The following is a 49066-nucleotide window of genomic DNA, read 5'->3' as shown; positions in this document are numbered from 1 at the left end:
TAATTGTTAAAGAACTGTATTCGGTACTGCTTATTTACCACTCTCGCGCTATCGACAAAGCGTTGTGTTTGTCAGCTGCGAAGAAGGAAGAGTATGAAGCGTTTCGGCTAATTCGTCAACCTTCTTTTTTCACCCTGCTTTACTCGGCATTTACATGCGTCGTTCAGCGAGGGGGCGAATTATAGCCCTGCCCTGCGCGCGCCGCAAGGGCTATTTTGCAGCCCCATCCGAACAACTCTCCGCCCAGCAGGCAAAGCACTCACTTCAAGCGCCCTTTTGTGCAGCCTGTCGCAAGGGGCTGGCGTCGGGCCATGGCTTTAGGCACAGTGGCAACATCAGACTCTGACACGGCGCAACAACAGGTTAAACTTGTCCGCCGCGTCGATTAACTCTTGTATCTTGTATTTGAAAGCGTCCACATGCTCCCGATTTCCAGCCTGCCTCAACTGTTGAAGACCATCCTCGCCTGGTTGCAGCGGGCATTCGACGCGACGACGACCTGGGTCACCCAGCTGTCCTGGTGGAAATTTTTCCTGTTCGCTGCACTGGCCCTGATCGCCGGCTCCATTTTGCAAGATGAACTGTTCTCGTCCAGTCCGGACGAAGAAGTGGTCATCAAGTCGCACAAACGCAGCAATAAGGGCTCGGGGGAAACCAATATCCTGATCGACGATACGGGCATCCATTTTAATCCCCGCAACAGCAAGAATCGGCGTGGCAGCGCCACCGATGCGGCCAGCGAACCGGCCGATGCCGCTGAGGCGGACGAGCACGCAAACGCGGTGCCGCCGGCACCGCCCGAGCCGCCAGCCGCCCCCGCCAAGCCCAGCTATCCGGTGACCACCAATGCTTCGGGAGAAGAAGTCCATATCGAACTGCCCCCGCAAATCGGCGAAGAGCTGTCGAATGCCATCGAAGAAGCGGTCGATGATGCTGCGGAGCAAAAGGTTTCACGCTACCACCAGCAAGCTTCCACCTGGTTCAAGAGCTTCGTCTCGCTGCTGGTATTGGCCCTGTTCGCCATGAAAGCCCTGGTCGGCGGCAAGAAACGCGCCGAAGCGGAAACCGTCACGGCGAATGAAGCGGCCGAGCGCGAATCCATGCAGCGCCAGCTCAGCGAAGCGAAGATGCAGATGATGCAGGCGCAAGTCGAGCCGCACTTCCTGTTCAATACGCTTGCTTCCGTCGAGCACCTGATCCAGGTCGACCCGCCGCGCGCGGCCAAGATGCAACGCAGCCTGATCCAGTATCTGCGCGCCGTGCTGCCGCAAATGCGCGACAACGCGCTGATTACCAACCTGGGCCGCGAAGCGGACATGGTGCAAGCGTACTTGAACCTGCTGAAAATGCGCATGGAAGAACGCCTGACCGTCGACTTCCAGATTCCTGACGGCCTGCGCAGCGCAGCCTTCCCGCCCATGATGCTGCAATCGATGGTGGAAAATGCCATCAAGCACGGCCTGGAAGTCAAGCCGGAAGGCGGCACCTTGCGCATCGTGGCTGAAGTGGCGCACAGCAAGCTGCGTGTCACCGTCACCGATGACGGCCTCGGCTTTGGCGTCGTGCCCAGCGATGGCACGGGCCTGGGCTTGCCCACCATCCGCGAACGCCTGAAACTGTTGCATGGCGACCAAGGCAGCCTGACCATTACGCCAAATCAACCCTCCGGCGTGTGCGCCGTGATCGAAGTGCCGTATCAGCTGTCCAAATAAGACAGTTGATAAAAACGCTAAATCATTGAATAATCAATCTTCGCCTGTTCACACTTGAGACTTATGCCTACCGCTATTATTGCCGACGACGAAAGACTGATGCGCGACCAGCTGCGCCTGCGCCTGGGCCAGGCCTGGCCCGAACTGGAAATCATCGGCGAAGCCAAGAATGGCGACGAAGCGATCGAACTGGTGGAACAACTCAAGCCCGACTTTGCCTTCCTCGATATCCGCATGCCCGGCAAGACGGGCATGGAAGCGGCGCAGGTAATAGGCAGCAAGACCCATATCGTCTTCGTCACGGCCTATGATAGCCACGCCGTCGAAGCGTTCGAACGGGGCGCCGTCGACTACGTGCTCAAGCCGCCCGAGCATGAGCGCCTGCTGGTGACGGTGGAACGCCTGAAAACGCACTTGAACAAGCCGGCGCTGGACGTCAACAGCAGCGTCACGGCCATGCTGTCGCAGCTGGCGGAGAAAATCACGGCCAAGCCCACGTATTTGCAATGGATACAGGCCAGCATCGGCCAGGACTTGCGCATGATTCCCGTGGAAGAGATTTTATTTTTCCGTTCTGACGAGAAATACACCTGCGTGCAGACAGCCAAGTATGAGGCGCTGATCCGCAAGCCCGTGCGCGACCTGGCCGAAGAGCTCGACCCTTCGCTGTTCTGGCAAATCCACCGCGCCACCCTGGTCAACGTGAATGCCATCGAAGGCGTGACGCGCGACATCCGCGGCCGCCACCTGGTGCTCATCAAGGGCAAATCCGACAAGCTCGAAGTGAGCCGCAGTTTCCTGCACCTGTTCAAGCAAATGTAAATCGCTCGCCGCCGCCCGGCCTTGCCGGCGCGGCGTATTGATCTCTTCCGCTCCCCTTCCTGCGCCACATCAAGCCACGCCGCGCCAACAGGCATAGGCTAGATAAAGTCCTGCCCGCCATCCCTGTCTTGCCTGCCTTCGTACACATTGCAAGGAGAACCCCATGCCCGACCGAGGCAGTCCTGCACTGCTGCGCATCTTGCCGCTGGGCATGGCGGCGGCGCTTTTGCTGTGCTTGTTTCCTCCACTGAAAGCCCGCCGGCAACGGCAGGCGCGCGGACAAGCCATCATCGACAGCGCCAGCGACGCCATCATCAGCATCGACAGCCGGCAAATCATCCTGCATGCGAACGCGGCGGCAGCCAGGTTGTTCGACGACACGCCGGCCGGCATGCGCGGCATGCGCCTGGGCCACTATATCCTGCGCGACTTGCGCAGCCTGGGCAGGCATGAAGGCGATCCGCCGTTCGATGACATCAGCCAGGAGCTGCGCCTGACGGGCCGGCGCGCCACCGATTACACCTTGACGGGCCGGCGCAGCGATGGCGCCATGTTTCCCCTCGAAGGTTCGCTCTCGGCCATGCAGGAAAACGGCCAGAGCGTGTTTACCATCATCGTGCGCGACATTACCGCGCGCCAGCAGATGCATGAACAGCTGGCCCGCTCCTTTTCGCAACTGCGTGAATTGTCGAGCGCGCTGCAATCCATCCGCGAAGAAGAGCGCAAGCATATCGCGCGCGAGCTGCATGATGACCTGGGACAATTACTGGCCACCTTGCGCGTCGACCTGACCCTGGTGCGCCAGCATACGGACACGACCGTGCCCCTGCAAGCGTTGCTGCAAAACATGGACGGCTTGCTGGTGACAGCCATCACCTCGCTGCGGCGCATCGCCAGCAACCTGCGTCCGCGCGCACTCGACGAAGGGGGCTTGTATTTTGCACTGCAAAAACTGCGCCACGACTTCCTGCTGCGCCGCGCCATCCATTTCGACTTGCTGGCCGACGAGGCCGACCTGGTGCTCGACGATGCGCGCAGCACGGCCATCTACCGCATCGTGCAGGAAGCACTGACGAATATCGCGCGCCATGCCGAAGCGAACCATATCACCATCGCCCTGCACCGCATCGATTCCTCGCTGGCCATCACCATCCAGGATGACGGCCGCGGCATTGCCGAGCAAGACCTGGAAAAAGCCACGGCACTGGGGCTGCTGGGCATGCGCGAACGGGTGTGGGGCTTGAACGGCAGCATCCATATCGGCGCCGATAGCGAACTGGGCGGCACACGCATCGACATCTCGCTGCCCATGCATAAGGAAGTGCCAGCAGCGGCGATGCAATAAAAAAAGGCGCCCGCAGGCGCCTTTGCTTCGTTACAGCGAATGCTGCTTAGAACTTGTGTGCCAGACCGATCTGGTACGAGGTCAGCGACTTGACGCGCTCGCGGCCAGCGTAAGCGTACACATCGGTGCGCTTCGACAGGTGGTAGTCGTAACCGACGCCGAATTCCTTGATGGTGTCCTGATCCTTGAACTTGTTGTTGCTTTGCTCTTGCTTGCCATACGACACTTTGGCATCGCCGCCGCCAACCGTGTAGTTCAGGCCGATCAGGTAGGACTTGAATTCGCCAGTCGTGGCAACCTTGGTGTCGCCTTTCGAGTAAGCGGCCGTGATCTTGGCTGGGCCGAATTTATAGCCGCCACCGATGGACCACAGGTCAGGCTTGGCTGCCGTTGCCGTTGCCTGCACGGCTTTTTCGTAGCCGGCGTGCAAGCTGATCGGGCCATTGTCGTAGGTTGCCAGGCCAATCACGCCTGCGTCAGCGCTGTTGACTTCGCTCAACACGTATTGCAGGCTGCCCACGAAACCGTCAAAGCTTGGGCTGTTGTAGGTCACGGCATTGTTGACGCGCGACGTGCCGACGCCCGAACGCAGCAGGGTTTCATTGTTCTTGCCGACCACGCCGTAAGTGTTGAATGGGTCGACGCGGGCGATGGTGCCATCGACCAGATTCTTGGTGCGGCCCAGGATGGCGGTACCAAACGCGCCTTTCAAGCCCACATACGCTTGACGGTCGAACAACACGCCTTTTTGCGCGCCGGTGTCGGCCAGGAATTCACTTTCCAGGTTGAAAATTGCGGACAGGCCGCCACCCAGATCTTCCGTACCCTTGAAACCGAGGCGCGACGCATTGTTTTCGCGTTGTACCGTCGGCTGGCCAGTGGTCTTGGCAATGCCGAGGTCAACCAGGCCATACACGGTGACGTTCGATTGTGCTTGTGCCGTAGCTGCTGCGAAGGTGCCGATGATCAATGCTGCCAGAGTAATTTTTTTCACTTGAGATTCTCTACATTAGGTTGGACAAGTTGAGCTGCTGCTGAGCTGCTTAGCTGCTGAACCGAATCATGCCCACGAAATACTTCAACAATATGACATCGACAAGATGTTGCTTTCTGGCACAACATCATGTCAGATAAAAACAACAGACGAAAAAAAACCGCCCGCAGGCGGTTTGTCTTGCCGTGCCGGCCTTACTTCAGGCGGCAGCTCAGCAGCCAGTAGTATTCCAGGCGCTTCATGCGGATTTCGCGGGCCGAATGGGCGAACTTCTTGCGCAGGTGGCTATCCGACGGGAAATTCTTCAGCACTTCATAGCGCTCGCCCCCATCCGTCGTGCGGAACTGGTGCGTATTGCCTTCCAGGTCGGTGCGCGCGATCACGGTGCTGCTGCCATCGACATAGGAATTGTCGATCAGTACCAGCAGGATGTCCTTGCCCAGCTTGCTGCGCAATTGCTTCAGGTATTTGTCCTGGTCTTCGCGCTTGACGTGCGACCACCAGAAGCCGGCGAACACGGCCGTGAACTTGCCCTGCAGGTCGTCGGGCAAGTTGAATGCGTCGAGCTTGGCAAACGTGACGTTGTCAGGCAAGTCGCGGGCCTGGGCCAGCGCCAGCATTTCATCGTTGATATCGGTGGCCAGCACGGACTCGGCCGACTCGGCGACCACTTCCGTCCAGTAGCCCGTGCCGCAAGCCAGTTCCAGCACGGTGTGGCCTTCCAGCACGTCGGCGACCTTGTCGCGCAACACTTCCAGGTCTTCCTGGCGTTCGGGCTTGTCATAGACGCGCTCGTACTGCTGCGCGATGGTGGCGTAATATTTGGCAAGCTGATCGGTAATCATTGTTTCTTCTCTTCTTAAATAATCTTGGCCAGGCACATCGCCCGGCCGACTTCATGCATTGTTATAGTTCGTAGTGCTCTTTATCACCGCTCATCGCCTGCTCGATGAGCTTGCGATTCAGGGTCGGCGTCAGCAACTCGATAAAGGTATAAATATAGCTGCGCAAATACGCGCCCTGCTTGACGGCCACGCGCGACACATTCATGCCGAACAGGTGGCCGACAGGGATGGCGCGCAAGCCTTTGTCGCGCTCGGCATCGAAGGCCATACCCGCTATGATACCAATCCCCATGCCCAACTCGACATAAGTCTTGATCACGTCGGCGTCGATGGCTTCCAGCAAGATGTCCGGCTTCAGGCCGCGCAGCACGAAAGCGTGGTCGATCTTGTTGCGTCCGGCGAACGCGCTGTCATAGGTAATCAGCGGGAAGGCGGCGATTTCTTCCAGGGTCACGGACTTCGATTTGAGCAGCGGATGGTCGACCGGCACCACCACCACGTGTTCCCATTGATAGCATGGCAAGGTGATCAGGCCATCGATGGCGGCGATCGATTCCGTGGCGATGGCGAGATCCGCCTGGTCGCGCTGCACCATCTCGGCGATCTGGCGCGGATTGCCTTGCAGCAATGACAATCTGACCTTCGGGAACTTCAGCATGAAGGCTTGCACGACCTTGGGCAAGGTGTAGCGCGCCTGCGTATGCGTGGTGGCAATGGTGAAGCTGCCGCTGTCCTGCGCCGCGAATTCCTTGCCGATGCGCTTCATGCTGTCGATTTCCTGCATGATCAGCTCGACGGACTCCAGCACCAGGCGGCCCGGCTCCGTCAAGCCGCGGATGCGCTTGCCGTGGCGCGTGAAAATATCCACGCCCAGTTCCTCTTCCAGCTCGATGATGGCTTTCGATACGCCCGGTTGCGACGTAAATAATGCCTTGGCGGCGTCCGTCAGGTTGTAGTTCTGCCGGACCGCTTCGCGCACGAAGCGCAGTTGATGGAGATTCATTGCTGGTTTGCCCTAGATTGCCGTGATTTGCCGAGTTTCCGCCCCACCCATGATTTTGCATGCATGCATATACGCATATCGCATATAAGCAAATGCGTACTTAGTAGTTTGGAATAAACACTAAGTTTATTACTATTGCGAGTACTTTGGGGGTGCAAGCATGACTTTGTCTTATATAGTCTCAGGATTTGCCGTAGGATTACTCGTAGGAATGACCGGCGTGGGCGGCGGTTCGCTGATGACGCCGCTGTTAACCTTGCTGTTTGGCGTGCCGCCCTCCGTGGCCGTGGGCACGGACCTGGCCTTCGCCTCGATCACCAAGAGCGCGGGCACCCTGACGCACCGCCTGCGCGGCACCATCCGCTGGGATATCGTCAAGCGCCTGTGCATGGGCGCCCTGCCCGCCGCCGTCATCGCGACCCTGGCGCTGAAATCGTTCGGCACCCTGTCGCCGGAAATCGGCCAGATCATCCGTTACTCGATCGCCGGCTCCGTGCTGCTGACCGTCGTGGCACTCATTTTCAAGGGCCGCATGCTGGCCTGGATCAATGCGCACCCCGAGAAACAATTGCAAGGAAACAAGCTTGCCGCCGCGACCATCATCGCCGGCGCCGTGCTGGGCGTGCTGGTGACGGTCTCGTCGATCGGCGCCGGCGCCATCGGCGCCACCTTGCTGGTGATGCTGTATCCACGCATGAGCTCGGCCGAAGTGGCGGGCACCGACATCGCCTACGCCGTGCCCCTGACGGCCATCGCTGCCCTCGGTCACTGGTGGCTCGGCTCCATCCACTGGGAATTGCTGGCTTCCTTGCTGGTCGGCTCCCTGCCTGGCATCACCCTCGGCTCCTGGGTCGCCCGCTCCGTGCCGGAAAAGTTTTTAAGAGTCTTGCTGGCGATGACCTTGACCGGCGTGGCAGTGAAGCTAATCTATTAATGACCGAACAAGTGACAAGAGCAGTATCAAGAACATAATCCCAGGCAATCTTCCAGCACCCCGGCTTTTTTAGGAATTGATATGTACCATTACGATCAGTACGACCACCTCATCATCAAAGAACGCATCGCCCAGTACCGAGACCAGGTTGCGCGCCGTATCGCCAATGAACTGACGGAAGAGGAATTCATTCCGCTGCGCCTGCAAAACGGCCTGTACATGCAACGCCACGCCTACATGCTGCGCATCGCCGTGCCGTACGGCTTGCTGTCGTCCAAGCAGATGCGCATGTTCGCGCACATCGCGCGCAAGTATGACCGCGGCTATGGCCACTTCACCACGCGCCAGAACATCCAGTTCAACTGGATCGAGCTGGAACAGACGCCCGATATCCTGACGGACCTGGCGTCCGTGGAAATGCACGCGATCCAGACTTCCGGCAACTGTATCCGTAATACAACATCGGACCCGTTCGCCGGCGTGGCCGCCGATGAAATCATCGATCCGCGCCCGTACGCGGAAGTATTGCGCCAGTGGAGCACCTTCCACCCCGAATTCATCGCCCTGCCACGTAAATTCAAGGTCGCCATCAATGGCGCCGAGGAAGACCGCGCCGCCATCGCCGTGCACGACATCGGCTTGACGGCCGTGCGCAACGCAGCTGGCGAAGTGGGCTTCAAGGTGATGGCGGGCGGCGGCATGGGCCGCACGCCTATCCTGGGCAGCGTCGTGCGCGACTTCCTGCCATGGCAGCATTTGCTGACGTACATCCAGGCCATCATGCGCGTGTACAACCTGCACGGCCGCCGCGACAACAAATACAAGGCGCGCATCAAGATCTTGCTGAAAGCCATCGGCGTGGAAGAATTCACGCGCCAGGTGGAAGCGGAATGGGTCGACCTGAAGGACGGTCCGGAAACCTTGACGGCAGAGGAAATGCAGCGCGTGGCGGACTTCTTCAATCCGCCCGCCTACCTGGCCCTGCCGGAACTCGACTACAAGACGGAACATGCGGACAACAAGGCCTATGTCAACTGGCTGGCGCGCAACGTCAAGCCGCACCAGCGCCCCGGCTACGTGGCCGTGGTACTGTCCCTGAAGAAAACGGGCGTGCCGCCAGGCGACGCGACGGCCGAGCAGATCGACTTCGTGGCGGATCTGGCCGACCGCTACAGCTTTGGCGAACTGCGCGTGACACACGAGCAAAACCTGGTGCTGGCCGATGTGGAGCAGTCGAAACTGTTCGCACTGTGGCAGGAAGCCAAGGCGCACGGCCTGGCCACGCCGAACATCGGCTTGCTGACGGACATGATCTGCTGCCCGGGCGGCGATTTCTGCTCGCTGGCGAACGCCAAGTCGCTGCCGATCGCGGCCGCCATCGCCGAGCGCTTCGACAGCATCGACTTCCAGCACGACATCGGCGAGATCGAACTGAATATTTCCGGCTGCATCAATGCCTGCGGCCACCATCACGTGGGCAGCATCGGCATCCTCGGCGTCGACAAGGATGGCAGCGAATGGTATCAAGTGTCGATCGGCGGCGCGCAAGGCAACAACGCGGCCATCGGCAAGATCATCGGACCATCGTTCTCTTCCCTGCAGATGCCTGAAGTCATCGGCCGCCTGCTGCACGTCTACGTGCGCGACCGCCATGAAGGCGAGCGCTTCGTCGACACGGCCCAGCGCCTGGGCCTGGCGCCGTTCAAGGAACACGTATATGCAACGCCGATCACGGTCGGCAACCTGGTGGGAGAAGACGAATATGTTTGAAGTACGCGAAGAAATCATCAAGAACGCCGCCGTGGTGCCAAATACCTGGGGCTTGCTGCGCCTCGATGAGACCGACACGCCGGAAACGGTCGTCGTGCCTGCAGGCAAGGTCATCGTCCCCTTGCTCGTTTGGCAAGCCCAGCGCGCAACCCTGGCCGCGCGCCTGCCCGACATCGGCGTCTGGCTGGCCAGCGACGAGCGCCCGGAAGAATTGGCGGCCGACGTGGATGTGTTGCCCGTCATCGGCGTGGATTTTCCGAAATTCACGGATGGCCGCGGCTATTCCATCGCCTTCAACCTGCGCGCCCGCCTGGGTTTCCGCGGAGAATTACGCGCCATCGGCGACGTGCTGCGCGACCAGCTGTTTTCCATGCACCGGGTCGGCTTTGACGCGTATGCGACGCGCCCGGACCGCAGCATCCATGACGCCCTGAAAGGTTTGTCGGTCTTTTCGGAAACCTACCAGGCGTCGTGGGACCAGAAATCGCCGCTGTTCCGCCGCCACCACCGCGAAGGCCAGAATCCTGACCTCGACAACGCGGCCGGCATCTGAGGACCAATCATGAGCGATCTGACTTCTTTGATTCACGCCACCGAGCAAACGCTGACACGCATCGCCGCGGATTTTTCGCCGGCCGTGTTCGCGTCCAGCCTGGCAGCCGAAGACATGGTGCTGACCGACATGATTCTCAAGGCAAAGCTGCCCATCGGCATCTTTTCCCTGGAAACGGGCCGGCTGCACCAGGAAACCCTGGCCGTGCTCGACAAGGTCAAAACCCGCTACGACCACGATATCACGCTGTACCGCCCGCAGCCGGAGCTTGTTGCCGCCTACGTGGAACAGAACGGCCTGAACGCGTTCTACAATAGTGTCGAGATGCGCCGCGAATGCTGCCGCATCCGCAAGGTCGAGCCGCTGGGCCGCGCCCTGGCCGGCAACAAGGCCTGGGTGACGGGCCAGCGCCGCGCCCAGTCCACCACGCGCGCCGAATTGCACGTGCAGGAAGACGATGCGGCGCACGCGATGACGAAATTCAACCCGCTGGCCGACTGGTCCGAGCAGGATGTGTGGGACTATATCCGTGCCAACGACGTGCCCTACAACGCGCTGCACGACCAGGGCTACCCGTCCATCGGCTGCGAACCTTGCACGCGGGCCGTGCAGCCGGGCGAAGACGTGCGCGCCGGACGCTGGTGGTGGGAAAATCCCGATTCCAAGGAATGCGGCCTGCACATGGTGGACGGCAAGTTGATCCGCATCAAATCCGTGGCAGCCTGAACAGACACACAGAACAAGAAAGCATCCAATATGAGCAATATTTTGAACCAGCGTCACCTCGACAGCCTTGAATCGGAAGCCATCCACATCATGCGCGAAGTGGCGGCCGAATCGGCCAACCCCGCGCTGCTGTTTTCCGGCGGCAAGGATTCCGTCGTCCTGCTGCGTTTGGCCGAGAAGGCCTTCCGCCCAGGCAAGTTCCCGTTTCCCCTCGTGCATATCGACACGGGCCATAACTTTCCGGAAGTCATTACTTTCCGCGACAAGAAAGTGGCGGAACTGGGCGAGCGCCTGATTGTCGGCTCCGTGGAAGATTCCATCAAGCGCGGCACCGTGCGCCTGCGCAACCCGGCCACGGATTCGCGCAATGCGGCCCAAGCCGTGACCTTGCTGGAAACCATCGCCGAACACGGTTTTGACGCCTGCATCGGCGGCGCCCGCCGCGACGAAGAGAAGGCCCGCGCCAAGGAACGCATCTTTTCCTTCCGCGACGAATTCGGCGCCTGGGACCCGAAAGCCCAGCGTCCCGAGCTGTGGGACTTGTATAACACCCGCGTGCATCCCGGTGAAAACATGCGCGTGTTTCCCATCTCGAACTGGACGGAGCTGGACGTGTGGCAATACATCGCCCGCGAGCAACTGGAATTGCCGCCGATCTACTTCGCGCACGAGCGCCAGGTGATCCCGCGCAATGGTTTATTGGTGCCGCTGACGGATCTGACGCCGCCGCGCGAAGGCGAAACGGTGGAAACGCAAGTCGTGCGCTTCCGCACGGTGGGCGACATCTCGTGCACCTGCCCCGTGTCATCCGATGCGGCCACCGTCGACGCCATCATCGCCGAGACGGCAATCACGCAAATCACGGAGCGGGGCGCCACCCGCATGGATGACCAGACTTCCGAAGCCTCGATGGAAAAACGCAAGAAAGCAGGGTATTTCTAATGAACGCAGCAATCCAGAACACCAATCTCACCGACAGCGTCGAACGCGGCATGTTGCGTTTTATCACGGCCGGTTCCGTCGATGACGGCAAGAGCACCCTGATCGGCCGTTTGCTGTTCGACAGCAAGGGCATCTTCGCCGACCAGCTCGACGCCATGTCACGCTCCAAGCACAAGCGCACGGTGGGCGACACGGTCGACCTGTCGCTGCTGACCGACGGCCTGGAAGCGGAACGCGAGCAAGGCATCACCATCGACGTGGCTTACCGCTACTTTGCCACGCCGAAACGCAAATTCATCATCGCCGACACGCCGGGCCATGAACAGTACACGCGCAACATGGTCACGGGGGCGTCCACGGCCGACGCCGTCATCATTTTGATCGACGTGTCGAAAGTTAAACTCGGTGACGATGGCAGCGTGGAACTGTTGATCCAGACCAAACGTCATTCGACGATTGCCCATTTGCTGCAGATCGAGCACGTGGTCGTCGCCGTCAACAAGATGGACCTGGTCGACTACGATGAGACGGTGTACAACCGCATCGTCGCCGCCTACCGCGAATTTGCCCAGTCGCTGGGTCTGAAGGACATCACGCCGATTCCATTGTCCGCCTTGACGGGCGACAACGTCGTCGAACGCGGCGACAAGCTGGGCTGGTACACGGGCCCGACCCTGATCGAGCTGCTGGAGTCCTTGTCCGTCTACGACGAATCGCACGACACGCCATTCCGCTTCCCCGTGCAACTGGTGGCGCGCCACAATGGCCACGAAGCGAACGACTTCCGCGGCTACATGGGCCGCATCGAGGCGGGCAAGGTCAGCATCGGCGACACCCTGGTGGTGCAGCCATCGGGCCAGACGGCAACAGTCAAAGATATCGTCACCCTGGACGGTTCGCTGCCGACGGCCGTGGTGGGCCAGTCCGTGACCTTGTTGCTGAATGAATACCTCGACATCTCGCGCGGCGACTTGCTGGCCAGCAGCGAGCGCCCTGCCACCCTGCTGAAACAGGTGGTGGCCGACGTGTGCTGGCTGTCGGAAGACGCGCTGGACCTGCGCCGCAAGTACTGGATCAAGCACGGCACGAAACAGACGGCGGCCAAGGTGACGGCGATCGAATCGATCCTCGACATTAATACGCAGCAGCGCCATCCGGCCGAAGGCTTGAAGCTGAACGACATCGCCCGCATCAGCCTGAACGTGCAGCAGGCGCTGGCGGCCGACGCGTATGCCGATATCCGCGCCACCGGTGCGTTTATCCTGATCGATGAAGTCACCCACCAGACGGTCGCGGCCGGCATGGTCCGGCTCTAACCCCGCTTCGTCCAGGAAAGGCAGCCATATGCACAGCTCCCCATCTCTCCCCGGCAAGGTCTACCTGATCGGCGCCGGTCCCGGCGCGCAAGACTTGATGACCTTGCGCGGCGCCCGCCTGCTGGCACAGGCTGACGTCGTGCTGCACGACGCGCTGGTCACCGAGGAAATGCTGGAGTTGTGCCCCAAGGCGCAAAAGATTCTGGTCGGCAAGCGCTGCGGCCAGCTGTCGACGGCGCAGGCGTTCATCAACAAGCAGCTGGTCGACAACGCCCGCAAGCACGCCGTCGTCGTGCGCCTGAAAGGGGGCGACCCCATGCTGTTCGGCCGCGCCGACGAGGAATTACGGGCGCTGGAAGAAGCGGGCATCGCCGTGGAAGTGGTGCCCGGCATTACCACGGCCCTGGCGGCGGCGGCGGCCACCTTGCAGCCGCTGACCAAGCGGGGCGTGTCGCGCAGCGTGGCCTTTTTCACCTCCAGCACGGCGCCGGGCGAACCGGAGCAGACGCGCATCCCGGACTGCGATACCCTGGTGCAATACATGGGCGGGCGCGAAGCCATCGCCACGGCGCAGCGCCTGCTGGCCCTGGGCCGCCGGGCCGATACCCCCGTGGTGGTGATTGAAAACTGCAGCCGCCCGGATCAGCGCATCGTGCGCCTGACGCTGAGCGCCCTGGCGCACGGCCTGGGCGACACCCATGGCCCCGTGCTGGTGATGCTGGGCGACGCCATGGCCGCGCGCGCGCACCAGGCCATTGCGGAAACGGCGGCCATGCTGGCGCGCCATGCCTGAATAAATACACCGTATTTTACCGACTTTAAAGTCAGTAACCGACGTCCTCAGAGAAAACATGATACGATGCTCACGCATCTTTTCTCGAGAAGTTGTTGCGTGATAGCAATAAAATCACACTACACCCCGCCATAATAGCGCTTGCCGCGCGGTCTTCCGGTTGACGGAGGCCACCCGGCGATCTCCCCGAAAAAAGCTGCGCCCGCAGGCTGCAATACCGCGCCGCGCAACTTTAGCCTTACGACCACACATGAATTTCACCTCCATGCGCGAAGCCCTGACTTCGCTCAGCCGCAGCAATGTCGGCGTCGCCAGCGCTGTGCTGCTCAGCATGCTCGCCTCCATCGCCCTGTGGACGGTGTTCCCGAATATCGACGATGAAAACCATTTATTGGAATGGCTGCAGGCGCTGTTCCTGGCCCTGGCCTGCACGGTGCACGGCGTGCGCGCGTGGCAGGAGCCGGACCGCCAGTCCCTGCGCTTTCTGATGCATGCGGGCTTGTCGGCCCTGCTGTTCGGTTTCCTGCTGCGCGAACTCGATATCGACCAGTTCGGCACGGCGCCCGCCTGGGCGCAGCTGGAAAAAGCCCTGCGCGTGGTGGAATTGCTGATCCTGATACGCGTGCTGATTTTTTTCGCGCCGCGCGCGCGCAAGGTGTTTGCCCATGCGGGCCTGATTTTCAGCATGCGCATCACCATCCTGACCGCCATCGGCGGCTTGCTGATGGTGGCCGGCTGGCCGTTCGACAAGAAGGTCTTTCATGGCATGCCGGACGCCTACGCGCTGCTGGGTGAGGAAGTCTTCGAACTGGGCGCCTATTTGCTGCTGTTCCTCGCTTCGCTGTCCGACAGCTCGGCCGCCGCCCGCATCAGCCTGGCGCCAAAAAAGAAATCGGCTTAAGCGTTTTCAAATGAAGATGGCAGCGGCAGCAGCCGCTGCAAGGTAGCGGCCACGCGCAGCAGGCGCGGGTCGTCATCGTCGGCCTCGTCGCAGGTATCGTTGATGCAGAAAAACGGCAAGCTGCCGAAACGCGCCGCCAGCTCCTCCAGCTGCTGCGGCGCGTGCGCATCGCCGCTGGCGATATGCAGCGGGTCGAGCATGCGCGAGCGCGCAATCCCCTGATGCACCATCCAGCGCGGCACCAGGTCGGGCAGCAATGCCGGCACCTGCCACGAGCGGAACACCGTCGCGCGCACGCCGGCAAACATGGCCGGCGCCAGCCTTTCCAGGTCATACAGCGCGCTTTTCAGCATGGGCCGCGGCGCATGCGCATACAGGCGCGGTTCATGCAGGTAATCGGCGTACTGCGCCGACAGCCATTGCCGCGACAGGGTGGCGCAATTGACGGGCGCCGCCACGTCGGCGCGCAAGCCCGGCACGTCGTCCTGCGGCGCACTTTCCGTAAACACGCTCAGACGCCGGTCCCCTTCCCCTCCGAACCAGAATGCGGACTCGAACGGCGCGCCAAAAAATACGTCGTCGTTCAAATACAGGAAGCGTTCGGACAGGCCCGGAATATGGTGCAGATACGATTCGATATGGCCGGAGTCAAACACTGGCAGCGATGCGCCGGGCATCAGGCTGGCATGGTCGATCACCGTCAGGCGCGGTGAGGCGCGCAGCCAGGACGGCACCTGGCGGTCCGTCACCAGGTAGACATGGCCATGGCCGGGAAAGAAGCGCTCGAGCGCGCGCAGGTTGTAGCGCAGTTCGCCGTTGTCGCGGTAGCGGCCCGCCACGTTGCCGTGCAAGGCCAGCTGGCCGGGATGCGCCTGCGCCCAGGCCGCATATGCGTGCTGCCGGCGCGCGCGCCAGGCGGGATCGGCGCCGTCTACCCACAGGTAGACGATGTCGATGCCGCTCAAGGCAGAGGACTGGAGCCTGGCGCCGCCACGCAATAGTCGGCCATGGCGGCCAGCACGCTGGCGTTCTCGCCGACCGCCTCGACCACTTTCAGGCGCAGTGCCGGATGCTGCTGGCGCAATTCTTCCAGCAGCAGCGGCAAATCGCGCAGCACATGCCCGCCCTGCCCCAGGAACACGGGCACCACGGTGACGTCCAGGATGGCGCCGGCGGGCAGCTCGGCCAGCAGGGTCGCCACCAGCTCGGGCAGGCGTGGCGTCATCAGTTCCAGGAAGGCCAGGTGTACGCTGGTGCCGGGCATGCGCGCCTGGGTCAGGTCGCGCAAGCGCTCAAAGGGCGCGGCCCACGATGCGGCGCGCGCGCCGTGGGCAAACAAGATCAGTGCCTGTTTCACGTTCGTCTCCATCAGTGCCGCTCCACCCACCACAGGGCGCCCAGCGCCAGCAGCAGATACAGGGCGCTCGGCGCCACTGCCGTCAGGAAGGCCGGCCAGGTACTGAGCAATCCAAGATGCGAGAACAGCGTATTGACCAGCATGAAGCTCACGCCGATCATGATGCCGATGAAGATCTTCAGGCTGATGCCGCCGCTGCGCGTATGCATGTAGGCGAACGGCAGCGCCAGCGCCATCAGCACGAAAATGGCCAGCGGATCGATCAGCTTTTTCCAGAAGGCGATGCGGAAGCGCTCCGTTTCCTGCTTGTTCTCGGCCAGGTGGCGCGTGTACACGGCCAGTTCGCTGGCCGACATGCGCTCGGGATCGGAAGCCGACACCGTCAGGATCTTCGGCGTTACTTCCGACGTCATGTCCTTGCTGGCGCTTTGCACCGTACGCACCATGCTCGTTTCCTGCGCATAGTAGTTTTCCAGCTTCGGCTCGAAGCCGGGCGAGGTCGCCGCGCTGTTCGAGAACGAAGTTTCCGTCACGTCGGTCAGGCGCCAGATATTATTGCCCTGATATGTCGCCCCTTTGGCCACGGTCAAGGTGCGCAAGCGCATATCGGTGTCAAATTCATACAGCTTGACGTTTTTCAGCTGGCCATCCGGACGCGCTTCGCCGACATTGAAAAAGCGCGAACCGGTGACGGTGCCCGTCAGCCCCTCGCTCTTGACCATGTCCTTGGTCCACAGGCCGGAGCGAAATTCGCTCGACACGGCCGCGCCGCGCGAGGTCAGCTTGAGGCGTTCGGCCAGCGGCTCCGTGCGCGGCGTGATCAACTCGCCGAAGATGAAGGTGATGACGACGAAGACGATACCGATGCGGAACAGGAAACCGGCCGCCATCGCCGTCGACATGCTTGAAGCGCGCATGATGGTAAATTCGGAACTGGCGGCAAACTGCGCCATCGTGTAGATGGTGCCGATCAGCGCCGCGATCGGCATCACCTCGTACACGTGGCCCGGCACCAGCACCAGCACATACAGGAAGGCATACTGGATGGTGTAGCCGTTGCGGCCCACCTTGGGCAGCTCGCCCGTCAGGTCGATAAAGGCTTGCAAAGCCAGAAAGGCCAGCAGCACGAACAGCACCGCCTGGAATATCGAGACGGCAAAATAGCGCTGTAAAATCTTCATTTCGATACCGCTTTACTTGGTTTGCCGGCGCGGCGCGCGCGCTTGAAAGCCGCCAGCAGGACCAGCGGATGATAGCGGTGATTCACATTCAGGCGCCAGGCAAACAGCGCCACCACGGCCAGCGCCGCCAGCAGGTGCAGCGGCCACCAGGCCATGCCAAAACTCAGGCGCCCCTGTTTCACGCTCGCTTCGATGACCTTGATAAGGTTGCTGTACGTAAAGAAAATCAGCAGGGCGATGATCAGGTTGGTCGAACTGCCGGCACGCGGATTGACAAAGCCCAGCGGAATGGCCAGCAGGATCAGCATCAGGCCAATCAGGGGCGCACTGACCCGCCACAGTAATTCGGCCATGGTGTAGGGATTCGGCTCGGCGACCAGCGCCATGGTGCTCATGGCGCGCACGCCCAGCTCCGCACCCAGCGCCTGCTGCTTGCTCTCGATGCGCATGATGTACTGCTCGAATTCCATGGTCTGGAAGTCGGCCTGCGTGGGTATGCCCTGGTAGCGGCGGCCGCTCTTGAGCACCAGGAAGCGTTCGCCCTTGGCGTCGGTATTGATCACGCCTTCCCTGGCGACGACGACGACGGCGCTGCCTTTTTCATCGACGGTATTGACGAAGACGTTCTGCACCACGTTCTTTTCGCCGCTGACGCCCTCGACGAAGAAGATGCGGTTGCTGCCGGCCGATTCGCGGAACTGGCCCGGCGTGACTTTCTGCAGGTCTTCGCGCTTTTCGAAGCGCGCCACATATTCATCGCTTTTCTTTTGCGCCCACGGCGTGGCATACAGGCTCAGGATGCCGGTGGCCAGCACCAGCGGCAGGCCGAAGCTGAGCACGGGCCAGATCCAGCGCGACAGGCTCAGGCCGGAAGCGAACCACACCACCATCTCCGACTCCTTGTAGCTGCGCGTGACGACCATCAGCACCGAAATGAAACCGGTGAGGATGATGATGGTGGGCAGCTGCATCAGGGCGGAAAAGACCATCAGGGACATGACGTCGGACGACGCGATCTTGCCGCCCGCCGCCTTGCCGAGAATACCGATCAGCATCCAGGTGAGCAGGATGCTGAACAAAACAGTGAAGGTGGCCCCGGCGGCACTAGCCAATTCACGTCGAAGGGCGCGTTGAAAGATCATTCGGAGTTTATAATTCGGGTCAGTTAGTTGAGTAACACGTTACTAGTAAATGAAAACGGAGAACCAAATGGACTTTAGCATAAAAGCATTCGATACCAAGAGCACCCTCGGCACGGCCAAAAGCGGATGCATCGCGGTTGCGGTATTCGAAAACAAAAAACTGTCGCCAGCGGCAAAATCGCTGGACAGCAAGGGTGCGATTTCGGCTGCGCTGAAGTCCGGCGACATCAGCGGCAAGCCTGGCAGCACGTTGCTGCTGCGCGCAGTCGATGGCGTCGCCGCCGAACGTGTTCTGCTGGTAGGCATGGGCAGCGATGAAACTGTCAGCGAAAAAAGCTTCACGACCGGCGTACAGGCCGCACTCAAGGCCTTCGGCTCGCTGGGCGCTGCGGACGCCATTATCGCATTACCGCTGGCCGAAGTGAAAGAGCGCGACGTAAATTGGGCAATCCGTTGCGTGGTGCAAGCCGCCCACGACAGCGAATACCGCTGCGACTCGCAAAAAAGCAAAAAAGATCCGGCGCCAGCAGGCGTGCGCAAGATCGTCCTGTCGGCGCCAGCAACGGCAGCCACGCGCGGCGCGCTGGCGCAAGCCATCGCCATCGCCAACGGTTCCGACCTGACGCGCAACCTGGGCGACCTGCCGGCGAACATCGCCAATCCGACCTACCTGGCCAACACGGCCAAGCAGCTGGCCAAGGATTACAAGTTCGAAGTCGAAGTGCTGGACCGCAAACAGCTCGAAGCGCTGAAAATGGGCAGCTTCCTGTCCGTCACCAACGGCAGCGAGCAGCCGCCGAAGTTCATCGTCCTGAAGCACATGGGCGGCAAGGCCAAGGATGCGCCGGTGGTCCTGGTCGGCAAGGGCATCACCTTCGACACGGGCGGCATTTCGATCAAGGCCGGTCCCGGCATGGATGAAATGAAGTACGACATGTGCGGCGCCGCTTCGGTGCTGGGCACCTTCCGCGCCATCGGCGAAATGAACCTGAAGCTGAACGTCATCGGCGTCATCGCCGCGTGCGAAAACATGCCGTCGGGCCGCGCCACCAAGCCGGGCGACATCGTCACCTCGATGAACGGCCTGACCATTGAAGTGCTGAACACGGACGCCGAAGGCCGCCTGGTACTGTGCGACGCGCTGACCTACGCCGAACGCTTCAAGCCGGCAGCCGTGGTCGACATCGCCACGCTGACGGGCGCTTGCGTCGTCGCCCTGGGCCACCACAACAGCGGCCTGTTTACGCGCAGCGATGCGGCGCATGACCAGCTGGCCAATGAACTGCTGGCAGCGGGCAAGCAATCGAGCGACACGGCATGGCGCATGCCGATCGAAGAGGCGTACAACGAGCAGCTGAAGTCGAATTTCGCCGACCTGGCCAACATCGGCACGCCGGGCGGCGGTTCGGTGACGGCAGCGGCCTTCCTGGAAAACTTCACCAAGAAGTACACCTGGGCGCATCTGGACATCGCCGGCACGGCATGGAAATCGGGCGGCTCGAAGGGCGCGACCGGCCGTCCGGTGCCACTCTTGACGACGTTCCTCATCAACCGCGTGTAAGAGAACGCCAGACCAAACCTGCTGCGCGGGGCTATTGGCGGCCGGCGATGCTCGCTGTACATAAAGTACAGCTGCGCTTCTCGGCCACCACTAGCTCCCGCTCGCTACGGTTTTGTCAGGCGTCGCTACGTAAGAAGGCAGCCGCCACGGTCACTGACCCTGGCGGTTTTTTCATGCGTGGGATATTAATCAGTAGACGACGGGATTGGGCAACGGCGACGGCGCCACCTTCGGCTGCACCACCGTTTCCGGCACGGCGGCCGGGGGCGCCGGCGCGGCAACCGGTGCGGGCGGAGGCGCCAGGCGCGCGGGGTCCTGCATGACGATGGTCAAAATGGACGGGTAGTCGAAGCCGGCGCCCGTATTGCGGTCGACGAAATAGCCGACGCCCAGGGTCAGGATGACATTGCCCCAGACGCTGCCATTGAGCTTGGGATCGATGTGGTCGTCCGTCGCGATGGCGGGCGAACCGTGCTTGCGGCAGTCGACTTTCAACGGTTCCTGGCTCTTGCGGATGGTGATGCGCCCGGGCGTGGTGACGAACCACTTGCCCACGTCGTTGCTGAGGATGCAGCCGGCGCCCGTCAGTTCGCGGTTGTCCTGGATGGTCTGCACCAGCACCATCTGCTCGGTATTGCCCGTCAGGGTGGCGCAGCCGCCCAGGCCGAACAGCAGCAGCGTCCCGGCGGCAAAGGCGGCAAGGGGGGCAGACAGCGGCACGCGCATGGGAAGCTCGCTTAACGGACGGGAATCGGCTGGTCGCCAGGCACGGCGACGGCGGTGACGCTGTTTTTCGGGCTGCCCTCGATCAGGCGGTCGGAATATACGAGGTAGACGAGCGCATTGCGCTTGCTGTCGACCATGCGCACGACGCGCACGTGCTTGAAGAAGATCGAGGCGCGCTCGGTAAACACTTCTTCCTGGCGCGGCAGCTTGCCCTTGAATTGCAGCGGCCCCACCTGGCGGCAAGCCACGGCCGCATCGGCCTTGTCTTCGGCCAGGCCGACGGCACCCTTGATGCCGCCCGTCTTGGCGCGCGACAGATAGCAGCTGACGCCGGCGACGCGCGGGTCGTCATACGCTTCGACGACGATTTTATGGTCAGGGCCGATCAGTTTGAACACCGTGTCGACCGAACCGATGGTTTCGGCATGCGCCGCGGCGCAGGCAAAGGCCAGCACCAGGGCGGCAGGCAGCAATTTACGCATGAAGAAAATCCCGGGCACGCACGCAGGCGGCCATCAGTTGATGGGGGCGAAACGCTGGACCATGACGCCTTCGACCTCGATCAGCTGAAAGAACACGTCTTTCGGCCGGGTCCAGATGGAACCGTCGGCGGCGCGATACACGATCATCGGCGTCAGATCCGCTTCCAGCGTGGCTTCGCACACCAGTTCATAAATGCCGCCCTTGTAGTGCCGATAACGCATCGCCGCCCCCTCAAGCCGTGGAATCTTCGCTCTTGTCGTCGGCCAGCGCCTTCTGCTTCATCTTCAGGCCCTGGATCACTTTCAGTATGCCTTCCATGCCGGCAGCGCCATCGGCGCCGCTGAAGGCGTCGAGCACCTCATTGAGCACCTTGTTGCGCACGGTTGCCTCGTCGGACGACATTTCCAGCGCGCGCTGGGCTTTCGCCGCCTTTTCGGCCGCGCTCACGCGCGGCTTGGCAGCCGTCTTGCCATGCGTCAGAGCCGCCTGCCAGATAACCCAGCGGCGCTGGGTCTCGAAAATCAGGTACTCATCCGGTTTATCTTCTCTTCGCCGCACAATGTGGCCGTCACGCTGCGCCCACGCTTCAAATGCAGTTCGCATTTTCTTCCTTTGCAAATGCTACGCGCAAGTCTCACTATTAAAACTGCAACATTTCAAAATAGTACCATCTATTGATGTCGCAAAACAGTCTCATAGATATAGTACTGCAATTTATATAACAAGTCTGGCGGCGCCAGGGGCGGAATTGACGTTCCGCCCCGGGCACAGTGGTCATGTAATCGGAATAGCAATTACAACTAATTACAACTGCTTCCTGTTCGGTTCTTAACTTGGCTGTAACAAAGCCGTGTGACACAGTTGTTACATTGTGCCATTTTAGTAGTTTTTATCGCGTTTTAGCGAGAAACTTTACACCTTTGTCGCGTTAAACGGCGAGACGCAGCCTGCCATGCCAGCCACTTATGCCAAATCAAACATAGGGGTTGATCAATGATACACAAAAACATAATATTCATGCGCCACGATTGGTTAAATATAAATACTTTATTAATATCTTTTTCCCTGTGAGCAAATAAAGGTGGTGCGCAACAAGCGCGACAGGACGCCGTCGACGCGCATGCGGTAAGATTCGCGCCTATCGACACCCCATCGTCACCTATTCAAGCAAGGATTTTTCCCATGAAACTCGCCACCTGGAACGTCAACTCGCTCAAAGTGCGCCTGCCGCAAGTGCTGCAGTGGCTGACCGACAACCCGGTCGACATACTCTGCCTGCAAGAGACCAAGCTCACGGACGACAAGTTCCCCGTCGCAGAGATCGAGGCGGCCGGCTACCAGGTGGTCTTCAGCGGCCAGAAAACGTATAACGGCGTAGCCATCCTGTCGAAGCTGCCGATCACCGACGTAGTGAAAAACAACCCGCGCTATGAGGATGCGCAGCAGCGCATCCTGGCCGCCACCATCGGTGGCGTGCGCGTCGTCTGCGCCTACGTGCCGAACGGCCAGAGCGTCGACTCGGACAAATACGAATACAAGCTGGGCTGGCTGTCCGCCCTGCACGACTGGCTGGCCGAAGAAGCGCAGCAGCACCCGCAACTGGCCGTCGTCGGCGACTACAATATCGCGCCCGACGACCGCGACGTGCACGACCCCGTCGCCTGGGAAGGCCAGGTACTGGTCTCGGACAAGGAACGCGCCGCCCTGCAGCGCCTGTTCGACATCGGCCTGACGGACGCCTTCCGCCTGTTCGAGCAGGCGGAAAAATCGTTCAGCTGGTGGGATTACCGCCAGCTGGGCTTCCGCCTGAACAAGGGCCTGCGCATCGACCATATCCTGCTCTCGCCCGCCCTCGCCGCCCGCTGTACGGCCTGCGTGATCGACCGCGTGCCCCGCAAGTGGGAGCAGCCGTCCGACCATGCGCCGGTTGTCGCCACCATCGACTAACCAGATACGCGTTCCAATAACACCTGCGCATTCGCTGCAGGTACCGGCGCGGAAAACAGATAGCCCTGCGCATAGCGGCAGCCGTTCGCCTGCAGCAGGGCGAACTGTTCTTCCGTCTCCACGCCCTCGGCCACGGCCGACAATTGCAGGCTGTCGGCCAGGGCGATGATGGCGGCCACGATGGCGCGGTCTTCCGCGCTGTGTTCCAGGTCCTTGATGAAGGCGCGGTCGATCTTGACCTTCTTCACGGGGAAGCGCTTCAGGTAGGCCAGGCTGGAATAGCCGGTGCCGAAATCGTCGATCGACAGGCGCAAGCCCATGCCATTGATCTGGCGCAAAATCTCCAGGGTATGCTCGCCGTGCTGCATCAGCGCCGTCTCGGTGATCTCGAACTCCAGCAGCGCCGGATCGATGCCCGTTTCCCGCACCACGGCGCCAATGGCCGCCACCAGACCCTTGTGCATGAACTGGCGCGGCGACAGATTCACCGCCAGCGGCACCGGCTGCAAGCCCTGGCGCTGCCAGGCCATGCTTTGCTCGCACGCCTGGCGCATGACCCACTCGCCCACCGGCACGATCAAGCCGTTTTCCTCCATGATGGGAATGAAGCGGTCGGGCAGCACCAGGCCGTGGCCAGGGCGGCGCCAGCGCAGCAGCACTTCCATGCCGTGCAGGCGGCGCGTGGCGATATCGATGATCGGCTGGTAAAACAGTTCGAACTGCTGCAGCGCCAGCGCCGTGCGCAAGCTGCTTTCCAGGTCGAAGTGCAGGGCCGCCGCCTGGTTCATCGTCTGCGTAAAGAACTGGTAGTTGTTGCGGCCATTGCCCTTGGCGTGGTACATGGCCGCATCGGCATGGCGCATCAGGGCGTCGACGTCGCCGCCATCGTCCGGATACACGCAGATGCCGATCGATGGCGTCACATGCAGCACATGGCCGTCGAGCGGAAAGGCGGGCGTCAGCGCCTCGATGATCTTCTCGGCCACGCGCGCCGCTTCCTCGCCGCCGCGGATGCCCGGCACCAGCACGACGAATTCATCGCCGCCCAGGCGCGCCACCGTGTCGCTGGCGCGCACGGCGCCGCACAGCCGCGCGGCCACTTCCTTGAGCAGCAGATCGCCCGTCATGTGGCCCAGCGAATCGTTGATGGTCTTGAAGCGGTCCAGGTCGATGAACATCACGGCCAGCTTGCGCCCGGAGCGCTGCGCGGCCAGCATGGCCCGTTCCAGCCGGTCCGACAGCAGCGCGCGGTTCGGCAAGCCCGTCAGGTTGTCGTGGTAGGCCATGTGGTGCACCCGCGCCTCGGCCTGGCGCCGCTCGACGATCTCGCCCTGCAGCAGCAGGTTGGCGCCGGCCAGTTCGGCCGTGCGTTCCTGCACCCGCAATTCCAGCTCGTCGCGCGCGCGGCGCACCGCCTCGGCCGCCTCGCGGCGCGCCGTCACGTCGTCGACCAGCCACACGGAACGGCCATGCGCATGCGCCAGATCAAACGGCCGGCCCGACAGGCGCGCCCAGAAGCGGCTGCCATCCTTGCGCACCAGCTGGTACTCCGACATGTGCACCCTGCCCGCCTCGAAATCGCGCGCCGTTTCGCCGCGCGCCGCCTTCCATGCCGCCACGTCCGGGTACAGGGCCCGCACCGACAGGCCGTTGATCTCGCCGGGCCCATAGCCGAAAAGCTCTTCCATCTTGCTGTTGGCGCGCAAATTGTGGCCGCCCTCCACCACCGAGATGCCCAGCACGGCGCTGTCGAGGATGGCCTGGTTTTCCAGCAGCGCGTTGCGCAGCGATTCTTCGGCGCGCTTCGCTTCCGTGCGGTCCTCGATGATCCAGATGGTGCCGGCGGCGGGATCGTCCGGATTGACGACGTAGGCGATCAGCTGCGCCCACAGGGTGCTGCCGTCGCGGCGCTGCATTTCCACCTCCGTCTGGAAGGGCTTGGCCACGGACAGAAAGGGGAAGGCCGCCGCGCCCAGCAGCTCGTAGGATTGCTGCGACACGTACAGCGCGCGCCCGGGCAAGCCCAGCGCCTCGTCGCCGCTATAGCCGAACATCGCGGCAAAGCCCAGGTTGTAGCGCGTGATCTGGCGGTTCTTGGTATACAGGATGCTCACCGAGGCATTCGTCATGATGGCCGCCACTTCCATCTGCGCCTGGCGGCTGGCGGTGATGTCTTCGAGGATCCAGATGGCGCCCTGCTCGCTGTGCGTCTGGTCGACGGCCTTGGCGCGGATGCGGCACCAGAACAGGCTGCCGTCGCGGCGGCGGAACAGCGATTCATCCTGCTCGTACGGCAAGCCCTGTCCCAGCAGCGGCGTGGCCTGCACGCCAAACTCCTCGTAGGCGGCGGGCGAGGGGAACAGCCCGGCGGCGGGCATGCCCGTCATCTCGTCCTGCGCGTAGCCGAACATTTCGGCGAAGCGGGGATTGCAGCGCAGGATCAGGCGCGAACGCGAAAACAGGATGCCGACGGAGGCATTGTCGAGGATGGCCTGCTGCTCCAGCATCAGCTGGCGCGTGGCCTCCTCGGCCGCCTTCTGCGCGCTGCGGTCGTCGAACAGCCAGATCGTGTCGCGCAGGCCGCGGTCGGTCTGGTTCTCCGGATTGAGGACATAGCCATACGCCAGCGCCCAGAACGTCGAGCCGTCGCGCCGGCGCATCTCCATCTCGCCCTGGAACGGCAGGCCGCGCCGCAGCAGGGGCGCGGCCTGCCGCACGACATTGTCATACGCCGCGCGCGACGGGTACAGGTCGGCGACGGCCAGGCCCACGCCGCTGTCGCCGTCGAAGCCGAAGCATTCGGCAAAGCGCCGGTTGTAGCGCAGCACGCCCTTGTCGCGCTGAAAACCGATGGCCAGGGGCGCGTTGTCCATCACGGCCTGCATTTCCAGCATGGCGCGGCGCAATTGATCTTCGTCACGCCGGTGGTCGCTGATATCTTCGATAATCCATACCGTGCCGTCATGCGTATTCAAGGGATCGACGGCGCGCCCGTGCAGGCGGCTCCAGAACAGGGTGCCATCCTGGCGCCGCAATTCCAGCTCCGTGCGGTAGGGCTTGCCCTTCGAGAGCAGCGGTGCCGCTTCCAGCCCCAGGGCGCGGCAATGTTCGGCGGAGCGGTACAGCACCGCGCCCGGCATGCCCGTCAGCTGGTGGCGCGCATAGCCGAGCATTTCGGCGGCGCGGATATTGCACTCTTCGATGAAGCCGCCCTTGGAAAACACGATGCCGACGGCGGCGCTTTCCAGGATGGCCTGCTGTTCCAGCAAGGTCTTGCGCAAGGCTTGCTGGTCGCGCTGCTGCACGCTGATGTCGGCAAACACGAGGGTCGCGCCCGGCAAGCCGTCGCCGACCAGCAGGGGCCTGGCCCACACCTGCACGGCGATGGCGCCCGTGTCCCCTTCGAGGCTGCTGTCCCAGTGCCGCTCGCGCCCGGCCGCACCGAGCGCGCCGCGCAGCATGCTGCTGCTCGACGCGCGGTAGGCGTCCGTAAAACAGTCGGCCAGCAGGCGGCCCGACACGTCCCTGCCCAGCAAGGCGCCCAAGGCGCCATTTGCGGCCACCACCATGCCGCAGGCATCGCAGGCGCAAGCGGGCAAGGCGATCAGCTGCAAGGCATCGGCGATGAAATCGGGACTGGTCGGTACGCGGTTCATGGACACCATGGATGGTTAACGGCAAAGTGAACATGCGCCTGGGAAACATATTCTTCCAAGCATCATGGTGCTGCTAGATCATAAACCAGTTTCCGGCGGTTTTTTCATATTCCTTATTGGCAATATCTGAAACACCACAGAGCACGTGCAACACGCCCGTTGCAACGGCGTTGCATGGCAAGAAAATGAAACAAATCGTTTAGAATAAAGCATGCGCCGCCCTCCCCAACCTCCGCTCGACCACCGCGACAAACCCGTCATCTGGACCGTCTCCGTCTCGCGGCTGTTCGACCTGTTCCGCGACATCACGCTCGAATATGACGACCTGGCGACGATCGAACCGATCAACCTGGGCTTCGACGACGCCGTGCGCCACATCCGCGAACGCATGGCCACGGAGCGCTGCGACGCCGTCATCGCGGCCGGCTCGAACGGCGCCTACCTGAAAGGCCGGCTGTCGGTGCCCGTCATCATCGCCAAGGCCAGCGGCTACGACGTGATGCAGGCACTGGCGCGCGCGCGGCGCATCTCGCCGCACATCGGCGTCGTCACCTACCAGGATCCGATGCCGGAACTGGGCGAATTTGCCGCCACCTTCGGCTTCCAGATCGCGCAGCGCACCTACGCCACCGAGGAAGACGCGCGCGCGCAGATCAATGAACTGAAGGCGGCCGGCGTCAAAGCCGTCGTCGGCGCGGGGCTCGTCACCGACCTGGCCGAAGAGGCGGGCCTGGCCGCCGTCTTCGTGTATTCGGCCACGGCCATCCGGCGCGCCTTCGACGACGCGCTGGAGCTGGCGCGCCTGACGCAGATCGAATCGAACCGGGGACGGCGCGCGGTGGTGGCCGACACCCTGCGCGCGCGCCACGGCCTGCACGATTTGCGCGGCGAATCGGAGGCGATGGAGGCGCTGCGCCAGTCGGTGGTGCTGTATGCCCGCTCGCCGGCGACGGTGCTGATCCAGGGCGAGACGGGCAGCGGCAAGGAACTCGTGGCGCAGGCCATCCACCGCGAAAGCCCGCGCAGCCTGGGCGCGAACCGGCCCTTCATCGCCATCAATTGCGGCGCCATCGCCGAGTCCTTGCTGGAATCGGAGCTGTTCGGCCACGAGGACGGGGCGTTTACGGGGGCACGCCGGGGCGGCCATGCGGGCCTGTTCGAAGCGGCCAACCACGGCACCCTGTTCCTTGACGAAATCGGCGAAATGCCGCTGGCCCTGCAAACGCGGCTGCTGCGCGTGCTGGAAGAGCGCGAAGTGGTGCGCGTGGGCGGCACGCGGCCCATCGCCATCAACGTGCGCATCATCAGCGCCACGCACTGCGACCTGGAGCAGCGCATCCGCGAAGGACGCTTCCGCGCCGACCTGTTCTACCGCCTGGCCGTGCTGCGCCTGCATTTGCCCGCCTTGCGCGAGCGCGCCAGCGACATTCCGGGCCTGGCCGAGTGGTCGCTGAAAAACGCGCTGGCCGCGCTGGGCGCCCGTCCGCACCCCAACCTGCATGCGGAAATCATCGCCTGCGCGCCGCTGCTGCGCCGCTACGACTGGCCCGGCAACGTGCGCGAGCTGCGCAACCTGGCCGAGCGCCTGGCGCTGTTCCTGGCCGCCGAGCCGCTGCAGGCGCTCACCCCCGCCTTCGTGCTGGGCGTGGCGCCGGAACTAGGCAACGCTGCCAGCACGGCGGCGCTGCCGCCGGCGCCGGCCGTCGCCATCGCGCCGCGCCTGGAAGACGAAAGCGCCAGCGCGGTGCTGGCGCGCTTCGGCGGGCGCCGCGACGCCGCCGCCCAATACCTCGGCATCAGCCGCACCACGCTGTGGCGCCGCCTGCGCGCCAGCTGATTTTTTCACCCGGACGAAAAACACCATGGACGACTGGCCTCACCTGCACGACTTATGGCAACGCTGCACGGGACACGCTGGCGCGACGGGCAAGCAGGGGCTGGCGCGCGACCACGGGGACATCCAGGCGCTGTACGCGCGCGGCATTTCCATGGAAGACGCGCTGCACTTCCTGTATCAGCAACGCCCGACCCTGCAAGCCTACACGGACTGGATCGCCGCGCGCACGCGCCCACGCCCGGCGCATGCCGCCAGCGCGCACCAGGATGTACTGTCCGCCGCCGAGCTGCGCCATTTCGAAGAACACGGCTATCTGGTGCTGCGCGGCGCCGTGCCGCGCGCGCAGTGCGCCGCCGCCCGAACGGCCATCTGGGACTACCTGGGCGCCTCGCCCGACGAGCCGGCGTCGTGGTACCAGCCGCACCCGGGCAAGCGGGGCCTGATGCTGCAGTTTTCCGACCATCCGGCCCTCGAGGAAAACCGCCACAGCGCGCATGTCCGCCACGCCTGCCAGCAGCTATATGACAGCGGCACAGGCGCCGGCACCGGCATCTACGCCAGCATCGACAAGGTGAGCTTCAACCCGCCGGAAACGCCGCAGCACCGCTTCCTCGGCAGCGCCCTGCACTGGGACGTCAGCCTGCAACAGCCGATTCCGTTCAAGCTGCAAGGCATGCTGTACCTGAGCGACTGTCCCGCGCAGCACGGCGCCTTTCACTGCGTGCCCGGCTTCCAGCGGCACGTGGCCGACTGGCTGCGGCAAGTGCCGCCGGGCCGCCAGCCGCGCGAATGGGCCGTCGAGGCCTTGCGGCCCGTGCCCGTCGACGGCATGGCCGGCGATTTCATCATCTGGCACCAGGCCCTGCCCCACTGCGCCACGCCCAACCGCGGCCCGGCGCCGCGCATGGTGCAATACCTGACCTACCTTCCCGAGCACTGCCAGGACCAGGATGAATGGATCTGAACCGCTCATCCCGCCCTGGCGCCGCTCATCCCGCGGCGCTGGCTGCGGGGCGCCCGCGCCGCTAGCATGGTCGTCAAGGAGGAGTACCCCATGAAACGAACACTGCAAACATTGATCTTGCTCAGTACCGCGCTGCTGGCCAGCGCCAGCCAGGCCGCTGCACCTGCCGCATTCACGGTCGAGGTCACCGGACAAGGCCGCCCCCTGATCCTGATTCCCGGCCTGGCGTCGTCGGGCGAAGTCTGGCAAGGCACGGTGGCGCGCCTGTGCGCGCCGCACACCGCGCGTCAATGCCACGTGCTGACCCTGGCCGGCTTTGCCGGCGTGGCGCCCGTCGATGGCGACTTGCTGGCGCAGGCGGAGCAGCAGCTGGCCGACTACATCACAGTGAATAAACTGGGACAACCGGCCATCATCGGGCATAGCCTGGGCGGCTTTCTGGCCCTGAAAATGGCCATCGACCATCCGGCCCGGACGGGCAAGCTGGTGATCGTCGACTCGCTGCCCGCGCTGGGCGCGACGCAACTGCCGTCCATTACGCCGCCGCAGCTGCAAGCCATGGCAACGCAGATGCAATCGGCCATGCGCGCACAGGATGACGCCACCTACGCCGCCAGCCAGCGCCGCGCGGTCACCAGCATGGCCAGCGCGCCAGCCGACGTGGAGCGCATCATCGGCTGGGGCCAGCGCTCCGACCGCGAGACGGTGATCAAGGCCATGGGCACGCTGATGGCCAGCGACCTGCGCCAGGACGTGGCGAAAGTGCAGTCGCCCGCCCTGGTGCTGGGCACCTGGATCGCCTACAAGGACTATGCGCCGCGCGCCGCCATCGAAGCCACCTTCCAGCAGCAGTACGCGCAGCTGCCGGGCGTGCAGATCGCGCTGGCCGACACGGCGCGCCATTTCATCATGTATGACCAGCCGGACTGGATGCTCGGCCGCATCGGGCAATTCCTCGACTGACAGGCAGCCATGACACAAGCGCCCCGTTCCTGGCTGACCCGTTTGAACTGGTACTGGACCTTCCAGCTGGCCGGCTGGAATGGGGCCGCCCTGCTGGCGCTGCTGAGCCTGAGCCGCGCCCCCATGAGCTGGGCCATTCTTGGCGTCTGCTGGTGGGGCGGCGCCAGCGGCCTGCTGCTGTCCATGGCGTGGCGGCGCCTCCTGCGGCGGCGCGGCTGGATCGACGGCCGCTTCGCCTGGCAGCGCATCCTCCCCGTGCTTCCTCTGCTGGGCCTGATCCAGAGCCTGAGCGCGGGCGCCGGCTACGCCGTGCTGCAGCCGTTCGGCCCCGTCACCAGCCTGGCCTGGCTGCCGCCGGCGCTCGTCACCTGGAGCGCCATCTTCCTGATCTGGACCGTGCTGTACTCGATGGTGCAGTCGCTGCGCCGCGCCAGCCGCTTCGAGGCCGAGGCGCTGCGCCTGGAAGTACTGGCCAAGGACGCCCAGTTGCGCGCCTTGCAGGCGCAGGTGAACCCGCATTTCTTCTTCAACAGCCTCAATAGCGTGCGCGCGCTGATCTTCGAAGACCGCGAGGCGGCCGCGCACATGATCGACCAGCTGGCCGGCCTGATGCGCCATGCGCTGCAGTCTGGCCAGCACGCGACGGTGCCGCTGGCGGCCGAACTGGACGCCGTGCGCGCCTACCTGGCGATCGAACAGATACGCTTCGAGGAGCGCCTGCGCGTGAGCTTTGCGATCGGGATCAGCGCCCCCGGCCTGGAACAGGTGCGCGTGCCGCCCATGGCCCTGCAAACGCTGGTGGAAAACGCCGTCAAGTATGGCGTGGAAACGAGCGCCGATGGCGGCGACATCCGCATCGCGGCGCGGCGCCACAGCGCGAATGGCGCGGCCATGCTGCAGATCGAGGTCGCCAACACGGGCGTCTTGCGCGCACCGGGCAACTCCACCTGCGTCGGCCTGCGCAATGCGCGCCAGCGCTTGCAGCTGGCCTGCGGCGAGCGCGCCAGCCTGGAATTGCGCCAGCAGGCGGGCTGGGTATTTGCCACCATCGACCTGCCGGAGCAGGCATGAACGCTCGGCCGCTCAAGGTACTGCTGGTCGACGACGAGCGCCTGGCGCGCGCCGAGCTGCGGCGCCTGCTGGCGCCGCATGTGCGGCAAGGTGCCGTCGACATCGTCGGCGAGGCGGCCAGCGCGGCCGACGCCGTCGCGCAGATCGCCAAGCTGCGCCCCGACCTGCTGCTGCTCGACGTGCAGATGCCGGGCGGCTCCGGCTTCGACCTGCTGGCGTCGCTCGACGACGCGCCCGACGTCATCTTTTGCACGGCCTTCGACCAGTACGCACTGCAGGCCTTCGAGGTCAGCGCCCTCGACTACCTGCAAAAACCCGTGCAGGCGGCGCGCCTGGCCACGGCCCTGGCACGCGCCGGCGCGCGGGCGCAAGCCGTGCCGCCGCCCGCGCCGCGCAAGGTTTTCATCAAGGATGGGGAGCGCTGCTGGTTCGTGGCGTTTGACGATATCCGCCTGCTGGAATCGGAAGGCAACTACACGCGCGTGCATTTCGCGGCGCAGCAGCCGCTGATGCTGCGCTCATTGAGCCAGCTGGAAGAACGGCTTGATCCTGCGCAATTCTTCCGCGCCAACCGGCGCCAGATCGTCAACCTGGCGCAGGTGGCGCAAGTGGCGCCGAATGCGACCGACGGCCTCGACCTGCGCCTGCTGGACGGCAGCGTGGTCGAGGTGTCGCGCCGCCGCGCGCAGCAGTTCAAGGCCGCCACCGGCCTGTAGCCGGACTACTTGAGCGCGGGGATAGGCTGCGCCTGGAAGGCGGGGCGCGGCTGCTCTTTGAGTTTTTTCGCCAGCATGTCGAGCGCCACGTCCAGCTGGCGGTCGCCGCCATTGAAGGTGGCGTGCGGCGGATTGTCCACCTCGACGTCCGGCACCACGCCCACGCCTTCGATCAGCCACTGGCCATCGATGCCGAACTGGCCGTTTTCCGCCACGCGCGCCATGCCGTTGTCGGCCAGACGCGTATTGTCGCTGAGCCAGACGCCGGCGCCGGCCGTGCGCTTGCCCACCAGCGGCGCCAGTTTCAATGCCTTGATGCCTGCGGCGAAGGTCTCGCCATCGGAATACGTCAGTTCATCGACCAGCACCACCAGGTGGCCGCGGAAGGTGTTCTGCATGTTCGTCGACGGCTGCACGCCCGGCGGCGCCCAGTAGGCCCAGGCCTTGCGCAGCAGTTTTTCGATGATCCAGCTGTCGATATTGCCGCCGTTGTTGCGCCGCACGTCGATGATCAGGCCTTCGCGGTTGATGTTGGCATAAAAATCGCGCGCGAACGAGGCGATGTCGTTGGCCCCCATGGCGCGCAGGTGCAGGTAGCCGATGCGTCCCTGCGAGACGGCCGCCACCTGCTCGGCGCGGCTCAGTTCCCAGTCGCCATAGCGCAGCGCCGTCTGTTTCGCCATGTTGACGGGCGTGACGATGACGGCGCGCGGCGCGCCCTTGCCATGACCGCGTTTGACCTGCAACAAGACCTGCTTGTCGGCCTGGTTCAGCAGCAAATCGCTGATGTCGCGCGCGGCCAGGACGTCTTTGCCATTGACGGCCGTGATCACGTCGCCCGCGTTGACGTCCACTTCGGGGCGCGCCAGCGGCGCGCGCGCCGACGGCAATTCCGCCTCGCTGCGGTAGACGTGTTCGACCCGGTAGCCCTCGCTGGTGCGCGCCAGCACGGCACCGAGGCCGGCCGGCGCGCCTTCCTGCTCCGTGCGGCGCAATTCGCCGGGACGGATCTGCGAATGCAGGGCACCCACTTCGGCCACCATCATGCCGAGTAAATCATTGAGTTCGGCGCGGTCCGTGACCCGCTCGACCAGCGGCGCATACTTGTCGCGCGCCGCCTTCCAGTCCACGCCGCGCATCTTCGCGTCGTACAGGAAGTCGCGGTGCAAGCGCCACGCGTCGTTGAACATCTGCTTCCATTCCAGGCGCGGATTCGACACAAACGTCCAGTCGTCGACTTTTACTTTCGCCTTCGACAGGTCGGACGGCAGCTTGGCGCCCGCCTCGATCACCAGCATCTCGCCCGGGCCCGTAGCCGCTGCGCTGGTTGCTGTCCTGTAGTACAAATGCTTTTTATCCTGCGCCAGGTCGAATTCGCGCACATTGGCCACCAGCAATTCCGGCTTGGAGCCGGTATTGCCTATGGCCAGCGTTTTCAGATTGAACTTGTTCTCGCCGCTGTCGCGCTCGAGGAAATACAGGCGCTTGTCGTCCATGGCCAGCGCGCCGTAATTGCCCGCCGCCAGCGGTACTTCATACAGGCGCCCGGCCAGGCCCTTGAAGACGACGTCCGGCAGCGCTGCCGGCGCCTTTTTCACGGACGTCTTGCCGCCGGCCTTTTCCAATGCCTTTTCCGCCGCCGATTCGGCCGCCTTTTCATCATCCGTCTCGGCCGGCTTCACTCCCGGGCGGCTCAGCTCATCGTCGGGCTGGAACGGGAAGCGGTTGCCCGGCTGCAGCGCCAGCGCATACACGCCGATGCGCTTGTCGAACACGGGACCCATGTTGCGGTCGCCCCACGGCGACCCATTGGCCAGCTGGAAATTGCGCGCCGACATGAAATACAGCCAGCGCCCGTCCGGCGAAAACACGGGCGAAGCGGACGTGTAGCGGTCGCTGGTAACGAATTGCAGCTGCTTCGACGCCAGGTTGTACAGGCCGATCTGCTCGCGCTGCTCGTTGCTGGCCACGCGCACGATGGCCAGGTTGCGGCTGTCGGGCGACCATTGCACCTCGTCGTGCTTGTCCACGCCCGCCTTGCCCGCATCGTCGATCAGCTGGTTGCCCTTCGTTGCCAGGTCCAGCAGCCAGAAGCGGCCCTTTTTATCCGTGTGCGCCAGCCAGCGTCCGTCCGGCGACGGGTACAGCTTCCAGCGGTGATTATCTCCCTGCGTCGTCAGCTGCTCGCCCTTGCCCGAGCCGTCGGCCGCGTACTTCCAGATTTCGTTCTCTCCGCTCGTGTCGACGATGGCGAACACGGATTTCTCGTCGCTGGAAAAGACGGCATCGCGCGCCCGCGCCCCTTCGGGAATGGCGATGTCGACGCGGCGCAAGCTGCCCGTGCCGGCGATGCTCACGCGGCCCCTGGCAGTCAAGATGATGCGCTCATCCTTGCCGGACACCTGGACATTGCTCAAGGTATCGAGCGGCGAGCGGATCTGGCGCGCGCGCAGCTGGTCGAAATCGGAGACAAGGCTGATCGGCAATGGCGATGAGTCCGTCCCTGCGGCCAGGTCCAGTACCCGCAGGTCTGCGCCCAATTGATACACAATCTTGCCATCGCCCAGCTGCGCATTGCGCACGTCCCACTGCGTGTGGCGGGTCAGGGCGCGGCGGTCCGAACCGTCGGGCAGCATGCTCCACAGGTTGTCGCTGCCGCCCGCGTCGCTGATGTAGTAGACGCGGCCCTGCCACCACATGGGGCGCTTGTTGCCCTCCAACACGGCAGGTTCCGTATGCATGGGCACGGCCTCGCCCTTGCCATCGAGATCATAGCGCCACAAGGTGGCATGCGCGCCGCCCCGGTAGTTGCGCACATTGTCGTTCGTCATGGCCAGGCCGAAACGCGTGAAGAACAGCGTCTTGCCAGCGTCGTCGAGCACGGCGTCGTTGGCGTCGGCCACGGGAAACACGCGCCGCGTCTGTTTCACGGGATCGATGGCGGCGACGATGCGGCGCGAGGCGGGACCGTCCGTATTTTGCGTGCTGACCAGCACTTCGCCCTGCGCCGTCCAGCCCAGCACCAGCACGCCGCCATTGTCAAAGGAAATACGGCGCGGCAAACCGCCAGCCAGCGGCATCACATACGCTTCCTGCGCCCCTTCGTAGGCGGCGGAGAACGCCAGCCACTGGCCGTCGCGCGAAATTGCCGCGTTCGTTTCATAGCCGGGATGCGTCGTCAGCCGCTGCGCCGCGCCGCCATGGATATTGCTTTTCCACAAGTCGCCTTCTGCCGTGAAGACGACGGTATCGCCGCGCACGGCGGGAAAACGGAAATAACTGCCAGCCGGCGCGGCGGCAGCGGCGGCGTTGCCCAGCAGGCCGGCGGACAACAGGAGGAAGGCGAGAGTGCGGGAAATTTTCATTAAGCAATCTTTCAAGAGCCAGGGAAGCGGAACGATGCGGGGCATGGCCGACATCGGGATCCTGATTCTTGCATAGCTTACGCAAAAGCAATACTTATTTTTAAACAAGGATATTTACACAACAGTTTCCATTCCTGCGGCCAGGACGTAAAAAAACCCGCGCCACTTGTGTGGGCGGGTTTTTTGATCGCGCGGAAGCGAAGGGGCCGATTACTCGACTTCCACCGTTTCCGGTGCTGCCGTCGGCGCCGCGTCTGGCGGTTCCGGGAATTCCAGCAAGACCTGGTCCTTGTCGTCGAGGTCGACGGTGACCCGTCCACCCGTGACCAGGCGGCCGAACAGCAGTTCGTCGGCCAGGGCCTTGCGGATCATGTCCTGGATCAAACGCGCCATCGGCCGCGCGCCCATGAGCGGATCGAAACCTTTCTTGCCGAGGAAAGCACGCAGCTTCTCGGTAAACACGGCTTCGACCTTTTTCTCGTGCAACTGCTCTTCCAGCTGCATCAGGAACTTGTCGACCACGCGCAGGATGATTTCCTGGTCCAGCGCGCGGAAACTGATGGTCGCATCGATGCGGTTGCGGAACTCCGGCGTGAACATGCGCTTGATGTCGGCCATCTCGTCGCCGGCCTGCTTCGAATTGGTGAAGCCGATCGACGTCTTTTGCAGGCTTTCCGCGCCCGCATTGGTCGTCATGATGATGATCACGTTGCGGAAATCGGCTTTGCGGCCATTGTTGTCCGTCAAGGTGCCATGGTCCATGACTTGCAGCAGGATATTAAAAATGTCCGGATGGGCTTTTTCAATTTCATCGAGCAGCAAGACCGCGTGCGGCTTCTTGGTGATCGCTTCCGTCAGCAGGCCGCCCTGGTCGAAACCGACGTAGCCCGGCGGCGCGCCGATCAGGCGGCTGACGGCGTGGCGTTCCATGTATTCCGACATGTCGAAACGGATCAGCTCGATACCGAGGATGAAGGCCAATTGCTTGGCCACCTCGGTCTTGCCGACGCCGGTCGGACCGGAGAACAGGAAGGAGCCGATCGGCTTGTCCGTCTTGCCCAGGCCGGCACGCGCCATCTTGATGGCCGAGGCCAGCGCATCGATGGCGGGATCTTGCCCGAACACGACATTGCGCAAGTCGCGGTCGATCGTCTGCAGCTTGCTGCGGTCGTCCTGGTTGACCGTTTGCGGCGGAATGCGCGCGATCTTGGCGATGATGTCCTCGATCTCGGCCTTGCCGATGGTTTTCTTTTGCTTCGACTTCGGCAGGATGCGCTGCGCCGCGCCCGCTTCATCGATGACGTCGATCGCCTTGTCGGGCAGATGGCGGTCGTTGATGAAGCGCGCCGCCAGTTCGGCCGCCGTCGACAGGGCCGAGGCCGAGTATTTCACGCCGTGGTGCTCTTCGAAGCGCGACTTGAGGCCGCGCAAGATTTGCACGGTTTGCTCGACGGTCGGCTCGTTGACGTCCACTTTCTGGAAACGGCGGCTCAAGGCATGATCTTTCTCAAACACGCCGCGGAATTCCGTGTACGTGGTCGCGCCGATGCATTTCAGCTGACCATTCGCCAGTGCCGGTTTCAGCAGGTTGGATGCATCCAGCGTGCCGCCCGACGCCGAGCCCGCACCGATGATGGTGTGGATCTCGTCGATGAACAGGATGCCGTTCGGATTGTCCTTCAACTGTTTCAGCACGGCTTTCAGGCGCTGTTCGAAGTCGCCGCGGTATTTGGTACCGGCCAGCAAGGCGCCCATGTCCAGCGAATACACGACGGCATTCTGCAGGATTTCCGGCACGTCGCTTTGCGTGATGCGGTAAGCCAGGCCTTCGGCGATCGCCGTCTTGCCCACGCCCGCCTCGCCGACCAGCAGCGGATTGTTCTTGCGGCGGCGGCACAGGATCTGGATCACGCGGTCGACTTCTTCCTCGCGGCCGATCAGCGGGTCGATCTTGCCTTCGGCAGCGGCCTTGTTCAGGTTTTGCGTGAACTGGTCGAGCGGGCTTTCCTTCGGCTGGCCGTCGACTGGCGCTTCTTCCACGCCTTCGGAGGCTTTCGCACTTTCCGTCGACTGGTCCTTGCGCACGCCGTGCGAAATGAAATTGACCACGTCCAGGCGCGTCACGCCCTGCTGGTGCAGGTAGTAGACGGCATGCGAATCCTTTTCGCCGAAGATGGCCACGAGCACATTGGCGCCCGTGACTTCCTTCTTGCCATTCGAGGCGGACTGGACGTGCATGATGGCGCGCTGGATCACGCGCTGGAAACCAAGCGTCGGCTGGGTGTCGACTTCGCCCGTGCCAGGCACGGTCGGCGTGTTATCGCCGATGAAATTGGTGAGGGTCTTGCGCAGGTCTTCAATATTGACCGCGCAGGCACGCAACACCTCGGCAGCGGAGGGATTGTCCAGCAGTGCCAGCAATAAATGCTCAACCGTGATGAATTCGTGCCGTGCCTGCCGAGCTTCGACAAACGCCATGTGCAAACTTACTTCTAATTCCTGCGCAATCATACTTCCTCCATCACGCACTGCAGGGGGTGCCCCGCCTTGCGCGCATGCGTTAAAACGAACTCCACTTTGGTACACGCTATATCTTTAGAGAACACGCCGCACACTCCTTTGCCGTAGCGATGAACACTGAGCATGATTTGCGTCGCCGTTTCACGGTCCTTGTTGAAATACTCCTGAATGATGGCCACCACAAATTCCATCGGGGTGTAGTCGTCATTGAGCAAGGCCACCTGGTAGAGCGGTGGCGGCTTCAGCACTTGCCGCTCCAGCAGGGTTTCTGTGTCGTGCTTGGTTGCCATACGCTTATTCTAATGCTTTCACAGTGGTTGTCATGCGCAATATCTACGCCTTTCCAATTGTTTTCAATCTTACGCGTTTTCTTAATATTGCGCAGATGGCGACCTTGCTGTCAAAATCAAGAGTTGCTTTTTTGGTTGTCGTGAAGAATTTGGCAATATCGATGGAAAAGCGCTTGACTTCATTATTTATTCCGCCAACAATGCTGTATCGACTGTTGCAGTAATGTACAGCTTGATAAGAAGTGAGACGTCGAGGAGGGGGCAAGAAGCTTCTTGCTTTTATGGCTCGTGTGATTTGTTTTAATTTTGAAAGTTCTTTTTATGGCAACAGGTACAGTTAAGTGGTTCAATGATTCCAAAGGTTTTGGCTTCATCACTCCAGATGATGGCGGCGAAGATTTGTTTGCTCATTTCTCCGCAATCAACATGAACGGTTTCAAGACCCTCAAAGAAGGTCAAAAAGTTCAATTCGAAGTCACGCAAGGCCCTAAAGGCAAGCAAGCTTCCAACATCCAAGCAGCCTAAGCATCGCCGGCCCTCAGATGTGAAAAACCCCGTTTCCTTGAAGCGGGGTTTTTTTTCGTCCGCAGGGTGCGCTGCAGCCTGCCCCACCACTCTTGTTACATGTGCTCGATCATGACCTCGCCGAAACCGGAGCACGACACTTGCGTGGCGCCTTCCATCAGACGGGCGAAATCGTAGGTGACGCGCTTCGAGGCGATCGACTTTTGCATCGAAGAAATAATCAGGTCGGCCGCTTCCAGCCAGCCCATGTGGCGCAGCATCATTTCCGCCGACAGGATCAGCGAACCGGGGTTCACGTAATCCTTGCCCGCGTACTTCGGCGCCGTGCCGTGCGTCGCTTCGAACATGGCGACGGAGTCGGACAGGTTGGCGCCCGGCGCGATGCCGATGCCGCCCACTTGCGCCGCCAGCGCGTCGGAAATGTAATCGCCGTTCAGATTCAGGGTGGCGATGACGCTGTATTCGGCCGGACGCAGCAAGATCTGTTGCAGGAACGCGTCAGCGATGGAATCCTTGACGATGATGTCGCGGCCCGTCTTCGGATTCTTGAACTTGCACCAGGGGCCGCCGTCGATCAGCTCGGCACCGAATTCCTTTTGCGCCAGCGCATACGCCCAGTCGCGGAAGCCGCCTTCCGTGTACTTCATGATGTTGCCTTTGTGCACAATTGTCACGGAAGGCTTGTCATTGTCGATCGCGTACTGGATGGCCTTGCGCACCAGGCGCTGCGTGCCTTCGATGGAGACGGGCTTGATGCCCAGGCCCGAGGTGGCCGGGAAGCGGATTTTCGTCACGCCCATTTCATTGACGAGGAAATCCATCAGTTTCTTGGCTTCGGGCGAGCCTTGCTGGTATTCGATGCCGGCGTAGATGTCTTCCGAGTTTTCGCGGAAAATCACCATATCCGTCTTTTCCGGCTCTTTCACGGGCGACGGCACGCCCGTGAAATAGCGCACGGGACGCAGGCAGACGTACAGGTCGAGCTGCTGGCGCAGTGCCACGTTCAGCGAGCGGATGCCGCCGCCGACGGGCGTCGTCAGCGGACCCTTGATGGAGACCACGTAATCTTTCAGCACCTGCAAGGTTTCTTCCGGCAGCCACACATCGGGGCCGTACACATTCGTCGATTTTTCGCCCGCGTAGATTTCCATCCAGCTGATCTTGCGCGCGCCGCCGTAGGCCTTGGCCACGGCCGCGTCGATCACCTTGATCATGACCGGGCTGATATCGATGCCCGTGCCATCGCCTTCAATGAAGGGAACGATGGGATTATCTGGTACATTCAGCGAAAAATCGGCGTTGACGGTGATTTTTTGGCCGTCAGCAGGTACAGTGATATGTTGATACATCGTGATCTCCGAAGTGGGACACACCGCTGGCGGGCAACACGGGCCGGCGACGCGCTCTGCGGTTGCAGAGTTTACAAAAACAAGTCCGAACATGGCGGCAACAACGCACTTTAGCAGGGAAAGAACACCCGGGCCATTCACGGCGCCAAAGAACCTCGTTGCCATACCGCCTATGTCTTCTATAAGACATAAGACTTACATTTCACATTATGCACCAGTATCTTACAGGGCGCCACGCTTTTGCGGCGCCAACCAGCAGCCACCATCGTTTGCATCAATTCCTCTACCAGCATGCCACTCATCCTCTTCAATAAACCGTTCCAGGTCCTGTGCCAGTTTTCGCCGCAGGACGGCCGCACCACTCTGGCCGACCACATCACCATTCCCGGCATCTACCCGGCCGGCCGGCTCGACGCCGACAGCGAAGGCTTGCTGCTGCTGACGGACGACGGCCGCCTGCAGCACGAGATCAGCCACCCGGACCGCAAGGAAGCGAAAACCTATTTGGTGCAGGTCGACGGCGTGCCCGATGCGGCCAGCCTGGCGCGCCTGCAGGCGCCGCTGGACCTGGGCGACTTCATCACCAAGCCGTGCAAGGCCGTGCGCATCGCCGAGCCGGACTGGCTGTGGCCGCGCAATCCGCCCATCCGCGCGCGCGCCGACAAGCCCACCTCGTGGCTGGCGATCACCTTAAAAGAGGGAAAAAACCGGCAAGTGCGGCGCATGACGGCCGCCGTCGGCCTGCCCACCCTGCGCCTGGTGCGCAGCGCCATCGGCCCGTTCTCGCTGGCCAGCCACCCCTTGCTGCCAGGAGAATGGTGCGAAGTGCCGGCCGAGAACATCGGAAAAGCGTGAGCGGGACAAGAAAAAACAGCCTCGGCATTGAATTTTGCCAATAAGCACTATTTATTTTTAGATAATGCATTAAAATCATCCCACCTTAACATGACTGAAAAGGAAAGATGATGACAAAAGTAATCCTGGCCCTGGCCGCTTCCCTGCTCGCTGGCGCTGCACTGGCGCAATCGGGCGCCAAGGTGCACGCTTCCGCCGCGACCGATGCCGTCAAGCCGCCACCGGCCTCGGCCGCCAGCCACGCCTCGGCCGCCACCGACGCCGTCAAGCCGGTGCCGCCGGCGTCGGCCACCGTCAATGCGTCGGCCGCGACGGATGCGGCACGTTCGGGCGCATCAACCAAGGCCTCGGCCGCCACCGATGCGCCGCGCCTGGTTCCCCAGTCCCGCAAGTCGAAGCAGCCGGCCGCTGAAGCAGGCAAGCCCGTGAAGTAAGCGCAATCCCCGGGGTTACGGCAGCGACTATGTTGCTGTAACCCCACGCTTTCGGCGCGGACAGGCAGCATGCTTGACCAGGCAGCCGCCAGCATGGCTTAATCGCCGCTTCGCAGCCACCATCCCGCCCCATGAAAAATTCCCTACGCCGTCTCGGCCTGTCCATCGCCTTGTTATCTTGCGCCAGCATGGCCCAGGCGCAAACCAGGGGCGTGCAACTGTCGGCCGGCATGCATCTGATCCAGGCGGAAGTGGCCGCCACGGAAGCACAACGCGAGCAGGGCTTGATGTACCGCGAAAAGATGGAGGCGAATGCGGGCATGCTGTTCGTCTTTGGCAACCCGTCCACGCAATGCATGTGGATGAAGAACACGCCGCTGCCCCTGTCGGTGGCCTTTATCGATGCCAGCGGCAAGATCGTCAACATCGAAGACATGCAGCCGCATACGCTCGACAGCCATTGCTCCACGAAGACCGTGCCCGTGCGCTATGCGCTGGAAATGCACCTGGGCTGGTTCAAGCAAAAGAATATCAAGCCGGGCATGAGCATCGGCAACCTGCCGGCGGCACGCTAGGCCGTGGCGGCCGGCCGCTGGCGGACGCGGCCTTAAAAATCCGGATAAAAACGCGAAAAAACCCGCCAGAACGAATCTGCGGGTTTTTGCTTTTCAACCAGTGCCAGCGTACCGGCACAGACAAGGCCACCGTGGTGGCTTGCCTGCTGGCGAATATTAAGCGGACAGTGCTTTCAAAGCAGCTGCCAGACGGCTCTTATGGCGAGCTGCCTTGTTTTTGTGGATGATCTTCTTGTCAGCGATACGGTCGATGGTCGACACGGATGCCTGGAAGATTGCAGCAGCAGCTGCCTTGTCGCCGCCCTGGATCGCTTTGCGAGCAGCTTTGATAGCCGTGCGCAAGGTCGAACGTTGGGACGAATTGTGTGCGTTTTGCTTAACTGCTTGACGAGCGCGTTTGCGCGCTTGTGCGGTATTTGCCATGGAATTTCCTAAAACAGGGTCAAAGTGCGTTTGCAAACATTAGTGTTTGCCAACCGGTGCGTTCTGTGCGTCTGCCGAACCATGTGTGCCAAACCAGTGCCTGTCAAACATTAGTGTCTGCGTAACAGAATTCTGTACAGCCTTCGATTATAGCGATATTTTCAAGCGGGAGCAAATCAAAAAACCGTGTGTGACGCCAAAAACACCTGAAAATGGGGCTGGCAAGGGCGAATCGGCAGCGGATCGGCGGCAATTGTTACCATATTTTAAGCGTTTTCCGGCACTGCGCCCGGCTATAATCTGCCCCCATGAACTTGCTTAAAACCCTCGCCGCCATTTCCAGCATGACCATGCTGTCCCGTGTAACCGGATTATTGCGCGAAAGCCTGTTCGCGCGCGCCTTTGGCGCCGGCGCCTACACGGACGCCTTCATCGTTGCCTTCCGCATTCCCAACCTGTTGCGCCGCTTGTTTGCCGAGGGCGCGTTCTCGCAAGCCTTCGTGCCGATCCTGTCTGAATACAAGAACCAGCATGGCCAGGAAGCGAGCAAGCAACTGGCCGACCATGTGGCCACCACCCTCGTCTGGGCCACCCTGCTCGTGTCCGCCATCGGCATCGTCGGCGCGCCGTGGTTCGTGTATGCGATCGCCACGGGCCTGTCCAAGGATCCGGGCGCCTTCGACGCGGCCGTGTGGATGACGCGGCTGATGTTCCCTTATATTACTTGCATGTCCTTCGTGGCCCTGGCCGGCGGCATACTGAATACCTGGCGCGAATTCAAGATACCCGCGTTCACGCCGGTGCTGCTGAACCTGTCGTTCATCGCCGCCTCGCTGTTCCTCGCGCCCTATTTAAAACAGCCGATCTACGCCATGGCCATTGCTGTGTTCGCCGGCGGCCTGCTGCAGGTGGCCATCCAGATTCCCGCGCTGATCAAGATCGGCATGCTGCCGCGCCTGTCGCTCAATCCCGCCATCGGCCTGTCCGACGGCGGCGTGCGCCGCGTGCTGAAAAAGATGGGACCGGCCGTGTTTGCCGTCTCGGCGGCGCAGATCAGCCTGATGATCAACACCAGCATCGCCTCGCGCCTGGCCGAAGGCAGCATTTCCTGGCTGTCGTACGCGGACCGACTGATGGAGTTTCCTACCGCCATGCTGGGCGTGGCCCTGGGCACCATCTTGCTGCCCAGCCTGTCGAAAGCCAACGTGGATGGCGACAAGACGGAATACTCGGCCCTGCTGGACTGGGGCTTGCGCCTGACCTTTTTGCTGGCCCTGCCCGCCGCCGTCGGCATGGCGACCCTGGCCACGCCCCTGATCGCGACATTATTTCACTACGGCAAGTTTACGGCCGAATCCGTCACCATGTCGACGCAGCCGCTGGTGGCCTACAGCCTGGGCTTGATCGGCATTATCTTGGTAAAAACCCTGGCGCCCGCGTTCTATGCGCGCCAGGACATCCGCACGCCCGTGAAAATCGCCATCGGCGTGCTGATCGCCACGCAGCTGATGAATCTGCTGTTCGTGCCCTACATCGCCGTGGCCGGCCTGGCCCTGTCGATCGGCCTGGGCGCCTGCCTGAACGCCAGTTTCCTGTACTGGGGCTTGCGCAAGCGCGGCATCTACCAGCCGAAACCGGGCTGGGCCAAATTCTTCGCGCGCCTGCTGCCGGCCCTCATCGTGATGGGCGGCGTGGCGTATGCTGGCGCCCTGCGCATCGACTGGATCGCCATGCAAGCCCATCCGCTGCTGCGGGCCGGCGCGCTGGCCCTGGTGGTGGCCGTGTGCGGCGTGGCGTACTTTGCGACGTTATTTGCGGTTGGCTTCCGCTTCCGCGACTTCAAGCGCCACGCGTGACAACATGCGCAGGACGTTGTTGCCTGCGTCTCGCCGTACTAGCGTACTGTCTTCGACTTGGCGCCTAGTCCTGCGCATGTTGTAGAAACAAAAAAACCCGCCTCGGCGGGTTTTGTCATTCTGGCCAGGAAAAAATCAAACAGCCTTGCGAGCGCGGCGGCGGAGCGCGAAGCCGACCAGCGCCAGGCCGCCCAGCAGCATGCCGTAGGTTTCCGGTTCCGGCACGGGCAAGGCGGACACCGTGCCCACGTATTGGCCGTTCTGCAAACCGCTCAAGCCAGAAACGCGCACCTCGTAGGTGCCTGCACCCAAGGAACCAGCCCAGCTCAGGCTCTGGATGCCGGCCACCGACGTCAGGGTCAGGTCGCCATAGCCCACCAGCGTGGCGGCGAAGTTGCTGATCGCGCCTTCGGCAACGGAAAACGTCTGCAAGGCACCGAACGACGTCGACGATGGGGTCAGCAGTTTGAAGGTCCACAAATCGTCGACCACCGAATTGGCGGCAAAATTGGTGGTGATCGATGCCCGCGTATCGAAGCCGCTCGGATCCAGGATACCCAGATTGTAGGTCGCCGCCGATGCGCTGAACGAAGCTGCAGCCAGAATGCCTGCCGCGATAAATTTCAATTTCATAAATTATCCCTTAAAAGTAATTTATGGCCGCCAGATGGGCCAGCCATCGCTTGAGTACTGAAAGTACCAAACAAAATGGTATCATAAAGACATCAAATTACTTGTAATTATTTTATTTAAATTTCATTTAAAATAAGTATTTCTTCTATGGAATGGTTACGCATGCCGGAGGATTTCCCAGTGAAAATAGTTCTCTCTGTATCGCGCTCCATTGACTTATGGTTACAACGGGTTTGCCGCTTCCTGCTGCGCGCCGGCCTCTTCCTCCGGCGGCACCACCTCGGGCACGGCGGACGCTGGCGCGGCAGGAGGAAACAAGGCGGGCGGCTTGCCCGTGTCCACCTCAGCCGGCACGAGAGCCAGCCCTGCCGACGGCACGGGGCCGCCGGCGACGAACTGCCACTCGGACAGGTGCGCCTTGCCTTCGAAGCCAGTGAATCGGGCGTCGAAATTGCCCACTTTTAAGGGCGCGGACGACGACAGGCTATGCACGCCGATGATGCCGCGGCTGCCCGGCTGGTACAGCAAGCCCCATTCGGCGCGCCCCGTGATGGGGTCGACATACAGCTTGCGCAAATGGCGGCGCACTTGCGGAAAGCGGGGATCGCGCAGCAAGGCGGAAAGCGTCGCCGGCTGCTGCGGCTGGCCGGCGGGCGTGGCGCCCGCGTAGCTTTGCAACGCATCGGCAAACTGCGCGCCGATGTCGAGCAACTCCTGCTCGGCCGCCTGGCGCTGCAGCAGGGAACCCATCTTCAGCCCGGCCGCCCCCACCAGGCCCAGGATGGCCACCAGGATGATCAGGCCCAGGTAAGTGAAACCGCGCTGGCGGCGCGCAGGACGATGCATGGCCGCTACCAGTCGGCAAACGGCGTGCCGCTGCGGTCCTTGCCGGGCGCACCGCTTTTCACGTCATACACCTGGCCCGGCGTGTCGTCGGGCGGCGGCACGATGAGCCAGCTGGCGTCGCTGTCCGTGATGGGATCGACGGGCATGGCGCGCAGGTATTTCTTTTCCACAAGTTGCTCTAGGGAATCGGGATAACGGCCCGTATCGCCGTGGAACTGGTCGATGGTGGCGCGCAGGTTGCGTAAATTATCCGCCAGCACGGTTTCCTTCGCCTTGTCGAGGCTGGGAAAGTAGCGGGGCACGGCCAGAGTCAGCAGCAGCGCCACGATGCCTAGCACCACCAGCAATTCGATCAGGGTAAAGCCGCGCCTGCGGGCAGCAAGGATGTCAGCAGCCATGGTTCACCATAGACGGTAAGGCACGTTGTTCAGGCCCGTTTTATTGGACGTGGAGTACACATCGTAGACGTCGTCGCCTTCGCGCGGTTCAGCCGCCTCGCTGGCGTAGCTGCGCTTGCCCCAGGTCTGCGCATCGCTCAGGCCCGCGTCTGCGTTGAACGGGTCGCGCGGCACGCGGCGCAGGAAAAACAGTTTGCCGCGCTTCGGGTTGCGCTGGTCCGGCACGCCTTCGACCAGCACCTCCAGGCTTTTCGGGTAGCCGCTGGCGTCGGGCGCCCGCACGATGCGCCCTTCGTCGCCGGCCCGCTTATACGCGTCGAGCCCCTGGCGGATCTCGCGCAGCGCGCGCCGCAATTCCTGCTCCTGGCGCCGCTGCATGGCCACCTGCGTGACGGGCACCACCAGGGTGCCCAGCACGCCGAGGATGGCCAGGGTCACCAGCAGCTCGATCAGGGTAAAACCGCCGGGCGTGCGCGCCAGCCTCATTTGGCGACCGGCACCGGCTGGCTCGACGACAGCGGCAAGGGCGACGCCTGCAGCGGCACGGGCTGGCCCGACGATATCGGCAAAGGCGAGGCGGCCGGTTCGGGCGACGGCGCCACTTCCGGCGCGGGCACGCTTTGCGGCAATGCCGGTGGCACGATCGGCGGCACCTGTCCCGGCGCCATCAGCGGCTGCGCCGGCGCCGGCTGCATGCCGACGGCCGACGGGCCGGAACGCACGATCACCGTGCCCGGCATCTGCGTGGGCGCCCTGGCCGCCATGTCGGGACGGCGGCGGAAGCTGCCTTCCGTGCCGGCCGAGAATTCCGATTCCTTCGCTTCCGGACGCTGCACCGTGCGCACCAGGTGCGGCGTGACCGACAGCACGATCTCCGTCTTCTGGCTGTCGTCCTTGCTGCTGCCGAACAAACGCCCCAGCACGGGAATATCGCCCAGGCCAGGCACCTTGTTGCCCGAGCTGCGCTCTTCATTGTTGATCAGGCCCGCCAGCACCTGGTTTTCGCCATCCTTCAATTGCAGCATGGTCGAGGCCTGGCGCGTGCCGATCTGGTACAGGGTCGAGCCGCTGCGGGTGGTGGTGGCAGCCCCCAGGTTGCTCACTTCGAGCGAGATGCGGATGCCCACCTCATTGTTCAAATAAATGGTCGGCTCGGCGTTCACCGTCAGCCCCACGTCCAGGTAGCTGATCGACTCGGAAGCGAAGCCGCCCGTGCCCGGCGAAATCGTGGTGGTCACCACGGGCACCCTGTCGCCGATGACGAACTTCGCCTTTTCCCGGTTGCGCACGCGGATGCGCGGATTGGCCAGGATATTCGCGTCGCCATCCGTCTTCTTGGCATTCGCCGTCACGGACAGGTCGCTCACGCCGATGGTGCGCTGGTTCAGATTATTCAGGTCGTTGATGGTCAGCCCTATCCCGCCCGAGGTGGAAAGTGGCGTCAGGGTCAGGCTCGATGGCCAGGCCACGCCCAGTTCCAGCAGGCGGCTGCGCTTGACTTCGAGGATTTCCAGCTCCAGCACCACTTCCGCCTCCGGCACGTCCTGCAGCGCGATCAGGCGCTCGGCCAGGCGGATCGCCTCGGGCGTGTCGCGCACGATGACAAGGTTGAGCTTTTCATCGGCCACCACGTCGCGCGTCTTCAAAATCGTCTTGAGCGTGTTGGTCACCTGCCTGGCGTCCGCGTTCGCCAGAAAAAAGGTCTTGACCAGCACTTCCTGGTATTCCTTCACTTTCGCCGCCACATTGGGATAGATCAAAATGGTGTTCGCATCCATCACCTGCTGCTCCAGCTGGTTCGTCACCAGCAGGAAGTACACGGCCGATTCCACCGTGCTGTTCTTCAGGAAGATCGACGTTTTCGCGTCCGCCTTGACGTCCTTGTCGAAGACGAAATTGAGGCCCGAGCGGCGCGCGATCAGCTCGAACACCTGTTTTAACGGGGCGTCGCGGAACTCGATGGTGATCGGCTGCTTGTACGACTTGGCCAGGCCCGATTCGACGATGGGCGGCGCCGTTTTTTCATCGACCTCGCGCAGCAGCGCGCGCGCGCCCGCATGGTTCGGCTGCTCGGTGAGGATGGCGTTCAGGCGCTGGCGCGCCGGGTCGTATTGTTTTGCATCAAACGCCGTGCGCGCATCGGCCAGCAATTTCCCCTGGCGCTGTTCGCGTTCGAGCGCGCGCAAGCCGCTGCTGGCGCGCTCGTTCTGCGCATCGATTTCCAGCACGCCGAGGAAGGACGCGCGCGCCAGCTCGCCCTGCCCCGCCTGCGCCTGGCGCTCGGCCTGCTGCAAGCGGCTGCTGGTGGCCCGTTCGCGCGCCTGCAGATACGCGCTGCGGTATTGCGCGTTGCCGGGGTCCTGCTGCAGCGCCTCCTGCAGTTTTTGCAGGCCGGCCGGGATCTGATCTTGCGCAATCAGCTCGCGCCCGTCGCGGTAAGCTTGCTGCCCCGCGCAGCCGGACAGCAGCACCAGCAACGCCAGCAAAGGCGCCGGTGAAAAGGAACGAGACATCACTCGAGTACTCCAATGTTGAGCTGCTGAACCTGGTTCAACGGCAGATAGGTGAGCGTCATGACGGGCGGCGCGATCGTCACGACCTTGTAGGCGCCATCGATGACGGTATTGGCGCGCACGATATACGTCTTGTCGGCGCGCGACAAAAACACTTCCCAGGCGCCGTCGGCGGCCGCCTTGCCCAGGTAGACGAAGGGCAGCGGCGGCGCCATCGGCGGGGG

General features: G+C 62.6%; 45 protein-coding genes and 2 pseudogenes. 24 read left to right on the top strand and 23 right to left on the bottom strand.

From position 1 onward, the window contains the following. From AC07X6_RS26385 to AC07X6_RS26370, 4 genes are all read left to right on the top strand, one after another. A partial coding sequence (locus tag AC07X6_RS26385; protein WP_494792914.1) for a hypothetical protein occupies positions 1–185 on the top strand: 185 nt, incomplete at its 5' end. A 234-nt stretch (positions 186–419) separates the two neighbouring features. Continuing rightward, entirely contained in the window at positions 420–1712 is a 1293-nt protein-coding gene (locus AC07X6_RS26380; RefSeq protein WP_230538363.1) for a sensor histidine kinase, read from the top strand. A gap of 63 nt (positions 1713–1775) precedes the next feature. After that, the gene (locus tag AC07X6_RS26375; protein WP_034751497.1) at positions 1776–2534 is read left to right on the top strand and encodes a LytR/AlgR family response regulator transcription factor; all 759 of its coding nucleotides are present in this window, start codon (positions 1776–1778) and stop codon (positions 2532–2534) included. 163 nt (positions 2535–2697) lie between these two features. Continuing rightward, positions 2698–3879, top strand: coding sequence for a PAS domain-containing sensor histidine kinase (locus AC07X6_RS26370; RefSeq protein WP_230538365.1), 1182 nt, complete (start codon positions 2698–2700; stop codon positions 3877–3879). Positions 3880–3925: 46 nt separating this feature from the next. Here the strand turns inward: AC07X6_RS26370 and AC07X6_RS26365 are convergent, their stop codons facing one another. The 3 genes from AC07X6_RS26365 to AC07X6_RS26355 form a co-directional block, all read right to left on the bottom strand. Continuing rightward, complete coding sequence (locus AC07X6_RS26365; protein ID WP_051991189.1) at positions 3926–4873, bottom strand: porin; 948 nt, start codon at positions 4871–4873, stop codon at positions 3926–3928. A gap of 194 nt (positions 4874–5067) precedes the next feature. Next, the gene (locus tag AC07X6_RS26360; protein WP_494792913.1) at positions 5068–5718 is read right to left on the bottom strand and encodes a class I SAM-dependent methyltransferase; all 651 of its coding nucleotides are present in this window, start codon (positions 5716–5718) and stop codon (positions 5068–5070) included. A gap of 61 nt (positions 5719–5779) precedes the next feature. Beyond that, positions 5780–6721, bottom strand: a complete 942-nt coding sequence (locus AC07X6_RS26355) for a CysB family HTH-type transcriptional regulator (RefSeq protein ID WP_034751505.1) — start codon at positions 6719–6721, stop codon at positions 5780–5782. Between the two features lie 160 nt (positions 6722–6881). On the opposite strand from AC07X6_RS26355, the gene AC07X6_RS26350 reads away from it, so the two are divergent. From AC07X6_RS26350 to AC07X6_RS26315, 8 genes and pseudogenes are all read left to right on the top strand, one after another. Continuing rightward, entirely contained in the window at positions 6882–7655 is a 774-nt protein-coding gene (locus AC07X6_RS26350; RefSeq protein WP_230538367.1) for a sulfite exporter TauE/SafE family protein, read from the top strand. An 81-nt stretch (positions 7656–7736) separates the two neighbouring features. Beyond that, positions 7737–9425, top strand: a complete 1689-nt coding sequence (locus AC07X6_RS26345; RefSeq protein WP_494792912.1) for a nitrite/sulfite reductase — start codon at positions 7737–7739, stop codon at positions 9423–9425. After that, positions 9418–9978, top strand: a complete 561-nt coding sequence (locus tag AC07X6_RS26340; protein ID WP_474295491.1) for a DUF934 domain-containing protein — start codon at positions 9418–9420, stop codon at positions 9976–9978. The genes AC07X6_RS26345 and AC07X6_RS26340 overlap by 8 nt, the downstream gene beginning before the upstream one ends. A gap of 9 nt (positions 9979–9987) precedes the next feature. After that, positions 9988–10704: a phosphoadenylyl-sulfate reductase gene (locus AC07X6_RS26335; RefSeq protein WP_494792911.1), complete on the top strand. Its 717-nt coding sequence runs from the start codon at positions 9988–9990 to the stop codon at positions 10702–10704. Positions 10705–10731: 27 nt separating this feature from the next. Next, a pseudogene (cysD, locus tag AC07X6_RS26330) lies at positions 10732–11646 on the top strand (sulfate adenylyltransferase subunit CysD); the annotation flags it as partial. Beyond that, positions 11646–12962 (top strand): sulfate adenylyltransferase subunit 1, encoded by a 1317-nt coding sequence (locus AC07X6_RS26325; protein WP_099665035.1) that lies wholly within the window; start codon positions 11646–11648, stop codon positions 12960–12962. The pseudogene cysD and the gene AC07X6_RS26325, both read left to right, overlap by 1 nt. A 28-nt stretch (positions 12963–12990) precedes the next feature. After that, positions 12991–13755, top strand: a complete 765-nt coding sequence (gene cobA, locus AC07X6_RS26320; RefSeq protein WP_494792910.1) for a uroporphyrinogen-III C-methyltransferase — start codon at positions 12991–12993, stop codon at positions 13753–13755. 250 nt (positions 13756–14005) lie between these two features. Beyond that, on the top strand, positions 14006–14656 hold the full coding sequence (locus AC07X6_RS26315; RefSeq protein ID WP_494792909.1) for a hypothetical protein: 651 nt from the start codon (positions 14006–14008) through the stop codon (positions 14654–14656). Here AC07X6_RS26315 and AC07X6_RS26310 read toward each other — a convergent pair. The 4 genes from AC07X6_RS26310 to lptF are packed head-to-tail and all read right to left on the bottom strand — an operon-like array spanning position 14653 to position 18336. Further along, positions 14653–15621 (bottom strand): stealth family protein, encoded by a 969-nt coding sequence (locus tag AC07X6_RS26310; protein WP_494792908.1) that lies wholly within the window; start codon positions 15619–15621, stop codon positions 14653–14655. The genes AC07X6_RS26315 and AC07X6_RS26310 overlap by 4 nt on opposite strands. Then, positions 15618–16025 (bottom strand): sirohydrochlorin chelatase, encoded by a 408-nt coding sequence (locus tag AC07X6_RS26305; protein ID WP_474295481.1) that lies wholly within the window; start codon positions 16023–16025, stop codon positions 15618–15620. The genes AC07X6_RS26310 and AC07X6_RS26305 overlap by 4 nt, the downstream gene beginning before the upstream one ends. Continuing rightward, the gene (gene lptG / locus AC07X6_RS26300) at positions 16025–17194 is read right to left on the bottom strand and encodes an LPS export ABC transporter permease LptG (RefSeq protein ID WP_230538375.1); all 1170 of its coding nucleotides are present in this window, start codon (positions 17192–17194) and stop codon (positions 16025–16027) included. The genes AC07X6_RS26305 and lptG overlap by 1 nt, the downstream gene beginning before the upstream one ends. Continuing rightward, the gene (lptF, locus tag AC07X6_RS26295) at positions 17191–18336 is read right to left on the bottom strand and encodes an LPS export ABC transporter permease LptF (protein ID WP_230538376.1); all 1146 of its coding nucleotides are present in this window, start codon (positions 18334–18336) and stop codon (positions 17191–17193) included. Before lptF ends, lptG begins: the two co-directional genes overlap by 4 nt. A 67-nt stretch (positions 18337–18403) precedes the next feature. On the opposite strand from lptF, the gene AC07X6_RS26290 reads away from it, so the two are divergent. After that, positions 18404–19897 (top strand): leucyl aminopeptidase, encoded by a 1494-nt coding sequence (locus tag AC07X6_RS26290; protein WP_230538377.1) that lies wholly within the window; start codon positions 18404–18406, stop codon positions 19895–19897. Positions 19898–20086: 189 nt separating this feature from the next. On the opposite strand, the gene AC07X6_RS26285 is transcribed toward AC07X6_RS26290, so the two are convergent. Genes AC07X6_RS26285 through AC07X6_RS26270 form a run of 4 tightly spaced genes read right to left on the bottom strand, consistent with a single transcriptional unit; the run spans position 20087 to position 21709 of the window. Next, entirely contained in the window at positions 20087–20623 is a 537-nt protein-coding gene (locus AC07X6_RS26285) for a hypothetical protein (RefSeq protein WP_494792907.1), read from the bottom strand. A gap of 11 nt (positions 20624–20634) precedes the next feature. Next, complete coding sequence (locus AC07X6_RS26280) at positions 20635–21105, bottom strand: CreA family protein (RefSeq protein WP_230538379.1); 471 nt, start codon at positions 21103–21105, stop codon at positions 20635–20637. A gap of 33 nt (positions 21106–21138) precedes the next feature. Further along, the gene (locus AC07X6_RS26275; protein WP_034782199.1) at positions 21139–21327 is read right to left on the bottom strand and encodes a DUF1653 domain-containing protein; all 189 of its coding nucleotides are present in this window, start codon (positions 21325–21327) and stop codon (positions 21139–21141) included. A 10-nt stretch (positions 21328–21337) separates the two neighbouring features. Further along, a complete protein-coding gene (locus tag AC07X6_RS26270) occupies positions 21338–21709 on the bottom strand; it encodes a phiTE_015 family protein (RefSeq protein WP_096234395.1) in 372 nt (123 codons plus the stop codon). Between the two features lie 579 nt (positions 21710–22288). Here AC07X6_RS26270 and xth point away from each other — a divergent pair. Then, positions 22289–23053, top strand: coding sequence for an exodeoxyribonuclease III (xth, locus tag AC07X6_RS26265; RefSeq protein WP_230538380.1), 765 nt, complete (start codon positions 22289–22291; stop codon positions 23051–23053). Here the strand turns inward: xth and AC07X6_RS26260 are convergent. Continuing rightward, complete coding sequence (locus AC07X6_RS26260; protein ID WP_494792906.1) at positions 23050–26709, bottom strand: sensor domain-containing protein; 3660 nt, start codon at positions 26707–26709, stop codon at positions 23050–23052. The genes xth and AC07X6_RS26260 overlap by 4 nt on opposite strands. A 211-nt stretch (positions 26710–26920) precedes the next feature. Between AC07X6_RS26260 and prpR the strand changes: the two genes are divergently transcribed. The 5 genes from prpR to AC07X6_RS26235 all read left to right on the top strand — a co-directional run bounded on the left by prpR (position 26921) and on the right by AC07X6_RS26235 (position 32260). Further along, positions 26921–28546, top strand: a complete 1626-nt coding sequence (gene prpR / locus AC07X6_RS26255; RefSeq protein ID WP_494792905.1) for a propionate catabolism operon regulatory protein PrpR — start codon at positions 26921–26923, stop codon at positions 28544–28546. A gap of 25 nt (positions 28547–28571) precedes the next feature. Beyond that, positions 28572–29510: a phytanoyl-CoA dioxygenase family protein gene (locus tag AC07X6_RS26250; RefSeq protein WP_494792904.1), complete on the top strand. Its 939-nt coding sequence runs from the start codon at positions 28572–28574 to the stop codon at positions 29508–29510. A gap of 90 nt (positions 29511–29600) precedes the next feature. After that, on the top strand, positions 29601–30473 hold the full coding sequence (locus AC07X6_RS26245; RefSeq protein WP_494792903.1) for an alpha/beta fold hydrolase: 873 nt from the start codon (positions 29601–29603) through the stop codon (positions 30471–30473). A gap of 9 nt (positions 30474–30482) precedes the next feature. Next, positions 30483–31544 carry a sensor histidine kinase gene (locus AC07X6_RS26240; RefSeq protein WP_494792902.1) on the top strand — a complete coding sequence of 354 codons (1062 nt, stop codon included), beginning with the start codon at positions 30483–30485 and terminating at the stop codon, positions 31542–31544. After that, entirely contained in the window at positions 31541–32260 is a 720-nt protein-coding gene (locus AC07X6_RS26235) for a LytR/AlgR family response regulator transcription factor (RefSeq protein WP_494792901.1), read from the top strand. Before AC07X6_RS26240 ends, AC07X6_RS26235 begins: the two co-directional genes overlap by 4 nt. Positions 32261–32265: 5 nt before the next feature. On the opposite strand, the gene AC07X6_RS26230 is transcribed toward AC07X6_RS26235, so the two are convergent. The 3 genes from AC07X6_RS26230 to clpS all read right to left on the bottom strand — a co-directional run bounded on the left by AC07X6_RS26230 (position 32266) and on the right by clpS (position 38435). Further along, on the bottom strand, positions 32266–35625 hold the full coding sequence (locus AC07X6_RS26230) for a S41 family peptidase (RefSeq protein ID WP_494792900.1): 3360 nt from the start codon (positions 35623–35625) through the stop codon (positions 32266–32268). A 210-nt stretch (positions 35626–35835) separates the two neighbouring features. Further along, complete coding sequence (clpA, locus tag AC07X6_RS26225) at positions 35836–38136, bottom strand: ATP-dependent Clp protease ATP-binding subunit ClpA (RefSeq protein ID WP_034751575.1); 2301 nt, start codon at positions 38134–38136, stop codon at positions 35836–35838. Beyond that, positions 38133–38435 (bottom strand): ATP-dependent Clp protease adapter ClpS, encoded by a 303-nt coding sequence (clpS, locus tag AC07X6_RS26220; protein ID WP_034751577.1) that lies wholly within the window; start codon positions 38433–38435, stop codon positions 38133–38135. The genes clpA and clpS overlap by 4 nt, the downstream gene beginning before the upstream one ends. A gap of 321 nt (positions 38436–38756) precedes the next feature. Here clpS and cspE point away from each other — a divergent pair, with 321 nt between their 5' ends. Continuing rightward, entirely contained in the window at positions 38757–38960 is a 204-nt protein-coding gene (cspE, locus tag AC07X6_RS26215) for a transcription antiterminator/RNA stability regulator CspE (RefSeq protein WP_010395943.1), read from the top strand. A 95-nt stretch (positions 38961–39055) separates the two neighbouring features. On the opposite strand, the gene icd is transcribed toward cspE, so the two are convergent. Continuing rightward, positions 39056–40309, bottom strand: coding sequence for an NADP-dependent isocitrate dehydrogenase (gene icd, locus AC07X6_RS26210; RefSeq protein ID WP_494792899.1), 1254 nt, complete (start codon positions 40307–40309; stop codon positions 39056–39058). 291 nt (positions 40310–40600) lie between these two features. Between icd and AC07X6_RS26205 the strand changes: the two genes are divergently transcribed. The 3 genes from AC07X6_RS26205 to AC07X6_RS26195 all read left to right on the top strand — a co-directional run bounded on the left by AC07X6_RS26205 (position 40601) and on the right by AC07X6_RS26195 (position 42173). Next, positions 40601–41164 carry a pseudouridine synthase gene (locus tag AC07X6_RS26205; RefSeq protein WP_494792898.1) on the top strand — a complete coding sequence of 188 codons (564 nt, stop codon included), beginning with the start codon at positions 40601–40603 and terminating at the stop codon, positions 41162–41164. A 110-nt stretch (positions 41165–41274) separates the two neighbouring features. Then, positions 41275–41598: a hypothetical protein gene (locus tag AC07X6_RS26200; protein WP_230538390.1), complete on the top strand. Its 324-nt coding sequence runs from the start codon at positions 41275–41277 to the stop codon at positions 41596–41598. Between the two features lie 131 nt (positions 41599–41729). Further along, positions 41730–42173 (top strand): DUF192 domain-containing protein, encoded by a 444-nt coding sequence (locus AC07X6_RS26195; protein ID WP_230538391.1) that lies wholly within the window; start codon positions 41730–41732, stop codon positions 42171–42173. Positions 42174–42329: 156 nt separating this feature from the next. Here the strand turns inward: AC07X6_RS26195 and rpsT are convergent, their stop codons facing one another. After that, positions 42330–42596, bottom strand: coding sequence for a 30S ribosomal protein S20 (gene rpsT, locus AC07X6_RS26190; protein ID WP_010395935.1), 267 nt, complete (start codon positions 42594–42596; stop codon positions 42330–42332). 308 nt (positions 42597–42904) lie between these two features. Here rpsT and murJ point away from each other — a divergent pair, with 308 nt between their 5' ends. Then, positions 42905–44452 carry a murein biosynthesis integral membrane protein MurJ gene (gene murJ / locus AC07X6_RS26185; protein WP_230538392.1) on the top strand — a complete coding sequence of 516 codons (1548 nt, stop codon included), beginning with the start codon at positions 42905–42907 and terminating at the stop codon, positions 44450–44452. 135 nt (positions 44453–44587) lie between these two features. Here the strand turns inward: murJ and AC07X6_RS26180 are convergent, their stop codons facing one another. From AC07X6_RS26180 to AC07X6_RS26155, 6 genes and pseudogenes are all read right to left on the bottom strand, one after another. Further along, the gene (locus tag AC07X6_RS26180) at positions 44588–45085 is read right to left on the bottom strand and encodes an FxDxF family PEP-CTERM protein (protein WP_494792897.1); all 498 of its coding nucleotides are present in this window, start codon (positions 45083–45085) and stop codon (positions 44588–44590) included. Positions 45086–45307: 222 nt separating this feature from the next. Next, positions 45308–45931 carry a type II secretion system protein gene (locus tag AC07X6_RS26175; protein WP_494792896.1) on the bottom strand — a complete coding sequence of 208 codons (624 nt, stop codon included), beginning with the start codon at positions 45929–45931 and terminating at the stop codon, positions 45308–45310. A 5-nt stretch (positions 45932–45936) separates the two neighbouring features. After that, the gene (locus tag AC07X6_RS26170; protein ID WP_230538395.1) at positions 45937–46329 is read right to left on the bottom strand and encodes a type II secretion system protein; all 393 of its coding nucleotides are present in this window, start codon (positions 46327–46329) and stop codon (positions 45937–45939) included. A 3-nt stretch (positions 46330–46332) separates the two neighbouring features. After that, positions 46333–46815, bottom strand: coding sequence for a type II secretion system protein (locus tag AC07X6_RS26165; protein WP_494792895.1), 483 nt, complete (start codon positions 46813–46815; stop codon positions 46333–46335). Further along, positions 46812–48842, bottom strand: a complete 2031-nt coding sequence (locus AC07X6_RS26160; RefSeq protein ID WP_494792915.1) for a secretin GspD/PilQ domain-containing protein — start codon at positions 48840–48842, stop codon at positions 46812–46814. Before AC07X6_RS26160 ends, AC07X6_RS26165 begins: the two co-directional genes overlap by 4 nt. Continuing rightward, a pseudogene (locus tag AC07X6_RS26155) lies at positions 48842–49066 on the bottom strand (hypothetical protein); the annotation flags it as partial. The pseudogene AC07X6_RS26155 and the gene AC07X6_RS26160, both read right to left, overlap by 1 nt.

It is taken from the genome of Janthinobacterium sp. GW460-12-1-14-LB5, assembly GCF_059423585.1.
This window is presented reverse-complemented; position numbering and strand designations above follow the sequence as displayed.

What these genes read in the sequence shown, in the direction of transcription:
- AC07X6_RS26275 (WP_034782199.1), bottom strand. Translation starts at nt 21,327, where the DNA reads ATGCGTTATCGGCACTACAAGGGCGGCATTTATGAACTGGTGTGCGAA.
- AC07X6_RS26260 (WP_494792906.1), bottom strand. Translation starts at nt 26,709, where the DNA reads ATGAACCGCGTACCGACCAGTCCCGATTTCATCGCCGATGCCTTGCAG.
- AC07X6_RS26355 (WP_034751505.1), bottom strand. Translation starts at nt 6,721, where the DNA reads ATGAATCTCCATCAACTGCGCTTCGTGCGCGAAGCGGTCCGGCAGAAC.
- lptG (WP_230538375.1), bottom strand. Translation starts at nt 17,194, where the DNA reads ATGAAGATTTTACAGCGCTATTTTGCCGTCTCGATATTCCAGGCGGTG.
- AC07X6_RS26160 (WP_494792915.1), bottom strand. Translation starts at nt 48,842, where the DNA reads ATGTCTCGTTCCTTTTCACCGGCGCCTTTGCTGGCGTTGCTGGTGCTG.
- prpR (WP_494792905.1), top strand. Translation starts at nt 26,921, where the DNA reads ATGCGCCGCCCTCCCCAACCTCCGCTCGACCACCGCGACAAACCCGTC.
- AC07X6_RS26350 (WP_230538367.1), top strand. Translation starts at nt 6,882, where the DNA reads ATGACTTTGTCTTATATAGTCTCAGGATTTGCCGTAGGATTACTCGTA.
- AC07X6_RS26200 (WP_230538390.1), top strand. Translation starts at nt 41,275, where the DNA reads ATGACAAAAGTAATCCTGGCCCTGGCCGCTTCCCTGCTCGCTGGCGCT.
- AC07X6_RS26305 (WP_474295481.1), bottom strand. Translation starts at nt 16,025, where the DNA reads ATGGAGACGAACGTGAAACAGGCACTGATCTTGTTTGCCCACGGCGCG.
- AC07X6_RS26325 (WP_099665035.1), top strand. Translation starts at nt 11,646, where the DNA reads ATGAACGCAGCAATCCAGAACACCAATCTCACCGACAGCGTCGAACGC.
- AC07X6_RS26375 (WP_034751497.1), top strand. Translation starts at nt 1,776, where the DNA reads ATGCCTACCGCTATTATTGCCGACGACGAAAGACTGATGCGCGACCAG.
- cspE (WP_010395943.1), top strand. Translation starts at nt 38,757, where the DNA reads ATGGCAACAGGTACAGTTAAGTGGTTCAATGATTCCAAAGGTTTTGGC.
- AC07X6_RS26175 (WP_494792896.1), bottom strand. Translation starts at nt 45,931, where the DNA reads ATGCATCGTCCTGCGCGCCGCCAGCGCGGTTTCACTTACCTGGGCCTG.
- AC07X6_RS26165 (WP_494792895.1), bottom strand. Translation starts at nt 46,815, where the DNA reads ATGAGGCTGGCGCGCACGCCCGGCGGTTTTACCCTGATCGAGCTGCTG.
- AC07X6_RS26280 (WP_230538379.1), bottom strand. Translation starts at nt 21,105, where the DNA reads ATGCGTAAATTGCTGCCTGCCGCCCTGGTGCTGGCCTTTGCCTGCGCC.
- xth (WP_230538380.1), top strand. Translation starts at nt 22,289, where the DNA reads ATGAAACTCGCCACCTGGAACGTCAACTCGCTCAAAGTGCGCCTGCCG.
- murJ (WP_230538392.1), top strand. Translation starts at nt 42,905, where the DNA reads ATGAACTTGCTTAAAACCCTCGCCGCCATTTCCAGCATGACCATGCTG.
- AC07X6_RS26340 (WP_474295491.1), top strand. Translation starts at nt 9,418, where the DNA reads ATGTTTGAAGTACGCGAAGAAATCATCAAGAACGCCGCCGTGGTGCCA.
- AC07X6_RS26345 (WP_494792912.1), top strand. Translation starts at nt 7,737, where the DNA reads ATGTACCATTACGATCAGTACGACCACCTCATCATCAAAGAACGCATC.
- AC07X6_RS26335 (WP_494792911.1), top strand. Translation starts at nt 9,988, where the DNA reads ATGAGCGATCTGACTTCTTTGATTCACGCCACCGAGCAAACGCTGACA.
- AC07X6_RS26170 (WP_230538395.1), bottom strand. Translation starts at nt 46,329, where the DNA reads ATGGCTGCTGACATCCTTGCTGCCCGCAGGCGCGGCTTTACCCTGATC.
- AC07X6_RS26230 (WP_494792900.1), bottom strand. Translation starts at nt 35,625, where the DNA reads ATGAAAATTTCCCGCACTCTCGCCTTCCTCCTGTTGTCCGCCGGCCTG.
- AC07X6_RS26195 (WP_230538391.1), top strand. Translation starts at nt 41,730, where the DNA reads ATGAAAAATTCCCTACGCCGTCTCGGCCTGTCCATCGCCTTGTTATCT.
- AC07X6_RS26380 (WP_230538363.1), top strand. Translation starts at nt 420, where the DNA reads ATGCTCCCGATTTCCAGCCTGCCTCAACTGTTGAAGACCATCCTCGCC.
- AC07X6_RS26180 (WP_494792897.1), bottom strand. Translation starts at nt 45,085, where the DNA reads ATGAAATTGAAATTTATCGCGGCAGGCATTCTGGCTGCAGCTTCGTTC.
- AC07X6_RS26290 (WP_230538377.1), top strand. Translation starts at nt 18,404, where the DNA reads ATGGACTTTAGCATAAAAGCATTCGATACCAAGAGCACCCTCGGCACG.
- AC07X6_RS26235 (WP_494792901.1), top strand. Translation starts at nt 31,541, where the DNA reads ATGAACGCTCGGCCGCTCAAGGTACTGCTGGTCGACGACGAGCGCCTG.
- AC07X6_RS26360 (WP_494792913.1), bottom strand. Translation starts at nt 5,718, where the DNA reads ATGATTACCGATCAGCTTGCCAAATATTACGCCACCATCGCGCAGCAG.
- AC07X6_RS26315 (WP_494792909.1), top strand. Translation starts at nt 14,006, where the DNA reads ATGAATTTCACCTCCATGCGCGAAGCCCTGACTTCGCTCAGCCGCAGC.
- AC07X6_RS26205 (WP_494792898.1), top strand. Translation starts at nt 40,601, where the DNA reads ATGCCACTCATCCTCTTCAATAAACCGTTCCAGGTCCTGTGCCAGTTT.
- AC07X6_RS26285 (WP_494792907.1), bottom strand. Translation starts at nt 20,623, where the DNA reads ATGCGCGTGCCGCTGTCTGCCCCCCTTGCCGCCTTTGCCGCCGGGACG.
- AC07X6_RS26250 (WP_494792904.1), top strand. Translation starts at nt 28,572, where the DNA reads ATGGACGACTGGCCTCACCTGCACGACTTATGGCAACGCTGCACGGGA.
- icd (WP_494792899.1), bottom strand. Translation starts at nt 40,309, where the DNA reads ATGTATCAACATATCACTGTACCTGCTGACGGCCAAAAAATCACCGTC.
- clpS (WP_034751577.1), bottom strand. Translation starts at nt 38,435, where the DNA reads ATGGCAACCAAGCACGACACAGAAACCCTGCTGGAGCGGCAAGTGCTG.
- AC07X6_RS26240 (WP_494792902.1), top strand. Translation starts at nt 30,483, where the DNA reads ATGACACAAGCGCCCCGTTCCTGGCTGACCCGTTTGAACTGGTACTGG.
- rpsT (WP_010395935.1), bottom strand. Translation starts at nt 42,596, where the DNA reads ATGGCAAATACCGCACAAGCGCGCAAACGCGCTCGTCAAGCAGTTAAG.
- AC07X6_RS26270 (WP_096234395.1), bottom strand. Translation starts at nt 21,709, where the DNA reads ATGCGAACTGCATTTGAAGCGTGGGCGCAGCGTGACGGCCACATTGTG.
- AC07X6_RS26370 (WP_230538365.1), top strand. Translation starts at nt 2,698, where the DNA reads ATGCCCGACCGAGGCAGTCCTGCACTGCTGCGCATCTTGCCGCTGGGC.
- clpA (WP_034751575.1), bottom strand. Translation starts at nt 38,136, where the DNA reads ATGATTGCGCAGGAATTAGAAGTAAGTTTGCACATGGCGTTTGTCGAA.
- AC07X6_RS26245 (WP_494792903.1), top strand. Translation starts at nt 29,601, where the DNA reads ATGAAACGAACACTGCAAACATTGATCTTGCTCAGTACCGCGCTGCTG.
- lptF (WP_230538376.1), bottom strand. Translation starts at nt 18,336, where the DNA reads ATGATCTTTCAACGCGCCCTTCGACGTGAATTGGCTAGTGCCGCCGGG.
- cobA (WP_494792910.1), top strand. Translation starts at nt 12,991, where the DNA reads ATGCACAGCTCCCCATCTCTCCCCGGCAAGGTCTACCTGATCGGCGCC.